This is a genomic window from Sphingomonas sp. 10B4 (assembly GCF_035019905.1).
GTDB lineage: Bacteria > Pseudomonadota > Alphaproteobacteria > Sphingomonadales > Sphingomonadaceae > Sphingomonas > Sphingomonas glacialis.
Map to the genome: position 1 here is coordinate 1 of NZ_JASJVC010000004.1, position 56,871 is coordinate 56,871.

At 67.0% G+C, this 56,871-nt stretch carries 53 protein-coding genes and 1 other RNA gene (1 of these 54 only partly in view); 27 read left to right on the forward strand and 27 right to left on the reverse strand.

Features of this window, described 5'->3' with window-relative positions; all coding sequences use genetic code 11:
• The first annotated feature begins 529 nt into the window (after window positions 1–529).
• Window positions 530–2,107, forward strand: coding sequence for an amidase (locus tag QN347_RS01890; protein WP_322160198.1), 1,578 nt, complete (start codon window positions 530–532; stop codon window positions 2,105–2,107).
• Between the two features lie 55 nt (window positions 2,108–2,162).
• Here the strand turns inward: QN347_RS01890 and QN347_RS01895 are convergent, their stop codons facing one another.
• Complete coding sequence (locus QN347_RS01895) at window positions 2,163–2,615, reverse strand: DUF2721 domain-containing protein (protein WP_133186679.1); 453 nt, start codon at window positions 2,613–2,615, stop codon at window positions 2,163–2,165.
• 83 nt (window positions 2,616–2,698) lie between these two features.
• On the opposite strand from QN347_RS01895, the gene QN347_RS01900 reads away from it, so the two are divergent.
• Together QN347_RS01900 and QN347_RS01905 are read left to right on the forward strand one after the other, a co-directional pair.
• The gene (locus QN347_RS01900; protein ID WP_322160196.1) at window positions 2,699–3,781 is read left to right on the forward strand and encodes a GNAT family N-acetyltransferase; all 1,083 of its coding nucleotides are present in this window, start codon (window positions 2,699–2,701) and stop codon (window positions 3,779–3,781) included.
• Window positions 3,782–3,828: 47 nt separating this feature from the next.
• Window positions 3,829–4,101, forward strand: coding sequence for a UvrB/UvrC motif-containing protein (locus QN347_RS01905; protein ID WP_133186683.1), 273 nt, complete (start codon window positions 3,829–3,831; stop codon window positions 4,099–4,101).
• A gap of 123 nt (window positions 4,102–4,224) precedes the next feature.
• On the opposite strand, the gene QN347_RS01910 is transcribed toward QN347_RS01905, so the two are convergent.
• The 6 genes from QN347_RS01910 to trmB form a co-directional block, all read right to left on the reverse strand.
• Window positions 4,225–6,450, reverse strand: coding sequence for a xanthine dehydrogenase family protein molybdopterin-binding subunit (locus QN347_RS01910; protein ID WP_322160195.1), 2,226 nt, complete (start codon window positions 6,448–6,450; stop codon window positions 4,225–4,227).
• Window positions 6,447–7,421 carry a xanthine dehydrogenase family protein subunit M gene (locus tag QN347_RS01915; protein ID WP_322160193.1) on the reverse strand — a complete coding sequence of 325 codons (975 nt, stop codon included), beginning with the start codon at window positions 7,419–7,421 and terminating at the stop codon, window positions 6,447–6,449. The genes QN347_RS01910 and QN347_RS01915 overlap by 4 nt, the downstream gene beginning before the upstream one ends.
• Window positions 7,418–7,915, reverse strand: a complete 498-nt coding sequence (locus tag QN347_RS01920) for a 2Fe-2S iron-sulfur cluster-binding protein (RefSeq protein WP_140851689.1) — start codon at window positions 7,913–7,915, stop codon at window positions 7,418–7,420. The genes QN347_RS01915 and QN347_RS01920 overlap by 4 nt, the downstream gene beginning before the upstream one ends.
• 112 nt (window positions 7,916–8,027) lie before the next feature.
• Window positions 8,028–8,315: a hypothetical protein gene (locus QN347_RS01925; protein WP_322160190.1), complete on the reverse strand. Its 288-nt coding sequence runs from the start codon at window positions 8,313–8,315 to the stop codon at window positions 8,028–8,030.
• The gene (locus QN347_RS01930) at window positions 8,312–9,163 is read right to left on the reverse strand and encodes a glycoside hydrolase family 75 protein (protein ID WP_322160188.1); all 852 of its coding nucleotides are present in this window, start codon (window positions 9,161–9,163) and stop codon (window positions 8,312–8,314) included. The genes QN347_RS01925 and QN347_RS01930 overlap by 4 nt, the downstream gene beginning before the upstream one ends.
• Before the next feature lie 106 nt (window positions 9,164–9,269).
• Entirely contained in the window at window positions 9,270–9,959 is a 690-nt protein-coding gene (trmB, locus tag QN347_RS01935; RefSeq protein WP_322160187.1) for a tRNA (guanine(46)-N(7))-methyltransferase TrmB, read from the reverse strand.
• A gap of 82 nt (window positions 9,960–10,041) precedes the next feature.
• On the opposite strand from trmB, the gene QN347_RS01940 reads away from it, so the two are divergent.
• The 3 genes from QN347_RS01940 to QN347_RS01950 all read left to right on the forward strand — a co-directional run bounded on the left by QN347_RS01940 (window position 10,042) and on the right by QN347_RS01950 (window position 12,282).
• The gene (locus QN347_RS01940) at window positions 10,042–10,851 is read left to right on the forward strand and encodes a formate/nitrite transporter family protein (protein ID WP_322160185.1); all 810 of its coding nucleotides are present in this window, start codon (window positions 10,042–10,044) and stop codon (window positions 10,849–10,851) included.
• 61 nt (window positions 10,852–10,912) lie between these two features.
• A complete protein-coding gene (locus QN347_RS01945; RefSeq protein WP_322160183.1) occupies window positions 10,913–11,515 on the forward strand; it encodes a phosphatase PAP2 family protein in 603 nt (200 codons plus the stop codon).
• Window positions 11,516–11,643: 128 nt separating this feature from the next.
• On the forward strand, window positions 11,644–12,282 hold the full coding sequence (locus QN347_RS01950) for a hypothetical protein (RefSeq protein ID WP_322160182.1): 639 nt from the start codon (window positions 11,644–11,646) through the stop codon (window positions 12,280–12,282).
• 42 nt (window positions 12,283–12,324) lie between these two features.
• Here QN347_RS01950 and metK read toward each other — a convergent pair whose 3' ends face one another.
• Together metK and lnt are read right to left on the reverse strand one after the other, a co-directional pair.
• Window positions 12,325–13,545, reverse strand: a complete 1,221-nt coding sequence (gene metK, locus QN347_RS01955) for a methionine adenosyltransferase (protein ID WP_322160181.1) — start codon at window positions 13,543–13,545, stop codon at window positions 12,325–12,327.
• Window positions 13,546–13,618: 73 nt separating this feature from the next.
• Window positions 13,619–15,145, reverse strand: coding sequence for an apolipoprotein N-acyltransferase (lnt, locus tag QN347_RS01960; RefSeq protein WP_322160180.1), 1,527 nt, complete (start codon window positions 15,143–15,145; stop codon window positions 13,619–13,621).
• 276 nt (window positions 15,146–15,421) lie between these two features.
• On the opposite strand from lnt, the gene QN347_RS01965 reads away from it, so the two are divergent.
• A complete protein-coding gene (locus QN347_RS01965; RefSeq protein ID WP_322160178.1) occupies window positions 15,422–15,838 on the forward strand; it encodes a VOC family protein in 417 nt (138 codons plus the stop codon).
• 10 nt (window positions 15,839–15,848) lie between these two features.
• Complete coding sequence (locus tag QN347_RS01970) at window positions 15,849–16,151, forward strand: polyhydroxyalkanoic acid system family protein (RefSeq protein ID WP_133186709.1); 303 nt, start codon at window positions 15,849–15,851, stop codon at window positions 16,149–16,151.
• A gap of 196 nt (window positions 16,152–16,347) precedes the next feature.
• On the opposite strand, the gene QN347_RS01975 is transcribed toward QN347_RS01970, so the two are convergent.
• From QN347_RS01975 to QN347_RS02055, 17 genes are all read right to left on the reverse strand, one after another.
• Window positions 16,348–17,670, reverse strand: a complete 1,323-nt coding sequence (locus QN347_RS01975) for a sorbosone dehydrogenase family protein (protein ID WP_322160177.1) — start codon at window positions 17,668–17,670, stop codon at window positions 16,348–16,350.
• 89 nt (window positions 17,671–17,759) lie between these two features.
• The gene (katG, locus tag QN347_RS01980; RefSeq protein ID WP_322160175.1) at window positions 17,760–20,006 is read right to left on the reverse strand and encodes a catalase/peroxidase HPI; all 2,247 of its coding nucleotides are present in this window, start codon (window positions 20,004–20,006) and stop codon (window positions 17,760–17,762) included.
• Window positions 20,007–20,123: 117 nt separating this feature from the next.
• Window positions 20,124–21,053, reverse strand: coding sequence for a hemolysin family protein (locus tag QN347_RS01985; RefSeq protein ID WP_133186715.1), 930 nt, complete (start codon window positions 21,051–21,053; stop codon window positions 20,124–20,126).
• Between the two features lie 9 nt (window positions 21,054–21,062).
• On the reverse strand, window positions 21,063–21,572 hold the full coding sequence (gene ybeY / locus QN347_RS01990; RefSeq protein WP_322160174.1) for an rRNA maturation RNase YbeY: 510 nt from the start codon (window positions 21,570–21,572) through the stop codon (window positions 21,063–21,065).
• Window positions 21,572–21,970: a type II toxin-antitoxin system VapC family toxin gene (locus QN347_RS01995; protein WP_323493955.1), complete on the reverse strand. Its 399-nt coding sequence runs from the start codon at window positions 21,968–21,970 to the stop codon at window positions 21,572–21,574. The genes ybeY and QN347_RS01995 overlap by 1 nt, the downstream gene beginning before the upstream one ends.
• A complete protein-coding gene (locus tag QN347_RS02000) occupies window positions 21,967–22,224 on the reverse strand; it encodes a type II toxin-antitoxin system VapB family antitoxin (RefSeq protein WP_322160170.1) in 258 nt (85 codons plus the stop codon). The genes QN347_RS01995 and QN347_RS02000 overlap by 4 nt, the downstream gene beginning before the upstream one ends.
• A gap of 54 nt (window positions 22,225–22,278) precedes the next feature.
• Window positions 22,279–23,280 carry a PhoH family protein gene (locus QN347_RS02005; protein ID WP_322160169.1) on the reverse strand — a complete coding sequence of 334 codons (1,002 nt, stop codon included), beginning with the start codon at window positions 23,278–23,280 and terminating at the stop codon, window positions 22,279–22,281.
• 115 nt (window positions 23,281–23,395) lie between these two features.
• Window positions 23,396–23,542 carry a hypothetical protein gene (locus QN347_RS02010; RefSeq protein ID WP_157134567.1) on the reverse strand — a complete coding sequence of 49 codons (147 nt, stop codon included), beginning with the start codon at window positions 23,540–23,542 and terminating at the stop codon, window positions 23,396–23,398.
• 172 nt (window positions 23,543–23,714) lie between these two features.
• On the reverse strand, window positions 23,715–25,046 hold the full coding sequence (miaB, locus tag QN347_RS02015; RefSeq protein ID WP_322160166.1) for a tRNA (N6-isopentenyl adenosine(37)-C2)-methylthiotransferase MiaB: 1,332 nt from the start codon (window positions 25,044–25,046) through the stop codon (window positions 23,715–23,717).
• 45 nt (window positions 25,047–25,091) lie between these two features.
• A complete protein-coding gene (locus QN347_RS02020; protein ID WP_133186727.1) occupies window positions 25,092–26,009 on the reverse strand; it encodes a lysophospholipid acyltransferase family protein in 918 nt (305 codons plus the stop codon).
• Complete coding sequence (locus QN347_RS02025) at window positions 25,993–26,415, reverse strand: Fur family transcriptional regulator (protein WP_133186729.1); 423 nt, start codon at window positions 26,413–26,415, stop codon at window positions 25,993–25,995. Before QN347_RS02025 ends, QN347_RS02020 begins: the two co-directional genes overlap by 17 nt.
• Window positions 26,416–26,477: 62 nt before the next feature.
• A protein-coding gene (locus QN347_RS02030) for an IS630 family transposase (protein ID WP_170318413.1) occupies window positions 26,478–27,538 on the reverse strand; the annotation gives its coding sequence in 2 pieces (ribosomal slippage) (window positions 26,478–27,046 and window positions 27,046–27,538; 1,062 coding nt in all).
• Between the two features lie 159 nt (window positions 27,539–27,697).
• Complete coding sequence (locus tag QN347_RS02035; RefSeq protein WP_133186731.1) at window positions 27,698–28,120, reverse strand: MucR family transcriptional regulator; 423 nt, start codon at window positions 28,118–28,120, stop codon at window positions 27,698–27,700.
• Window positions 28,121–28,226: 106 nt separating this feature from the next.
• Window positions 28,227–28,700 carry a GNAT family N-acetyltransferase gene (locus QN347_RS02040; RefSeq protein WP_322160164.1) on the reverse strand — a complete coding sequence of 158 codons (474 nt, stop codon included), beginning with the start codon at window positions 28,698–28,700 and terminating at the stop codon, window positions 28,227–28,229.
• Complete coding sequence (tsaB, locus tag QN347_RS02045) at window positions 28,697–29,320, reverse strand: tRNA (adenosine(37)-N6)-threonylcarbamoyltransferase complex dimerization subunit type 1 TsaB (protein ID WP_322160162.1); 624 nt, start codon at window positions 29,318–29,320, stop codon at window positions 28,697–28,699. Before tsaB ends, QN347_RS02040 begins: the two co-directional genes overlap by 4 nt.
• A gap of 5 nt (window positions 29,321–29,325) precedes the next feature.
• Window positions 29,326–29,913: a malonic semialdehyde reductase gene (locus QN347_RS02050; RefSeq protein ID WP_322160161.1), complete on the reverse strand. Its 588-nt coding sequence runs from the start codon at window positions 29,911–29,913 to the stop codon at window positions 29,326–29,328.
• A gap of 2 nt (window positions 29,914–29,915) precedes the next feature.
• Window positions 29,916–30,488: a NifU family protein gene (locus tag QN347_RS02055; RefSeq protein WP_189676216.1), complete on the reverse strand. Its 573-nt coding sequence runs from the start codon at window positions 30,486–30,488 to the stop codon at window positions 29,916–29,918.
• 96 nt (window positions 30,489–30,584) lie between these two features.
• Here QN347_RS02055 and QN347_RS02060 point away from each other — a divergent pair, with 96 nt between their 5' ends.
• On the forward strand, window positions 30,585–33,491 hold the full coding sequence (locus QN347_RS02060; RefSeq protein WP_322160159.1) for a M16 family metallopeptidase: 2,907 nt from the start codon (window positions 30,585–30,587) through the stop codon (window positions 33,489–33,491).
• Between the two features lie 126 nt (window positions 33,492–33,617).
• On the opposite strand, the gene QN347_RS02065 is transcribed toward QN347_RS02060, so the two are convergent.
• Window positions 33,618–34,274 carry an alpha/beta hydrolase gene (locus QN347_RS02065; RefSeq protein WP_133186743.1) on the reverse strand — a complete coding sequence of 219 codons (657 nt, stop codon included), beginning with the start codon at window positions 34,272–34,274 and terminating at the stop codon, window positions 33,618–33,620.
• Window positions 34,275–34,316: 42 nt separating this feature from the next.
• Between QN347_RS02065 and QN347_RS02070 the strand changes: the two genes are divergently transcribed.
• The 18 genes from QN347_RS02070 to addA all read left to right on the forward strand — a co-directional run.
• Window positions 34,317–35,474: a cysteine desulfurase family protein gene (locus tag QN347_RS02070; RefSeq protein ID WP_322160157.1), complete on the forward strand. Its 1,158-nt coding sequence runs from the start codon at window positions 34,317–34,319 to the stop codon at window positions 35,472–35,474.
• Window positions 35,471–36,574 carry a cysteine desulfurase family protein gene (locus QN347_RS02075; RefSeq protein ID WP_322160155.1) on the forward strand — a complete coding sequence of 368 codons (1,104 nt, stop codon included), beginning with the start codon at window positions 35,471–35,473 and terminating at the stop codon, window positions 36,572–36,574. Before QN347_RS02070 ends, QN347_RS02075 begins: the two co-directional genes overlap by 4 nt.
• Entirely contained in the window at window positions 36,571–36,903 is a 333-nt protein-coding gene (locus QN347_RS02080) for a 2Fe-2S iron-sulfur cluster-binding protein (protein WP_322160154.1), read from the forward strand. The genes QN347_RS02075 and QN347_RS02080 overlap by 4 nt, the downstream gene beginning before the upstream one ends.
• Window positions 36,904–36,947: 44 nt before the next feature.
• Complete coding sequence (locus QN347_RS02085; RefSeq protein ID WP_133186749.1) at window positions 36,948–37,163, forward strand: hypothetical protein; 216 nt, start codon at window positions 36,948–36,950, stop codon at window positions 37,161–37,163.
• Between the two features lie 66 nt (window positions 37,164–37,229).
• An RNA gene (ffs, locus tag QN347_RS02090) (signal recognition particle sRNA small type) lies at window positions 37,230–37,327 on the forward strand.
• A 267-nt stretch (window positions 37,328–37,594) separates the two neighbouring features.
• A complete protein-coding gene (locus tag QN347_RS02095) occupies window positions 37,595–39,121 on the forward strand; it encodes an ABC1 kinase family protein (protein ID WP_322160153.1) in 1,527 nt (508 codons plus the stop codon).
• A gap of 79 nt (window positions 39,122–39,200) precedes the next feature.
• Complete coding sequence (locus tag QN347_RS02100; RefSeq protein WP_322160151.1) at window positions 39,201–40,853, forward strand: DNA polymerase III subunit gamma/tau; 1,653 nt, start codon at window positions 39,201–39,203, stop codon at window positions 40,851–40,853.
• A complete protein-coding gene (locus QN347_RS02105; RefSeq protein WP_133186755.1) occupies window positions 40,850–41,173 on the forward strand; it encodes a YbaB/EbfC family nucleoid-associated protein in 324 nt (107 codons plus the stop codon). The genes QN347_RS02100 and QN347_RS02105 overlap by 4 nt, the downstream gene beginning before the upstream one ends.
• A gap of 341 nt (window positions 41,174–41,514) precedes the next feature.
• Entirely contained in the window at window positions 41,515–44,601 is a 3,087-nt protein-coding gene (locus tag QN347_RS02110; RefSeq protein ID WP_322160149.1) for a TonB-dependent receptor domain-containing protein, read from the forward strand.
• Between the two features lie 89 nt (window positions 44,602–44,690).
• Window positions 44,691–45,614, forward strand: a complete 924-nt coding sequence (locus QN347_RS02115) for a 2OG-Fe(II) oxygenase (RefSeq protein WP_322160148.1) — start codon at window positions 44,691–44,693, stop codon at window positions 45,612–45,614.
• Window positions 45,615–45,775: 161 nt separating this feature from the next.
• Window positions 45,776–48,127 carry a sensor histidine kinase gene (locus QN347_RS02120; RefSeq protein ID WP_322160146.1) on the forward strand — a complete coding sequence of 784 codons (2,352 nt, stop codon included), beginning with the start codon at window positions 45,776–45,778 and terminating at the stop codon, window positions 48,125–48,127.
• A 51-nt stretch (window positions 48,128–48,178) separates the two neighbouring features.
• Window positions 48,179–48,427 carry a type II toxin-antitoxin system CcdA family antitoxin gene (locus QN347_RS02125; RefSeq protein WP_133186763.1) on the forward strand — a complete coding sequence of 83 codons (249 nt, stop codon included), beginning with the start codon at window positions 48,179–48,181 and terminating at the stop codon, window positions 48,425–48,427.
• Window positions 48,427–48,726: a CcdB family protein gene (locus QN347_RS02130; protein ID WP_133186765.1), complete on the forward strand. Its 300-nt coding sequence runs from the start codon at window positions 48,427–48,429 to the stop codon at window positions 48,724–48,726. Before QN347_RS02125 ends, QN347_RS02130 begins: the two co-directional genes overlap by 1 nt.
• A gap of 1 nt (window position 48,727) precedes the next feature.
• A complete protein-coding gene (gene tsaE, locus QN347_RS02135) occupies window positions 48,728–49,168 on the forward strand; it encodes a tRNA (adenosine(37)-N6)-threonylcarbamoyltransferase complex ATPase subunit type 1 TsaE (RefSeq protein WP_322160144.1) in 441 nt (146 codons plus the stop codon).
• Window positions 49,165–50,154 carry an aminoglycoside phosphotransferase family protein gene (locus QN347_RS02140; RefSeq protein WP_322164105.1) on the forward strand — a complete coding sequence of 330 codons (990 nt, stop codon included), beginning with the start codon at window positions 49,165–49,167 and terminating at the stop codon, window positions 50,152–50,154. The genes tsaE and QN347_RS02140 overlap by 4 nt, the downstream gene beginning before the upstream one ends.
• Window positions 50,154–50,912 (forward strand): nucleotidyltransferase family protein, encoded by a 759-nt coding sequence (locus QN347_RS02145; RefSeq protein ID WP_133191881.1) that lies wholly within the window; start codon window positions 50,154–50,156, stop codon window positions 50,910–50,912. The genes QN347_RS02140 and QN347_RS02145 overlap by 1 nt, the downstream gene beginning before the upstream one ends.
• Complete coding sequence (gene addB / locus QN347_RS02150; protein WP_322160143.1) at window positions 50,905–53,865, forward strand: double-strand break repair protein AddB; 2,961 nt, start codon at window positions 50,905–50,907, stop codon at window positions 53,863–53,865. The genes QN347_RS02145 and addB overlap by 8 nt, the downstream gene beginning before the upstream one ends.
• A gap of 151 nt (window positions 53,866–54,016) precedes the next feature.
• Window positions 54,017–56,871, forward strand: partial view of a double-strand break repair helicase AddA gene (gene addA / locus QN347_RS02155; protein ID WP_322160141.1) — the 5' portion only. 592 nt of this gene lie beyond the right edge of the window; the window shows 2,855 of its 3,447 coding nt (coding positions 1–2,855); it begins with the start codon at window positions 54,017–54,019; its stop codon lies beyond the right edge, outside the window.

Genomic DNA, 56,871 nt, shown 5'->3' on the forward strand with positions numbered 1-56,871 from the left:
GTCATCGATCCTGCAGATTTCAGAATCATGGCTTGAGCGAGCGACGATTTCGCGGGTCGTCAAGCAGACGGAGTATACAAGACTTGTTTCGTCTAAAAATATGATTCAAACCTGAGTCGTGACCAGGCCTGGTCACGCTGTTTTAACTGGCGAAAGGAGGTGATCCGATGTCTCATGGTTCAGCAATGGGGTCGGTTCAGTTCGTTCGGAGGACGCACCGCTAGGCCTTTGAGGCTAGTCCTGCGACGATGGGGCGGGGGGTATTCTCCCCCAGTCAACGCCACCGATCGTCGAGGCTTTGCGGTACGCATGGTCCTCCAAGCTGGAGCTTCCGGCCGCTGACCATGTCAGGAGGTTGCCGATGTCCTCGAAAAGGGCATCGGCAGCCTCTTTTCATGTCCGGGGTCGGGGGCGGGCGGGCTTCGCGATTGTGCTCTTGCAAGTGACGATCTGCTTGTCGCCGATGCGGCGATGACCCATGATCGCGCGATGGCGCGGGTCTGGCTGCGTCGCTCGACCGGAGACCAAGATGCGCTTCACGCTGTCGCTGCTGCTTTCGACCATTCTCGCGGGAGCCGCGCACGCGCAGACGCTCCCGGACGTTACCGAAAAATCGATCGATCAGGTCCAGGCGATGATGGCGGCGGGCACGAGCAGCGCGGCGATCACCCAGGCCTATCTCGCGCGGATCGCGGCGATGGATCGCAGCGGGCCGACACTCCGCGCGGTGATCGCGACCAACCCCGATGCGATCGCGCAGGCGCGCGCTGCCGATGCGCGGCGCAAGGCGGGCAAGCTGCTCGGGCCGCTCGACGGCGTGCCGGTGCTGATCAAGGACAATATCGAGACCAGGGATCCGATCGCGACGACTGCCGGGAGTCTCGCGCTCAAGGACAACATCACGCGCCGCGACGCGCCGCTTGTGGCGAGCCTGCGCCGACAGGGCGCGGTGATCCTCGGCAAGACCAATCTCAGCGAATGGGCCAATATCCGCTCGACGCACTCGATGAGCGGATGGAGCGCGGTCGGCGGGCTGGTGCGCAATCCGTATGCGCTCGACCGGACGTCGTGCGGCTCGTCGAGCGGATCGGGCGCGGCGGTGGCGGCGAGCTTTGCCGCGGCAGCGGTCGGGACAGAGACCGATGGATCGGTGGTATGTCCGTCCTCGATGAACGGGCTGGTCGGTTTGAAACCGACGCTTGGCATGATCAGCCGCACGCACGTCGTGCCGATCAGCCACAGCCAGGACACGCCCGGCCCGATGGCGCGCAGCGTGCGCGACGCGGCGGTGCTGTTCAACGGCATGATCGGCATCGATCCGGCCGATCCGGCGACCAAGGGCACGGCGAAATATGCGCATGACTTCGCCGCGCCGCTGGCGAGCGCTTCGCTGGCTGGGGTGCGTATCGCCGTGCTGCATCCCGAAATGTCCGAGTTGCTCAAGGCCAAATATGCCGCGGCGCTGGCGGTGTTGAAGGCGCAGGGCGCGGTGCTGGTCGATGTTACGCCGCCCAAGCTCGACGGGTTGGGCGAGGCCGAATTGCTGGTGCTGCAGACCGAGCTCAAGGCCGATCTCAACACCTATCTCGCGACCACGCCGCAGGCCGTGAAGACGCGCACGCTCGCCGATGTCATCGCGTTCGATCGCGCCGAGGCGGCACGCGAAATGCCGTTCTTCCAGCAGGAGACCTTCGAGGCGGCCGAACAGACACGCGGGCTCGCCGATGCCGAATATCTCGGCGCGCGCGCGAAATCGCTGCGGCTGGCGGGCAAGGAGGGGATCGACGCGATGCTCGCGACCGCCAATGCGACGCTGATCGTCGCGCCGACCTATGGCATGCCGTGGCTGTCCGACACGGTCTCGGGTGATGGAGGTGAGGGGCCGAGTGCTGCCGGGCTGCCGGCGGTGGCGGGCTATCCGCATCTGACGGTGCCGATGGGGCTGGTGCGGGGCGTGCCGGTCGGGGTGTCGTTCATTGCGACCGCGTGGGCCGACCAGAGCGTGCTCAACGCTGGGTATGTCTATGAACAAGCGGCGCATGCGCGGGTGGTACCGGGTTATGGCGCGACGAATGATGCCGGGCCCGGGCTGGACGGCGCACGCTGAGCTAACTCCCCTCCCTTCCAGGGAGGGGAGGCGTCCCCCCGGGGGCGGGCGCGATTCAGCGTTCGAGCAGCTCGCTGCGGACGTGGATCGCCGATAGCGAGATGCGGACCTCGAGCAGGAACCCGATCAGCGAGGAAATCAGCAGCGCCATCGCGAGAATGAAGATCACCGCGACGATCGTGCCGATATGCAGTGCGAACAGGCTGGCGACGAACAGCAAGGCAACGACGATGCACGTCATCGCCGCGCTCGACACCGCAAGCACGAGCGAGCGATTGATCACCGTCATCCGCCGGTCGAGCAGCCGGAGTTCCCAGACGTGACGGTCATGCTCGGGGCCGCTCGACAACGGGTGCCATTCCTCGACGACGCGCGCGCGATCGACGACGCGCGCCAGCCGCCCGGCGAGCACGTTGAGCAGCTGCCCGATCGCGGCGAGCATGAAGATCGGCGAAAGCGACAGCTGGATCGTCTGGGCGATCGTCGAGACGGCGGGGTAGGGGTTCATGATGGCCCTTTGTGGAATGCGGCTGGCGCGGGCGCAAGGCGTCGGCCACAGATTGGTAACCCTGCTGCTTTAGACGTGTTCCAATGACCAAGCCGATGCTGCTCTCCGACTTCACCCGGCTGCCGTCGCGCACGCGTGCCAGCGTGGGCGCCGGGCTGTCGGGCGCGATCGACATCGTTGCCGATGCAGCGGCACCGAGCCACGCGTTCCTGCGCTATGCCTGGTATGCGGCGGCGCTTGCGGCGTATGGCGGGGCGGCGCGGACGATAATGGTCGAGGAAGACGACCTGCCGGTGATCGCGCTGCCGTTCGTGCGAATCGGGCCGGCGATCGCACGGGTCGCGACGATCCCTGGAAGCTATTGGCCGTTTCGCAGCTTTCCGATCCACCGCCACGCCGATGTGCCTGCGGTCGATGCCTTGCTCGACATGCTCTCGCGCAGCGTCAACGCATTGCGGATCGGCCCGGTGGTCGATGGCGATCCGGCGCTCGAGGCGCTGCTGCCGCTGGCGCGCGCAAAGGGGTGGGCAGTGCTCGACCGCTTCGTCGCGAACAGCTTCGTGCTCGACGTGCAGCAGCCCGACTGGCCGCGCGGATCGACGCTGCGCAAGAACCGCTTTCACGAGAAGCATCTCGCCGAGCATGGCGCGCTCGACTGGCGCTTCGTCGGCGCGGGGGAGTGGGATGCGGCGTTCGATCAGCTTGCGGCGGTCGAGCAGAAGAGCTGGATCGCGGCGAGGACCGATGGTCGCGACGCCAAATTCACGGACGAGGGCCATGGTGGCTTCTGGCGAGAAGCGGCGCGCGATCCGGTCGTCGCCGCGATGCTGTCGGCCGCGGTACTGAGCATCGATGGCGCGCCGGCGGCGTTTTCGTTCGATCTCGATGCCGGCACGACGCGCTATGCGATCGCCAACAGCTATGATCCGGCGTTCGCCAAGCATTCGCCGGGCAAGCTGCTCTATTATCGCAACCTCGTGCGGGCGCGGGCGGCAGGCTTGCGCAGCGTCGATTGGGGCGCGGGCGACAGCGGCTACAAGACGACGCTCGGCGCGGAGCAGGGGCCGGCGTTGCGCGACTGGCTGCTGGTGCGACCCGGGGTGCCGGCGTTTGTCGGCGCGATGCTCAAGGGGCGCTGGGCGGCGAGCGGCAATCCGGGCGGGTAACGCAGCGACGACAGGACCCAAGCCGGTCTCGCGGCGTTTAGACGCGCATGGATGAGATCGAACGCGTTCGGATTGAAATGGAAGCTGCGGCGGAGGCGCTCGATTTCGAGCAAGCGCGGCGACTACGCGACCGGCTCGCTTTGCTGCGCGGCGGCGCCAGCGCCGAGGAAGCCGCCGAGGCCGAGACCGTCGGCCTGATCCGCCAGCAGCCCGGCGCAATGGGGCTGGGGACGAGCCAGCAACGGATGACACCGCCGCCGGGCTGGAAGAAGCCGGTCAAGCCCGATCCGATGACCAAAGGGCGTTCGCGCAAGCGGTGATTGGCGTGCCGTCGTCACCCCGGCCTTGTGCCGGGGCCCACCGTGACCCGCGTACTGTAGTCGTGGCGCGCGCTTCCCGGTGGGCCCCGGCACAAGGCCGGGGTGACGGGCGCGGGGAGCGGATCACACCGGCGGCAAGTGATCCAGCAGCTTGTCGACCGTAATCGGATAGTCGCGAACGCGGATACCCGTTGCGTTGAACACGGCATTGCCGATCGCCGCGCCGCAACCCGAGATGCCGAGCTCGCCGATGCCCTTGGCGTGGATCGGATTGGCGAACTGGTCGCGCTCTTCGAGGAAATGCACCTCGATCTGCGGCACGTCGGCGTTCACCGGCACGTGATATTCGCCGAGATCGTGGTTCACCAACTTGCCATTGCGCGGATCGTGGACGAGGTCCTCGGTCAGCGCCGCGCCGATGCCGAAGGTCATCCCGCCGAGGCACTGCGAGCGCGCAGTCTTCGCATTGAGGATGCGGCCTGCCGAGAACACGCCGAGCATCCGCCGGACGCGGACTTCACCGGTGGTCGCGTTGACGCCGACCTCGACGAAATGCGCGCCATAGCTCGATTGCTTGCGCTCCTTCTCCATCTTGCCCGGTGCGATCGAGCCGATCGCCTCAATCCCGTCGCCGACGAGCGAGCCGAGCGAGACCTGGCGGTTGTCGGCGATCGCCTGGCCGTCCTTGAGCGTCAGCGCTTCGGGGTCGCAGCCCATCGCCTTGGCAAGCTTCTCGCGCAGCATCTCGCACGCGAGATAGACCGCCGAGCCGCTCGACCCTGCGCCCCACGAGCCGCCGGAGCCGGCCGCATCGGGGAGATCGGTATCGCCGAGCACGACACTGACCTGATCGAGCGGAAGCCCGAGGAGTTCGCCGGCGATCTGGCCGAGGATCGTGTAGCTGCCGGTGCCGATGTCGGTCATCGCCGAGCTGACGGTCGCGCGGCCATTGGCGTCGATCGCGACCTTGGCCGATGATTCCATCAGCATGTTGGTGCGCACCGCAATGGCGACGCCCATGCCGATCATCCACTCGCCGTCGCGCACCTGGCCCGGCGTCGCGTTGCGCTTCGACCAACCGAACTTTTCTGCGCCCTCTTCCAGGCAGCGGACGAGCTGGCGCGTCGAGAAGGGGATGTTCTCCTCAGGGTCCTCGCTCGGCTCGTTCTGCTTCCAGAAGTCGATCGGGTCGACACCCAATTTGTGGCACAGTTCGTCGAGCGCAGCCTCGGTCGCCATCATCCCGACCGCTTCGCCGGGCGCGCGCATCGAGCCCGACAACAGCCAGTCGAGCTCGACCAGATCATGGTTGATCAGCCGGTTCTCGCCCGAATAGGCGAAATGCGTGCCGATGCCGGTCGGCTCGAAAAAGCCTTCGCCGGGGAGGTTGCTCGTCAGCGTCTCATGGCCGACGCCGGTCAGCTTGCCCGCGCCATCAACCGAAAAGCGCACGCGCTGCTCGGTGTTCGAGCGTCGAACGGTGGTTTCGAACACTTGCGGGCGCGTCATCACGGCTTTGACCGGGCGGCCGAGCTGCTTTGCGGCAACCGCGGCGGCGACCGATTCGGGCGCGATGCCGAGCTTGGAGCCGAACCCGCCGCCGATGTAATGCGCGATGATCCGGACCTTCTTGTCGCTGACGCCGAGCGACTTGGCGAGCTGGCTCTTGTCCGAGGTCGGCATCTGGTACGAGCCGTACAGCGTCAGCGCGCCATCCTCGTCCCACACCGCGATCGAGGCGTGCGGCTCCATCGCGGAGCTGTTCTGGCTCGGCGTTGTATAGGTGACATCAACCGAGATCGCGGCGTCCGCCATCGCTTTCTCGACATCGCCCTGCTTGAAGTGTGCGGGGATGGTGTTGGGCGGCGGCTTGGTGGTTTCGTCCTTGTGGGCCTCGAAATCGAAACGGCCTTCGGCTTCCTCATATTCGACCTTGAGGCGAATGCCGGCGTCGCGCGCGGCTTCGTAGCTTTCGGCGAGCACGATCGCGACGATCTCGCCGAAATAATGGACGTCCTGCACGCCCTGCGTCGGGGCGCTGGTTTCGCCGCCCTGCTGCGAGTTCTGCAGGAAGGTCTTGAAGTCGGTGACGACGTCGATCACGCCGGGGATCGCGCGGACGCTGTCGGCATCGACCTTGGTGACCTTGCCGCGCCCGAACTTGGTGCCGACGAGATAGCCGTACGCGAGGTTCGGGATCTGATACTCGGCCGAATAGGTCGCCTGGCCGGTGACCTTGAGCGGGCCGTCCTTGCGGTCGAGCGGGCGGCCGATGATCCCCTGGCTGCCGCTGTCGAGCAGGCTGGCGGGGACGGGCTTGTCCATCTTGAGGCTGTTGGTGTTGCTCATGCGGTCAACTCACGCAGGCACGCGATCAGCGTGCGTTTCATCAGCGGGATCTTGAAGTCATTCGACCCAAAGCCATGTGCTTCGGCGAGCAGGATGTCTGCCGCCGCCGCGAAGATTTCGTCGGACGGCGCCTTGCCGATCAGCGACTCCTCGACGCGGCTATCGCGCCATGGCATCGGCCCGAGCCCGCCGAAAGCGAGCTGCGCCGTCGCGATCGTGCCGTTCTCGACCGAGACGAGGCCTGCGACCGAGACGAGCGCGAAGGCGTAGGACGCGCGGTCGCGGACCTTGCGGTAGAGCTGCTTGCCGGCGACCGGCGCGGGCAGCTCGACATGCGTGATCAGTTCGCCGGGTTCGAGCACGGTCTCGATCTCGGGCGTGTCGCCGGGGAGCCGATAGAAATCGTGGATGCTGATCCGGCGGCGATCGCCGCCCGGGGTGAGCGTGATGATCGTCGCGTCGAGTGCGCGCATCGCGACGGGCATGTCGCCGGGGTGCGTTGCGATGCAATGCTCGCTGGTGCCGAGGATCGCGAGGATGCGATTGTACCCGCCGATCGCAGAGCAGCCGCTGCCAGGTGCGCGCTTGTTACACGCCATTGCGGGGTCGTAGAAATAATAGCAGCGCGTCCGCTGGAGCAGATTGCCGCCAGTCGTCGCCTTGTTGCGGAGCTGGCCCGAGGCGCCCGCGAGCAAAGCGCGGCTGAGCACTTCGTACTTTTCGCGCACGCGAGTGTCGGCGGCGAGGTCGCTGTTGGGGACGAGCGCGCCGATCAGCAGGCCACCGTTGTCGGTGTCTTCGATCTTGGCGAGGTCGAGTCGGCTGATGTCGACGAGCTTGTCAGGCGTCTCGACCTGCAGCTTCATCAAATCGAGCAGGTTGGTGCCGCCCGCGATGAAACGCGTGCCCGCGCCGACGAAGCCGACGGCTTCCTCGACGCTCGCGGGCTTTTCGTAGGTGAAGCTCTTCATGCCTTGGCCTCCGCCACGTCGCGGATCGCGTCGACGATGTTGGGATAGGCGGCGCAGCGGCAGAGGTTGCCGCTCATCCGCTCGGAGATTTCGCCGTCGTTGAACTCGACGTCGCCGAGTGTCTCGCTGACATGGCTCGGCCAGCCCTTCTTGACCTCGTCGAGCATGCCGACCGCCGAGCAGATCTGGCCTGGCGTGCAATAACCGCACTGATAGCCGTCATGCTTGACGAACGCTGCCTGGAGCGGGTGGAGATCCTCAGGGGTGCCGAGGCCTTCGATCGTGGTGATCTCGTCGTCCTGGTGCATCACCGCGAGCGACAGGCAGCTGTTGATGCGACGGCCGTTGACCAGAACGGTGCAGGCGCCACACTGGCCGTGATCGCAGCCCTTTTTCGAGCCGGTCAGGCCAAGATGCTCGCGCAGCAGATCGAGCAGCGAGGTTCGAATGTCGGGTTCGGCGGTGTAGGCCGTTCCATTGATGGTGAAGTGCATGTCAGACCCCTGCGGTTCGGCGAGGTAAACGCGCATTTCGGAAATGAGGTCCGCACGCGCGGAGATATTGCGCGCCGATCCTCGCTGCCCGGCATCGGCCGGCCGCGTTGGGTCAGGGGCGGCGCGGCCAGTGCATGCGGATCCGCCAGACGATCCCGGTCTTGCGCACCGTACTGCCGCAGCGCGCCTGTGCGAACAGCCGCGCGTAGCTGAGATCGTGGACTGGCTTGGACGGGGTGAGGCGCTCATGCTCGCGCGCGGAGTCGAGTGCGGTCTGGCAGGCCTGCTCGCTCGGGAAGCTCGCATCGAGCAAGGCGGCGGCGGAGTGCGGCGTCCAGGCCTTGGCGTGCACAGGCGTCGTGGCCGCCAGCGCCAAAGCCAGCGACGGCAGCGCGATCATTTGCTGAGCCGCACGGCCGACGCCGAGGCGATCTCGGTCTTCGGCTGCGCGCACGACCGCAGTGCGGCGAGTCCACCGACCGCGTCGAGCCGCGTGCGCGCTTCGCGGGCGAGCGCGGCCTTGTCGATCGGCCAGCCGATCTTCGCATCCTTGGCGCTCCCCGGGAAGACGACATAGGCGATCCGCCCGTCGGGCAGCCCCTCGCCGTTGCGCGGGTTGGGCGCCTGGACGCCGAGTGCATGCCAGAACGCGACCGACGCCTCGCCGAGCCGTTCGACCGGGCCTTCGTCGGCGATGACGAACGGCGTCGTCTGGCCGGTATCGAGGTTGGTCGCGAAGCCGATATCGCCCATCTCGCCCATGCCATCGGTGCGATAGATCGGCGCGGGGAGCACGATGTACGGGATCGCCGCGGCATCGACATAGCTGGCGGTACTCGCGGGCCCGGCGAACGCGGTGTTCCGAAGCGACGTCATCGAGACGAAAAAGCCCTTGTATGGCCCGTCCTGCTGGATCGCTGGCCGGGTCGGATCGGCCGGGTCGGCGACGAGCACGGTCTGCCACCACGACCCATCGGGATAGCCCGCCGCGGCAAGGCAATCGATCCCGCGGCCTGTCTCGGGGCACGTGTTGGGCACGTCGGCGGGGTGATAGGCGTTGGGCGCACCATCGGCGTCGACGAGCTTGTGGTCGGTCGCGAAATAATAGGCTGCGTGATCGGGGCTGAACGCGATCGGGACGCCCATGTAATCGAATCCGCCCGCGGGGCAGGATTGCGCGATCGCGCTCGTGCTCGAGAACAGGCAGCAGCTCAAAGCGGTCGCCAGCAGGCGCCGGACGGTGGACACGGTTGAATTTCCCTCAGGGCTGAATGCACGCCCATCGAACGAGGCAGCAGGACCGAGGGTTCCGCTCCCGCCGTACGGCGTGCGCGCAGCGCGACGAGGGGAGCGGTTATGCCGCTGGCTGGTAGATGTAGCGGAAGTACCAGACCTCGCGTCCCTGGCGGCGTGCCTTGCGTTCGTAGCGGGTCTCGGGCCAGTCGTCGGGACGCGTCAGGAAATCAGCGGCTGTTTGCGCGCTCCACACGAAATCGCGGCGTTGGCCGAGCACCATCATCGCCCAGCGGCAATAGGTCGGATCGTCGGTGCCGAGGCGGAACTCGGCGCCGGGCTTGAGCTTGGCCGCGATCAGATCGAGCGGGCCGTGATTGACCATCCGCCGCTTGGCGTGGCGCGCTTTGCGCCACGGATCGGGGTGGAGCAGATAGACGCGCGACAGCGACGCGTCGGGGAGCCGCTCGAGCACATCGAGCGCATCGCCCATGTGGAGGCGGACATTGTTGAGCTCTTCGTCGCGGACATGCGTCAGCGCGCCGACGACGCCGTTGAGGAACGGCTCGCAGCCGATGAACCCTGTCTCGCGCCGCGCCATCGCCTGGCCGGCGAGATGCTCGCCCGCGCCGAAGCCGATCTCGACCTCGATCGGGCAATCCTTGCCGAACAAGGTGGTGGCATCGAGCGGACCTTCTTCGGGAACGCTGATTTCGGGGAGCAGGCGCTCGACCAAATCGGCCTGGCCGAGGCGGAGCTTGTGCCCCTGGCGGCGGCCATAGAGGCGGCGGGTCGTCATCGGATCGGTCATCCGCGCAGCCTCTAGCGAGCGCAGCGTTTGGAGCAAAGTCCCGTTACGGTCGTTACAGCGCATCAACGAAGTGGCGGACATGATGGCGGACACCAATCAAGAGCAAACCGAGGGCGGCGACGTCGAGGAACTGAAGGCCGCCAATGCGCGCGAGCTGCACCGTGCGGTGCGCGAGGAAGGGCAGGAGGAACTCGAACGCCCGATCACCTCGCTGTTCTGGTCGGGGCTGGCGGGGGGGCTGGCGATCACCGCCTCGCTAATCGCCGAGGCGGCGATCGCGGCGCACACCGCGCCGTCGCCGGCGCGCCCGCTGCTGATCGCGATCGGCTATCCGATCGGCTTCCTGATGGTGATCCTCGGGCGGATGCAGCTGTTTACCGAGAGCACGGTGACCGCGATGCTGCCGCTCGTGACCGAGCCGTCATGGGCTGCGCTCGCGCGGACCTTGCGGCTGTGGGGCGTGGTGCTGGGGGGCAATCTGCTCGGCACCGCGCTCGTTGCGTGGGCGTTTGCGACGCTCGAGCTCGGCGATCCCGCAATGCGCGCGGCGATGCTCGAAGTGTCGATGAAGATCACCGAGCACGGCGCGCTCGATACCTTCATCAATGCGGTGCCAGCGGGTTTCCTGATCGCGATCGTCGCCTGGACCTTGCCCAACGCGCGCGAACAGGCCTTCCTGGTCGTGTTCGGGATCGTCTATGTCGTCGCGATCGGCGGGTTCAGCCATTCGGTGGTCGGGTCGAGCGAGACCTTCCTGCTGCTCTTCTCGGGGAAAATCGGCGGCGGGCAGGCCTTGGCGTTCCTCGTGCCCGCGGTGCTCGGCAATTTGTTCGGCGGGGCCGGCCTGTTCGCGGTGCTGGCGCACGCGCAGGTGCAGGAAGAAGGCGCCTGATCCGGGCGGAGCCAATCCGCCGCCCGCGGCGTTGGGCGAGCGACACAAGAGGAATAGCGACATGAGCAAGATCGCCGAGGCCGTGCGGAAAATCGCCCGCGCCGACCGCAAGGTCACGCACCGCGCCGCGGCGCATCGCGACACGCCCGCGGTCAAGCTGGCGGGGGCGGCGAGCGAAGTCGCCGACCAGCCGCCGTTGCTGTTGCTCGGCGTCGGGACGATCGTCGTAGGTGCGGTGCTGCGCCGTCCGACGGTGATCCGCAATGGCGTGCGGATGCTGGCGAGCGAGGTGCTCGCCACCGCGATCAAGAACGGCATCAAGCGCTCGATCGACCGCACCCGCCCGCAAAAGGCAATCGAGACCGGCGAGCACCGCTTCGCGCCGGGCAAGAGCGCGGCGCATGGCGATACGTCGTTCCCCTCGGGCCATACCGCCGGTGCAGTCGCCGTGGCGGGTGCGATCGCGCATGACACTCCCGCGGCGATCGCGCCTGCCTATGCGGTGGCGGCAGGGGTCGCGGCCGTGCAGATGCCGCGCGGGAAGCACTATATTTTCGATACCGTCGCCGGGGCGGCGGTCGGCTTCGTCGCGCAGAAGGCGACAAGCATGATCATTCGCGCTGCCGAACCGGCCTTGGTTCGCCTTTTCAAACGCACCCGCTGAGCGTCGTGTGACGCCCGCGCTATGAGCCGGTCAAGAGGCTTAACAACGCCTTCAGCGCGTATCCTAAGTACCGATAAACGCGGTTGAATTATCAGAACGCTCAATCTGCGACAAACGGGGGCGTTGTGATGAAGTTGACGTGTTGGACGATCCTTGCGCTCGCGGCGAGCGTCCCATCGGTCGCGGCGGCGCAATATAGCGTGCATTGGGCCGCGCCGGTGACGGCGACGGGTCCCTCGGCGTATTTCCCGATCGGTATGCCGTTACAGCTGAAGACGCGTAACGAACTCAACACCAAGGACGTGCATTCGGGCGATCGCTTCTATCTCGAGGTGGCCGAACCGCTGATCTATCGCGGCCAGGTCGTCGTGCCGGTCGGATCGATCGCGGTTGGCGAAGTGATGCGGTCCGAGCGAAGCGGAAATTTCGGCAAGCGTGGTGAACTCGAGGTCCGGCTCGATTATGTCGAGACGCCGTCGGGGCCTGTCCGCATCTCGGGGCGTTCTGCGCGGCAGGGCTTGGATCAAGGCGTGCTGGCGATTGGCGGCGCGCTGTTCGTATCGTGGCCGATGATGTTCATTCACGGCACCAGCGGGCGGCTCCCTGCCGATTCACCGATCACCGCCTATCTGGCCGATGATCTGCACTTCGGCGTGCAACCCGGTCCGGTGCAGGACGCGCGAGCCGGAACAGAAGCGCCGCCGCAGGGGCCGCGCGCGCTGCCGGCGCGGTTCGATCCGTCGGTCTTCTCGGCCAACCGGCCGTAACGACCGTGCCGAGCGCGGGATGACCCCGCGCTCGGCGTTCGATCAGGCGGCGACGGCGTTCTTGAGCGCGTCGACCAGATCGGTCTTTTCCCAGGTGAAGCCATCGGCATCGGGCTCGCGCCCGAAATGGCCATAGGCTGCGGTGCGCTTGTAGATCGGCGCGTTGAGCTTGAGATGCTCGCGGATGCCCTTCGGCGTCAGGCGGACGAGCTTGGGCAGCACTTCCTCGATCTTGGCTTCGGGAACTGTGCCCGTGCCGTGCAGGTCGACATAGAGCGACAGCGGCTCGGCGATACCGATCGCGTACGACAACTGGATCGTGCAGCGCCGTGCGAGGCCGGCAGCGACGACGTTCTTCGCCATGTAGCGCGCGACATAGGCGGCCGAGCGATCGACCTTGGTCGGATCCTTGCCCGAGAAAGCGCCGCCGCCATGCGGGGCTGCGCCGCCGTAGGTGTCGACGATGATCTTGCGCCCGGTGACGCCGGCGTCGCCATCAGGACCGCCGATTTCGAACGCGCCCGTCGGGTTGATGTAGATCGCGGTCTTGTCGCTGATGAAGCCGTCGGGAAGGACGTCGTGCATCACGCCGCTGACATAGGCGCGCAGCTCTTCGTACAGCGCGGGGTTGGCGTTGTCGCCCTGCAGGCAATAGCCCGCCTTGTGCTGCGTCGAGACGACGAGCGCGGTCGCGCGGACGGGAACCTCGTTCTCATATTCGAGCGTGACCTGGCTCTTGGCGTCGGGCTCGAGGAAGGGCGCTGCGCCCGAGTGGCGATCGGCGGCGAGGCGCTCGAGGATCTTGTGGCTGTAATAGAGCGTCGCGGGCATCAGGCCCGGGGTCTCGTCGGTGGCGTACCCGAACATGATACCCTGGTCGCCCGCGCCTTCGTCCTTGTTGGCACCTTCATCGACGCCCATCGCGATTTCCGCCGACTGGCCGTGGAGGTTGTTCTGGAAGGTGAACTTGTCCCAGTGGAAGCCCGACTGCTCGTAACCGATTTCCTTGACGGTGTTGCGGACGGCAGCCTCGATTTCCTCGAGCGCGCCATCGGCCCACTGGCCGTTCTCGTACACGCCCTTGCAGCGGATTTCACCCGCGAGGACGACGAGGTTGGTCGTGGTCAGCGTCTCGCACGCGATGCGCGCATAGGGGTCCTTGCCGAGGAACAGATCGACGATCGTGTCGCTGATCTGGTCGGCGACCTTGTCGGGATGGCCTTCCGAGACCGACTCGGAGGTGAAGAGAAAATTGGAACGCATGCGTGGGATCCTCATGTTGAGGAGAGCTTCGGCCGTTGCCATGCCTGATATAAAGCTTTCCTTATATGACGCCCTATCGTGCCAGGCGGCGCAATGCAAATGCCGCGAGCGCCAGGATGATCCCGATCAACAACGCCATCGCATTGCCCATACGCGCGAACAGAGTCGGGCGAGCCGCGGGGGGAATGGGGCGCTCGATCGCGCCGGCCGTGTCCGCCGGGATCGACGCGACGATGCGGCCCTGCGCGTCGATGATCGCCGAGATGCCGGTCGGTGTCGCGCGGATGACGGGCAGGCCTTCCTCGATCGCGCGCATGCGGGCCTGGGCGAGATGCTCGGCCTGGCCCCAATAGCCGTACCAGCTGTCGTTCGAGGGCTGGAACAGCAGGGCGGGGCGGTGGCCGCTCTGGACGACTTCGCCTGAGAAGATGATCTCGTAGCAGAGCTGGAAACCGACGCGACCGAAGGCGGGTAGGGCGAGCCCGTCGGGGCCGTGGCCGGGCGCGAAATCGAACTCGCCGGGGACGAGCCGCGACAGGCCGATCGCCGAGAGCAGCGGGCGCGCCGGGAGGTATTCGCCGAACGGCACAAGGTGCGCCTTATCGTAGCGGCCGAGGATCTTAGCGCGCGCGTCGATCGCGAAGATCGAGTTGGTCGCGCTGCGCACCTTTCCGGCGGCGTCGAAGCGGAGCGCGTTGCCGCCGGTCAGCACGACGTCGCGTGGACCGAGCGGGGCGGCGATGCGGCGGCGGACGAACGCAGGGTCGTCGGCGTAGTATTGGAAGGGATAGCCGTCTTCGGGCAGATAGCGCAGCGCACCTTCGGGCCAGACAATCAGGCGCGGGGCGGGGCCTGGTTTTCCGCTCAGCCTGACGAGCGCCTGCAGGTTGGTCTCGGCATAATCGTCACGCGGACGCTGCTCGTCGGCGGCATTGGGCTGGACGACGCGGATGCGCGGGGCGTTCGGTACGCTGGGGGGGGGCGCCGGGGCGAGCGAACCGAGCGTCAGGACCAAGAGCAGGGCGGTGACGGCGGCGGGCAGGCGCCAGTCGCGGCGCAGTGCCAGCAGTAGCGCGCCCGCAACGAGGAGCGTGACGCCCGAGAGTGCATAGGTGCCGATCCACTGCGCGCCGCGCGCGACGCCGATCAGCGGGAGCCAGATCTCGGACAGCGGGTTCCACGGATAGCCGGTGAGCAGCGTCCCGCGCAGATATTCGGTGGCGATCCAGGCGGTGGCGAAGATCAGGACATAGCTCGCGTCGAGCACCGGGCGGCGCAGCTTCCACGCCACCGTCGCCGCCGCCATCGGGAAGATCGCGAGATAGAGCGACAGCAATGCGGGCGCGACCGACCCGAGCGCGTGCGGCATCGCATCCTGGAAGGTGAACGCCTTGGCGATCCAGTTATTGCCGATCGCGAAATGCGCGAAGCCGAACAGCCACCCGCGCCACAGCGCCGCCTTGCGGGTCGGCGCTTGGTGGACGAGCAGCATCCACGCGGCGAGGCAGCCGAGCGTGACGGGCCACCACCCGAGCGGCGCGAAGCCGACCGCGGCGATTCCGCCGAGCAGGAACGAGAAGAGCGCAGGGCGTTGGATCATCGCGTGCGGCTATCGCGGGATCGGGCAGGCAACGCAACGTCGCGCTGTGTTCCTCCCCGGAACGGGGAGGGGGTGTGCGAGCGTTGGCCTGCCCCCGGCAGGCCAAGAATATGTCCGGGGGACACATTCTCGCTCGCACACCATCCTTCTTCAGGCTGGTGGTGGAGGGGGCTCTCCACGAGCGGTACGCCCGCGGCACGCCCCCTCCACCATTTTGCCGGAAGAGGCAAAATGGTCCCCCTCCCCCTGCGGGGGAGGATTTGGTAGGGCGCGTTTATGACACGGCCCTTCCACCTCGCCTTTCCGGTCCACGATCTCGCCGCGGCGCGCGCATTTTATGGCGAGACGCTCGGCTGTCGCGAGGGGCGCAGCTCCGACGCGTGGATCGATTTCGATCTCTACGGCCACCAGATCGTCGCGCATCTCGACCCCGCCGCGAAGGCCGTCGCCGTTTCCAACCCGGTCGACGGGCACGACGTGCCGGTGCCGCATTTCGGCGTCGTGCTGACGATGCCCGACTGGCAGGCCCTCGCCGACCGGCTGACTGCGGCCGGCACGCGCTTCGGAATCGCGCCGCATCTGCGCTTCGTCGGGCAGCCCGGCGAGCAGGCGACGATGTTCTTTTATGACCCCTCGGGCAACGCGCTCGAGTTCAAGGCGTTTGCCGATGACGCGATGATCTTCGCGACATGAAGGATGTGTGATGAGCGACCCGATCACCCTCGAAATTCCGCATAAGCTCGGCCTGGCGGGCGCTCGCGCGCGCGTCGAGGGCGGGGTCGGCAAGATCGTCGAGATGGTGCCCGGCGCGACCTCGGTCGATCACCACTGGGAGGGCGACACGATGCACTTCACCGTCGCCGCGCTCGGCCAGCGTGTCGCGAGCCGGTTGACGGTGGGGGACGCCAAGGTGCGTGCGGAAATTGATCTGCCGATGTTCCTGCGGCTGTTCGCCGACAAGATTAAGGCGAAGCTGGCGAAGGAAGCGCCGAAGATGCTGGAGTAGGGGTCTTTTCCTGCTCCTACCTCTCCCGCACGCGGGGGAGGCTACGGAGACTTGGGTCTTGCTTCTTCGGCGCGAGCCTAGTTGCAGTCGGTGAGGGTCTTCTTGTTGGGCCGGGGAAGGCAGAAGAAGGCCCTCACCCAACCCTCTCCCGCGAAGGGCGGGAGAGGGCTAGACAAAGAAGGGGCTAGGACAGCGCCTACTTCGCGGTCACGCGCCAGATCGTGTTGCCGACATCGTCGGCGACCAGCAGCGCGCCGGCCTGGTCGGTGATGACCCCGACCGGGCGCCCTTGCGCGTCTCCCTTGGCGTTGAGGAACCCCGTCAGCACGTCGACCGGCTTGCTGCCCTTGACCGGGAAGCCGTTGCCGCCGAACGGCACGAACGCGACCTTGTAGCCCGACACCGGGACGCGGTTCCACGAACCATGCTCGCCGACGAACGCGCCGTTGGCGAAGTTGCCGCCGAGCTTCGCGTCGGCCGCGAAGGTCAGGCCGAGCGCCGCGACGTGCGGCCCCATCGCATAATCGGGGCGCTTGGAATATTCCTGCAGCGCGGGGTTTTCAGGCTTCACGCGGGCGTCGGGATAGCCGCCCCAATAATACCAGGGCCAGCCGAAATTATCGCCGAGCCCGACGCGCGTGATGTAATCGGGGACGATGTCCGAGCCGAGCATGTCGCGCTCGTTGACCGCCACCCACAGCGCGCCCGACTTGGGCTCGAACGCCATGCCCTGCGGGTTGCGCAGGCCCGCGCCGAACACGCGGAAGGTCTTGGCCTTGGGATCGACCTGGAGGATGTTGGCGCGGAATTTCTCGGCGTCGAGGCCGTTGTCGGCGATGTTGCTCGACGATCCGACGCCGACATAGAGCAGCCCGTCGGGCCCGGCGAGCAGCGTGCGCGCCCAGTGATTGCCGCCGCCGACGAGCGGGATGACCTTTTCGGGCTTGGCGGTGATCCTGGTCTGGCCGGGGGTGAACGGCACGCGGACCAGCGCGTCGGTATCGGCGATGTAGAGCTGGCCGTCGAGCAGTGCCATGCCGGTGGGCGAGTTGAGCCCCGAGATCAGCACGGTGCGCGTTTCGGCCACGCCGTCGCCATTGGTGTCGCGCAGCAGCGTGATACGGTTGGGCGAGGCGACGCCGGCGCCGCCCTTCTTCATCAGATAGCCCATCACGACGTCGGCCACGCCCTTGGTCGCGCGCGGCGGCGAATTGGTCTCGGCGACGAGCACGTCGCCATTGGGCAGCGGGTAGAGCCAGCGCGGATGATCGAGCCCGGTGGCGAAGGCGGCGACCTTGAGGCCGGGCGCGGCGACCGGCATCGCGCCGTTCTGCCAGCCGACGCGGTCGGCGACCTTGACGGTCGGGATCGTCTGCTCGCGCGGGGGCGAGATGGTCGGGCGGTCACCTTCCACCGCGCTCAGCGGAAGCTGCGCGGGTTCGGGCTGCAGCACCCACCAGAGGATGCCGCCGGCAACCAGGACGACGATCGCGAGAATGATGAGGATGTGTTTGCGCATGGATGCGAAATAGGGGGCGAAGGCAGGCAGGGGAAGCGCGTTCTCGCGAAAGATCGCCCCTCCCCTTTCGGGGAGGGGCTTCGTTCGTATCAGGCGACCGCAGGCTCGCCGCGGACGTGGCCCGAGGCCAGGTCGAAGCGGTCGGCGTTCATCACCTTGACCCACGCCTTGACGAAGTCGTGCACGAACTTGTCACCTGCGTCGCCCGAGGCATAGACCTCGGCCAGTGCGCGGAGCTGCGAGTTGGCGCCGAACACCAGGTCGGTCCGCGAGGCGGTCCACTTTTCCTCGCCCGTCTCGCGCAGCGTGCCGAGATACTCCTCGTCGCTGTCGTCGCTCAGCTGCTTCCACGCCGTCTGCATGTCGAGCAGATTGACGAAGAAGTCGTTGGTCAGCTGGCCCTTGCGGTCGGTGAAAACGCCATGCTTCTCGGCCTTGGGGTGGTTGGCGCCGATGACGCGCAGGCCACCGACGAGCACCGCCATCTCAGGCGAGCTGAGACCCAGCAACTGCGCGCGGTCGACCAGCAATTCCTCGGTCGGAACGCTGAACTTGACCGAGAGATAGTTGCGGAAGCCGTCGGCCTTGGGCTCGAGCACGTCGAAGCTTGCGGCATCGGTCTGCTCGGCCGAGGCGTCGGTGCGACCCGGGGTGAAGGGCACTTCGATCGCATGGCCAGCCGCCTTGGCAGCCGCCTCGACACCGACCGAACCACCAAGCACGATCAGATCGGCGATCGACACCTTCTTCTCGCTCTTGCCGTCGAAATCGGCCTTGATGCCGTCATAGACAGCCAGCACCTTGGCGAGCTGCTCAGGCTGGTTGACCTCCCAGTCCTTCTGCGGCGCCAGGCGGATGCGCCCACCGTTGGCGCCGCCGCGATGGTCCGAATGGCGATAGGTCGAGGCCGAGGCCCAGGCCGTCGTCACCAGCTCGGCAACCGAAAGCCCCGAATTGGCGATCGCCTGCTTGAGGCCGGGAACGTCGCTCGCGTCCATCTGCGCATAGTCGGCGGCGGGGATCGGATCCTGCCAGATCAGGTCTTCGGCGGGAACGTCGGGGCCGAGATAGCGGACCTTGGGCCCCATGTCGCGATGCGTCAGCTTGAACCAGGCACGCGCAAAGGCATCGGCGAATGCCGCCGGATCCTTCTGGAAGCGCTTGCTGATCTCGAGATAGGCCGGGTCCTTCTTGAGCGCCATGTCGGCGGTCGTCATCATCGTCGGGACCTTGACGCCGGGCGTGTGCGCCTTGGGGGCGAGCGTTTCCTCGGGGTTGCCGACCGGCTGCCACTGGTGTGCGCCCGCCGGGCTCTTCACCAGCTCATATTCGTGGTCGAGCAGCATGTCCCAATAGGTCTGGTCCCAGGTGATCGGCGTCGGGGTCCAGGCGCCTTCGATCCCAGACGTGATCGTGTCGTCGCCCATGCCGGTGCCGTGCGTCGACACCCAGCCCATGCCCTGCGTCGCGATGTCGGCGCCTTCCGGCTCGACGCCGACGAGCGAGGCATCGCCCGCGCCATGCGCCTTGCCGAAGGTGTGACCGCCGGCCGTGAGCGCGACGGTTTCCTCGTCGTTCATCCCCATCCGCGCGAACGTCTCGCGCATGTCGCGCGCCGAGCCCAGCGGGTTCGGGCAGCCGCCGGGGCCTTCCGGGTTGACGTAGATGAGGCCCATCTGGATCGCGGCGAGCGGGTTTTCGAACGCCTTGCCCGATTCCTCGTTGATGCGGGTCTCACCGAGCCACTCTTCTTCGGTGCCCCAGTAAATGTCCTTGAGCGGCTCGAACACGTCCTCGCGTCCGCCACCGAAGCCGAACACCGGGCCGCCCATCGATTCGATCCCGACGTTGCCGGCCATGATGAACAGATCGGCCCAGCTCAGCTGCTTGCCGTACTTCGCCTTGATCGGCCACAACAGGCGGCGCGCCTTGTCGAGGTTGCCGTTGTCCGGCCAGCTGTTGAGCGGTGCAAAGCGCTGCGAGCCCGACGACGACCCGCCGCGACCGTCACCGGTGCGATAGGTGCCGGCGCTGTGCCACGCCATGCGGATGAAGAACGGGCCGTAATGCCCGTAATCGGCCGGCCACCACGGCTGGCTGTCGGTCATCAGCGCGGTCAGGTCGCGCTTTACCGCGGCGTAATCGAGCGTGTTGAAGGCTTCGGCATAATCGAAGTCGTCGCCCATCGGGTTGCCCGACAGGCCGTTTTGCTGGAGGATTTCGAGGCTGAGTTGGTTGGGCCACCAATCGCGATTGGTGCGGCCGAGCAACGAGCGGAGCGCGGCGGGCTCCTTGCTCGGGTCGCTCAGCGGGCTGCCTGAGGTAATGGCGTCCATGATTCTCTCCATGTCGAGGCTTGGTAATCTCGACACGGAGAGTGGCACGGACGCGAAGATCGAGGAAATGCATTAAACCGCAGAGAGTGATCGACCGGGTGATTTCTCGGTCGGCCGTCAGCCGTCGCGACCCTCGGGTTCGGCCTTGGGCGGATGCAGGCGCAAGCCAAGCACGCGGCGCGTGTCGGCGGCGGTCACTTCGAGCGTCCAGCCGCTGTCGTGCACGATGCATTCGCCGACTTGCGGCACATGCCCCGCAAGCACCGCGGCGAGGCCGCCGATCGTGTCGATATCGCCATCGACCTCGGCGAGCCGCGGGTCGATCGTCTCGCCGACATCTTCCAATTCGGCGCGCGCATCGGCTTCCCAGGCGCCGCCGTCGAGCGGGACGAGCAACGCCTCGGGGGCGTCGTCGTGCTCGTCCTCGATATCGCCGACGATTTCCTCGATCAGATCCTCGATCGTGACCAGGCCCTCGGTGCCGAAATATTCGTCGAGCACGATCGCGAGATGGACGCGTTTTGTCCGCATGTCGGCGAGCAGATCGAGCGCGCCGCGCGACATCGGGACGTAGAGCGGCTCGCGGATCAGTTCGGCGATGCTCGGTGGATGCGGCGCGCCGGTCGCAAGGATCGCGAACACGTCCTTGATATGGACCATGCCGATGATCGTATCGAGCTTCTCGCGATAGACCGGCAGGCGGCTATGGCCGGCCTCGGCGAACAAGGCGACGAGGTTCGCAAAGCTGGTGCGCTCCTCGACTGCGACGATATCGGCGCGCGGGACGCCGACGTCGCCGGCATCGCGCTCGCCGAAATGGAGCAGGTTGCGCACCATCGTGCGTTCGAGCGGGGAGAGATCGCCCTTGGCGTCGGGCGCTGGGTCATCCTCATGCGCGTCGATCGCTTCCTCGAGCGTCGCGCGGAGCGATTCGTCGCCGGTGTGACCCGAGATCCAGCTGCGGAAGCTCCGCCAGATGCTGGTTTCCGCGTGTTGGGCACCGCCTAAATGGCTGGCGGTGCCGGTCGTACTTTGGCCGTCGGGCATGGCGGTCGTTCAGTCCTCTTCGATGAGATAGGGATCGGCAAGGCCAAGGCTCTTCAGCGCGTCGATCTCGATCGCCTCCATCGCCTCGGCCTCCATGCCGACCATGTGATCATAGCCTAGCAAATGCAGCGTGCCATGCACGATTAAATGCGTTGCGTGATCTTCGAGGCTGACGCCTTTTTCCATCGCCTCGCGCGCGCAGGTCTCGTGCGCGAGCACGATGTCGCCGAGGAGGACCTCGCCATCGTCGCTGTTCTCGCCGACCGTTTCGAGCAGATCTGCCTGGACCATCGGAAAGGAGAGCACGTTGGTTGGCTTGTCCTTCTGGCGATATTGCGCGTTCAGAACCTGCACCTCGGCATCGGTGGCGAGGCGGATCGAGATTTCGACGGTGGCAGCGCCGGTCGCGAGTTCGCCATACGGCGTGCGCGAGAGCGCAGCGGTCGCGGCGCGGGTGGCGAGCGCGTCCCAGTCGTGCTCGGGCCAGACGTCTTCGTGAGAGAGGGCGATTTCAAGCATCAAGCAAGGTCCGTATGGAGGAAGTCGTTGCCCTTGTAGAGCAGGCTTGCGTTGTGAGTCTTGGCGCAGGCGTAGGCGAAACAGTCGCCCATGTTGAGCTTGGCGGGGTGCCCACTGTTGCGGCCATACGTCTGGTAAGCGTCGAGTGCAGCGATCAGTTCCGTCGATCCGACATCGACCAAACGCAAGCCCAGCAACTCGGCCGACTCCTCCACCAACGCGCGCGCTTCCGGCACCGACAAAGTGCCGCGCTTGCGGACCGCGCTTACGGTTTCCCAGCACGACATCGCAGACCAGAGCGATTCGGCATCCGCGAGCACGGTTTGGCGGAAGCGGTCGCGCTCCGGTTCGTTGGTGATCATAGCGACGAGCGCAGAGGCATCGACGAAGAGGGTCAATCCGGGTCCTCGCCCCACATCTCGTCGAAGAACGCCTTATCGGCATCTGCGCTGGTCGTTGGCGGAAAGGTGTGGCTGGCCCACAACACGTCCAATCTCTCGCGCGCCGACATTCGCGGCTCGGCGCGGTCGAGCTCGGCCTCTCGCGCTGCGGCGAGTTCGCGGACAAGCGCCGTCTTGGTAAGGCCCGACCGTTCGGCGAGGCGAGTCACCAGGGCAGCGGTTTCCTCATCCTTGATATAGAGAGATGCCATCTTCCGTCTCCGGGGATATCCAGACATTATAGGTCAGGATATCCCCGCTTTCAATCAACTCGCGCCTTCATACGCCTCGACGATGCGTCCGACGATCGGGTGCCGCACGACGTCGGCCGAGCCGAAGCGGCAGATCGACAGGCCTTTGACCCCTTCGAGCCGCCCGACCGCATCGTTCAACCCGGACGCATTCATCCCGCCGGGCAGATCGGTCTGCTTGGGATCGCCGCACACCACCATGCGGCTATTCTCGCCGAAACGGGTGAGGAACATCTTCATCTGCGCGGGCGTGGTGTTCTGCGCCTCGTCGAGGATGATGAAGGCATCGGCCAGCGTGCGCCCGCGCATGAAGGCGATCGGCGCGATCTCGATCTCGCCCGAGGCGATACGCCGCTCGACTTGCTCTGCGGGGAGGCAGTCGTTCAAAGCATCGTACAAAGGACGGAGATAGGGATCGACCTTCTCCTTCATGTCGCCGGGGAGGAAGCCGAGCTTCTCGCCCGCCTCGACCGCGGGGCGCGACAGGATCAGGCGCTGGACGCTGCCGGTGATGAGCTGCGCTACCGCTTGCGCGACCGCGATGTAGGTCTTGCCGGTGCCCGCTGGCCCGAGCGCGAAGATGATGTCGTTGTTGAGCAGCTGCCGCATGTAATGCGCCTGCGCGATCGTGCGCGGGACGATCGTCTTCTTGCGCGTACGGATCATGATTTGCGGGACGGCCCCGCCGCCGGCATCGGCCTGGATGATCCCGGCGAGCGTCGGTTCGCTCGACATCGCGATCACCGCGTCGATCAGCCCGGTGTCGACGACTTCGCCACGCACGATGCGGTTGTAGAGCCCGTGGAGCACGTCGCGCGCCTGGGCGACCGCCTCTGCACTCCCTTCGAGCCCGACCTTGTTGCCGCGCGCGGTGATGTAGACGCCAAGCTTGTTCTCGAGCGCGAGCAGGTTCTGGTCGAATTCGCCGAACAGCTGCGCCATCAATTGGGGACGATCGAACACGAGTTCGGTGCGGCTGCGATCACCGGATTGCGCGGGGACGGGCTTGCGGCTCATGCGGTTCCTTAACGTCGGAGGGTGAGCAAAAGGTAGGGATCGCGGCGCGGATAGATAGGTGGCGATCGGAATATTCCGACGCGGCGCCCGCAGGCGCTGGGCGCGCGTGCGAGGATCAGCGGCGCAGGCCAATCCGTTCGAGCACGATGCGTCCGCCCGAGAGCAGGATCATGCCGACGCCCGCCGCGATATAGACCCACAAGGCCGCCGGATTGCGCTTCCATTGCGGCGGCACGAGTTCGGTCGGGGCGGGTTTGGGCATAAGCTGCGTTTTGCGCTTTTTGGGGAGGCGTGTCGAGGGGGCGCTTCTTTTTGAGCCCTCTCCCATTCTTCATGGGAGAGGGTTGGGTGAGGGTCTTCTGCTTCTTTCTGGCGGCGGCGGAAAAGAAGGAAGACCCTCACCCAACCCTCTCCCGCGAAGGCGGGAGAGGGCTTTAAGAAGAAGAGCGGAGGTTCCCCAGCATCGAATTCGCGCCCGCTTCCGCCAGCGTCACCTCGACCAGATCGCCGATCGCAGCATCGCTCACGAGATGGACCGATTGCAGCCACGGGCTCTTCCCGATTAGCTGGCCAGGCAGCTTGCCGGTGCGTTCCATCAACACCTGGCAGGTCCGCCCGACGGTCGCCGCGTTGAACGCCGCCTGGTCGCGGTTGAGCGCGGCCTGGAGGCGCTGGAGGCGGTCGTCCATCACGTCTTCGGGGACCTGATCGCCCATCGTCGCGGCGGGGGTGCCGGGGCGCGGACTGTATTTGAAGCTGTAGGCCTGGGCATAGCCGACCGCGTCGACCAGGCTCAGCGTTTCGCGGAAATCGGCCTCGGTCTCGCCGGGGAAGCCGACGATGAAATCGCCCGACAACGCAATGTCCGGCCGTGCCGCGCGGACGCGGTCGAGGATGCGGAGGTACGAGTCGCGGCTGTGGCTGCGGTTCATCGCCTTGAGGATGCGATCGCTGCCCGCCTGCACCGGCAGATGCAGGAACGGCATCAGCTTGTCGACCTGCGCGTGCGCGTCGATCAGCCCCTGCGTCATGTCGTTGGGGTGGCTCGTCGTGTAGCGGATCCGCGCGAGCCCCGGGATCGCATCGAGCGCGGCGATCAGGTCGTGCAGGCCGCGCGCGCCATCGGTCCAGGCGTTGACGTTCTGCCCGAGCAGGGTGAGTTCGCGCGCGCCGGCATCGACCAGCGCCTTGGCCTCGTCGACGATTTGCCCCCAACCGCGCGAGACTTCGCCGCCACGCGTATAGGGCACGACGCAATAGGTGCAGAACTTGTCGCAGCCTTCCTGCACCGTGAGGAACGCGCTCGGCGGCACGCGGCGGCGGGCGGGGAGGTGACCGAACTTGAGGTCAACCGGCATGTCGGTATCGAGCGCCGCCTCGCCCCGCGCTGCCTTAGCCACCAAGTCGGGCAAGTTGTGATAGGCTTGCGGGCCGACGACGACGTCGACCTTGGCGCGCCGCACGATCTCGGCGCCCTCGGCCTGTGCGACGCAACCGGCGACTGCGATCATCGGGGTGCGGCCCTGCTTGCCGGCATCCTTGCGCAGCCGGCCGATGTCCGAATAGACCTTCTCGGTCGCGCGCTCGCGGATGTGGCAGGTGTTGAGCACGACGAGGTCGGCGTCCTTCGCATCTACCTGCGTGAGGCCTTGCGCGGCCATCAGCTCGCCCATCCGGTCCCCGTCATAGACATTCATCTGGCAGCCGAACGATTTGACGGCGTACGTCTTGGGAGCGGTCTTGGGGGCGTGTGTGGGGTCTGACATGATCGGCGGCGCTATAGGCACAAAAGCGCCGGTGCAGAACCCCTGCTAGGCGGTCGGCGCGGGGCGTTCGAGACCGGCGGCGAGGACGCCGGGCAGCGTGTCGCCTTTGCCCGCCCAGGCGTCATGTCCGATGAACGGCGGGACGGGGCCGCACATCACCACCGACAGCGCCGCCTCGATGCGCCGCTTGCTCTCGGCCGCGATCAGCTTTCGGCCCGGGAAGTCGCGCGGATAGAAGGGTTCGAGGAAGTGCACCGCGACGCGGAACCGCTCTTTGCGTGCGAGCAGCCGCATCGCATTGGCCTTGCCGGTCTCGTCCCCGATCCAGGCGATATCCGCACCGACCGGGCCGTAGTCGAGCAGCACGGGCTGCACCATCACGCCCGGCGGCGGTGGCTCGAGCACCTTGAGCATCGGCGTCTTGAACGGCAGCAACGAGCGGCCGTCGGTGGTCGTGCCTTCGGGGAACACCGTGACCGACCAATTCTCGGCAAGCGTCTCGCGCAGTGCGTTGATCTGCTCGGCGACTCCCAGGCGATCCTCGCGCGCGACGAACACGGTGCGGTTGAGCGTGGCGAGCCAGCCGACCACCGGCGCCTCGCGGATTTCGGCCTTGGCGACGAACGCCGTGCCGCTTGCCCCCGCGATCGCGAGGATGTCGATCCAGCTGACATGGTTCGCAACGTAGAAGACGTCGCGTTTGAGCGGCACGCCGACGACGCGCACGCGCGCGCCGCAGATCCGTGCCGCGGTGCCGAGAAACAGGCGCGGCCAGGGCGAGGAAAGCCGCACCGTCCGCCACAGATAGTGCAGCGGAATCGCGAGCAGCAGCGTCACCGCGAGCAAGCTCACGCGCGTCCACAGCCTGACCCAGCCAAGCCAAGAGATCGGGGGCGGGCGGCCAGCGGCCGCGTCGGCCCGCGCCGAGGCGCGCGCCGCAGCCGCTTCAGCTCTTGCGGTCAAGGACGACGCCGTACAATTCCATGCGGTGATCGACCAGCCGGAAGCCGAGCCGTTCGGCGATCGCCTTCTGGAGCTGCTCGAGCTCGGGATCGACGAATTCGATGACCTTGCCGGTCTCGACGTCGATCAGATGATCGTGATGCGCCTCGGGCGCGGGCTCGTAGCGCGAGCGGCCGTCGCCGAAATCGTGGCGGTCGAGGATGCCGGCCTCTTCGAAGAGGCGAACGGTGCGGTACACGGTGGCGATCGAGATGCCCGGATCGATCGCCGAGGCGCGCTCATAGACCTTCTCGACATCGGGATGGTCTTCGGCATCGGAGAGGACGCGCGCGATCACGCGACGCTGGTCGGTGATACGCAGGCCTTTTTCGGCGCACAGGGCTTCAAGATCGATATGACGCGGCATGCGGCCGATGTAGGCGCTTCGCGGTTGTTGCGAAAGGGGATAGTGATACCAAGACTCTCTGATCAGGACCGATGGGCCCACGACCGCAGTCCGATGGACATGATGCGCCACGGCTGATCGGTGAGGCGGTTCCAGGCGAAGCAGCAATGGTCGAGGATGTCGTCGTAGGATTTGAAGATGCGGTTCGACAGCCAGTTGTCGCGCATGAACTGCCAGACGTTTTCGACCGGGTTGAGCTCGGGGCATTTTGCCGGCAGCGGCAGCAGCGTGATGTTGGCCGGGACGATCAGCCCCGCCGAGAGATGCCAGCCTGCCTGGTCAAGTATCAGCACGGCATGGGCGCCGGGCGTCACGGCGGCGGATATCTCGGCGAGGTGCAGCGTCATCCCTTCGGTATTGCAGCGCGGGAGCACCAGGGCCGCTCCCTTGCCCTCGGCTGGGCAGATGGCGCCGTAGATGTAAGCCGAGGTGGTACGTTGGTCCTTCGGCGCTGACGGACGTGTCCCGCGCTTGGCCCAGCGCCGGGTGATGCCGTTCTTCTGGCCGACCCGCGCCTCATCCTGCCACCACAGTTCTATAGGTGTACCGCCGGGGAGCGCTGCCCGGATCGCTGCCACTTGGGCGGGGAAGCCTTTTTAAAAACGTCAATGGCGTCAGCCGCCTGCGCATGATGCCTCGGTCGTGCCGTCAGCTTCCTGTAGCCCATGGCGCGCAGGTCGCGGCTCAGCGTCTGCTTGCTGACCGACACACCATATTCGTCGAACAGCCACTGGATCAAATCGACGATCCGCCAGCGCACCACGCCATGCGACGCCGGGACCGGGCCCTGTTCGATGATCTCGGCAAGCGCCCGCTTATGCTCTGGGCCAAGCACTGGACGGGGACCGGGGGCTTTGCCGTCGAGCAAGCCGTCGGGCCCGCTGGTATTGAAGCGCAGCACCCAGTCTCGAACCGTCTGCAAACCAACGCCGCCGACCTGTGCCGCCGCGTGCCGCGCACCACCATCGTAAATCACCGCCAGCGCCAGCAGCCGCCGGACCTGATTGGCGTCACCGCTCAAACGCGCCAACCTTCGAAGACCAGACCCGTCGAAATCGTCCCTTAGCCCAACCGCTGATGCCACCGCCAACCTCCCACCGTTTGCGATGTTGAATCAGATCATGACCGACTTGGGAATCCCCGGCGCTGAGTCAGGCTCCGAGGGACTTGGTATGAGTCGCAACAAGCCCGATCGACCAACCCTCGAGCCCCTCCCTGTCGTGGGAGGGGCAGTGGCAGGGGCTTAGCGTGCAGCGACCTTGCGGCGCTTGGTGCCGAGGCCAATCTTCTTGGCGAGCGTGCGACGCTGCTCGGCATAGTTCGGCGCGACCATCGGGTAATCGGCGGGGAGATTCCACTTCGCGCGATATTGCTCGGGGGTCATCTGATAATGCGTCATCAGATGGCGCTTGAGCATCTTCAGCTTCTTGCCGTCTTCGAGGCACACGATGAAGTCGGGCTTGATCGAAGAGCGCACCGAAACAGCGGGCTCTTGCTTGATGGTTTCAACGGGCGCCGGGCCACCAAGGCTGGTCAAAGCACCATGAACGTTTGCGATGAGCACCGGAAGATCCGAAACCGCAACGCTATTGTTGCTGACATGCGCAGCAACGATGTCCGCGGTCAACGTAATCAGGGTCTCCTGCAGTTCGTCCATCACGTCCATAATAATCCTTTCACGATCAACTCGGCAGGCGTCTCAGCCCGCCTGACCGCGCCTATCGCCGCTCCGCTCTCCCTGTGCAAGCAGTAATGAATATGTGACAAAAGGTTTAAGGTATTAAGCGGCGATACGTTAGAGCGTCATAAGTCTGTCCGTTGTGTCCGCGATAGTAATCGCGGCGTCGACCGGCCATGATAAAGCCCTCGGAACTATACAATTTAATGGCGTCATTGTCGCTGCGGACTTCGAGATGAATGCTGGTCGCGCCTTGCAATCCGGCATCGCCGATAACGGTACGCAGAAGAGCGCCAGCGACACCGCGGCGACGCAGATGCGGTGTAGTTGCGAGCAACAACAGTTCTGCTTCGTCGAGCACGCGACGCGACAAGGCGAAACCGGCGGATTCACCGCCAACTTCGGCAAGTGTCAGCCACACGCCTGGCATTGCGAGCAGGCCGAGGACTTGATTGTGCGTCCACGCCTCGCCGAAGCGCGGATCGAATGCCGCCTGCATCACACGATCGACACTCGCCAGATCGGCGACGGCGCCGGTCCGCAAGGCGATGCCGATCATCGTGCTCACGCTGCGGGCACGAGTGGCTTCGCGTCGGGCGCGCGGCCGTAGATCGGCTTGGGCTCGAGCGTCGCCCAGTGAGGCGGCAGCAACACCGCGTCGGCGGCGTCGGGCAAGCGTGGATCGGCGGCGATGGTCGGGTCGAGCGCGGTCAGGTAGCGGACGCCGCTGCCGATCGCGGTACGCCCTGCCAGCGCGGCGAGCGCCGCCTCGGGCCGCAGCGACGTAAAGGGACCGGTGTCCCGATCTGGCGGGGCAAAACCTTGCATGAAGACCTCGCCATGCCCGCCTTCGAGGATGATCGCAAGATCGCCACTGGCACCGCTGCCGAACGCCGTCGCGGCGAGCAGATTGAGCGAGGAATAGCCGGTGAGCCTTGCGCCCCAGCCGAGCGCGAGACCGCGCGCGGCGGCGATCCCGACGCGGATGCCGGTGAAGCTGCCCGGCCCGCAATCGACCAGGATCGCGTCGGCACGGCCACCGCCGGGCAAGTCGGCAATCATCGGAATCAGCCGCTCGGCATGCCCGCGCCCGACGACTTCATGCGTCTGGGCGAGGACCGTGCCATTCTCGATCAGCGCCACCGAGCACGCAGCGGTGGCGGTTTCGATTACTAGCGTGCGCGACAAGGGCGTCAGGCGAGCGTGTTGAATTTTTCGAACGCCGGGCGGGGGAGGCGCCCGTAGACCGTCGACGGATCGCCATGCCCGAGCGTTGCGATGAAATTGGTGGTCACGTTCGGTGTGTCGGCGAAGAACGCGGCGTCGACCGCCTTGCCGTCAAACCCCGACATCGGCCCGGTGTCGAAGCCGAGCGCACGCGCCGCGATCAGGAAATACGCGCCTTGGAGCGTCGAATTGCGGAAGGCCGACTCGGCCCGGACCTCTTCCTTTGCAAACCACGGCCGCGCATCGACGTGCGGGAAGAGTTCGGGGAGGTGATGGTGGAAGTCGCGGTCCATCGCGATGATCACCGTGACGGGCGCCTTGCGCACCTTGTCGGCGTTCGAATCCGAGCAGCAGACCGCGAGTTTTTCCTTCGCGGCGTCGCTGGTGCACCAGACGAAGCGCGCGGGAAGCTGATTGGTCGCGGTCGGGGCCCATTTCATCAGGTCCCAGATCGCGTGCAGATCCTCGGTGCTGACCGGTTGATCGGTATAGCCGTTATAGCTGCGTGCGGTGCGGAAGATCTGGTCGAGCGCTGCGTCGTCGATGATGGCCATGCTCAGACTGCTCGCACTTCTGTGACTTCGGGGACGTAATATTTGAGCAATTGCTCGATACCATTCTTGAGCGTCGCGCTCGACGACGGGCAGCCGGCGCACGCGCCCTGCATCGCGAGGAACACCTTGCCCTTGTCGAAGCCGCGATAGACGATGTCGCCGCCGTCATTGGCGACCGCCGGGCGGATGCGCGTCTCGATCAGATCCTTGATCTGCGCGACGATGTCGGCGTCGGCGGGATCGTCGTTGAAGCTATCCTCGGCGGGGACTGCGATGCCACCGGCATTGCCAGGTTTGAACAGCGGCATGTTGGCGCTGAAATGATCGAGCAGCAGGCCGAGCACATCGGGCTTGAGCGCCGACCAATCGACCCCGGCGGCGGCGGTGACCGAAACGAAATCGCGCCCGAAGAACACGCCGGTGACGTCACCCAGGCCGAACAGCGCGTCTGCGAGCGGCGACGCCTCGGCGTCCTCGGGCGTGACGAAATCGCGGGTGCCCGCTTCCATCACGACACGGTTGGGGAGGAATTTGAGCGTCGCCGGGTTGGGCGTCGTTTCGGTTTCGATCAACATGCCTGCCATGTGGCGCGCGTGTGCGGCGGGTGCAAGGGTGGATATGGAAACGCTGGGGTGCTGGCGGTCGCCGCATTCCGCCGCTATCTACGCCAGATGATCTCGCCCTCGCGTATGACGCGCTTCGCCTTCGCTTCCGTCCTGGTCCTGGCTGCCGTGCCGCAGGTCGTCGCCCAGACCGCTCCCGCGCAGCCCGCACTGCGCGCCGCCAACACGCCGGTCGATCCGCAGAGCGCGATCGCAAGCCGCGAGGCGTGGCTCTACAAAGGCAGCGACATTACCCCCGATCCGGCGTGGCATTTCGGTACGCTGAAAAATGGCCTGCGCTATGCGGTGCGCAAGAACGGCGTCCCGCCAGGCCAGATCTCGATGCGCGTGCGGATCGACGCGGGTTCGCTCTACGAGACCGACCCCGAGCGCGGCTTCGCGCATCTCATCGAGCATCTCTCGTTCCGCGGCTCGCAATACGTTCCCGATGGCGAAGCCAAGCGCATCTGGCAGCGGATGGGCACGACCTTCGGCTCGGACACCAACGCACAGACCACGCCGACGCAGACGGTCTACAAGCTCGATTTGCCGAGCGCGACCGAGGCGGGGATCGACGAGAGTCTCAAGATCCTGTCGGGGATGGTCTCCAACCCCAACATCACCGCGACCGCGCTGGGGGCCGAGCGGCCCGCGGTGCTCGCCGAACAGCGCGAGCAGCCGGGCCCGCAAGTGCGCGTGATCAATGCGCTCAACGAGACGTTCTTCGCCGGTCAGCCGCTCGCCGACCGTTCGCCGATCGGCCACGTCAAGGAGCTGGAGGCGGCGACCGCCGACACCGTTCGCGCGTTCCATGATCGCTGGTATCGCCCCGAGCAGACGCTCGTCGTGATCGCGGGCGATTTCGATCCGGCCAAGCTCGAGACGATGGTCGCGAAGAATTTCGGCGGGTGGAAGGGCATCGGCCCCAATCCCGCCGACCCCGATTTCGGCAAGCCCGACCCCAAGCAGACCACCACCAAGGCGGTGGTCGAGCCCGGCATTCCGACGCGGATCGAAATGGCGATCGTGCGGCCGTGGCAGTACAATGACGATACGATCGTCTTCAATCAGAAGCGGCTCGCCGATTTCATCGCGCTCGCGGTGATCAACCGCCGGCTCGAGACGCGCGCGCGCTCGGGCGGCAGTTATATTGCCGCCGCAGTGCGGCTCGACGATCCGTCGCGCTCGGCCAACGGCACCTTCGTGACGATCCTGCCGGTCGGCTCGGCGTGGGATCCGGCGTTGAAGGATGTGCGCGCGGTGATCGCCGACGCACAGGCCTCGCCGCCGACCAAGGCCGAGATCGAGCGCGAGCTCGCCGAGCAGCGCGTGTCGTTCAAGACGCAAGTCGACACCTATCGCGCCGAGGCCGGTAGCAAGGAAGCCGACGACATGGTCCAGGCGCTCGACATTCGCGAGACGACGACCTCGCCGGCGGTGATCCAGGGCGTGTTCGAGGATGCGGTCAAGAAGGGCTTCTTCGCCCCCGACAAGATCCTCGCTGCGACCAAGCGGCTGTTCCAGGGCACCGCGACGCGCGCGCTGATCTCGACGCCGACCGCCGAGCCGGGGCTCGAGACGACGCTTGCCAACGCGCTCAAGGTCGATGTGAAGGGGCTCGCGGGGAAGCGCACGCGGCAGGGCAATGTGACCTTCGCCAGCCTGCCCAAGTTCGGCGCGCCGGCAACGATCGTCTCGAACACGCCGATCAAGGAGTTCGAGATGCAGGAGTACAACCTGTCGAACGGCGTGCGCGTGCTGGTCTATCCGACGACGTCGGAGGACAGCCGCGTCTATGTCCGCGTGCGCTTCGGCGGCGGCTACAACGCGCTGCCGTCGAACAAGGAGACGCCAGCCTGGGCAGCCGATCTCGCGCTCACCGCGGGTGGCATCGGCAAGCTCAACCAGGGCGATCTCGACGCGCTGACCTCGGGGCGGCGGATCGGGCTCGATTTCGGAATCGACGAGGACGCCTTCCTCTACAATGCGCTGACCTCGCCGACCGATCTCGACGACCAGTTGAAGCTGATCGCCGCCGCCATGTCGGCACCGGCGTGGGATCCGGCGCCGGTGCTGCGCGCGCGCGCGGTCGCGGTGTCGTCTTATGCCGGCGCGAATGCGTCGCCGACGGGCGTGCTGTCGCGCGATCTCGATCGCTTGCTGCGCGATGGCGATCCGCGCTGGGGTACGCCGAGCCTCGCCGCGATCAACGCGACGACGCCTGCCGCCTTCCGCGCCTTGTGGGAGCCGCTGCTCAAGACCGGGCCGGTCGAGGTGATGGTGTTCGGCGATATCAAGGCCGACGTTGCGATCGCGGCGGTGCAGAAGACGCTCGGCGCGCTCCCGCCGCGCACCGCGGCGACCGAGCAGACCCCGCCGCCGCATTTCCCGGCGCACAACACCACGCCCGTCACGCGCACGCATGACGGCCCGGCGAACCAGGCGGCGGCGGTGATCGCGTGGCCGACCGGCGGCGGCGTCGCGGGCCTATCCGAAGCACGGCGGCTCGAAGTGCTCGCGGCGATCTTCAGCGACCGGCTGTTCGACCGGCTGCGCTCGCAGGCGGGCGCGAGCTACAGCCCCAACGTGTCGAGTGACTGGCCGACTGGCTTCCCGACCGGCGGCAAGATGGTCGCGATCGGCCAGGTGGCGCCCGAGAACATCCCGCTATTCTTCAAGCTCTCGCGCGAGATCGCGGCCGAGCTGGTGTCGACGCCGATCGACGCCGACGAACTCAAGCGGACGATCGGGCCGATGCAGCAGTCGATCCAGCGCCAGTCGACCGGCAACCAGTTCTGGATGAACCAGCTCGACGGCGCGACCTATGATCCGACGCGGATCAATGCGCTGATGCATCTCTATTCGGATATTTCGAACATCACCGCGGCGCAGCTGCAGGAGACCGCGGCGAAGTATTTGCGGCCCGATCGCGACTGGACGCTGCAGGTGGTGCCGGCGGGCGAGGGGAAGAAGTAAGCCCTCACGTCACCCCGGCCGTGTGCCGGGGTCTACCCCGCCGCGCGTGCTACGACGGCGGCGCGAGGGGCGTGGTGGACCCCGGCACAAGGCCGGGGTGACGCGTTACAGGTGCGAGGCCGAGGGTCAGCGGATCGGCGAGTTCGGGTCGAGCCGCATGTCGAGATACTTGTCCACGCTGCCCATCAGCTGCGGCATTTCGTGTTCGAAGAAATGGTTCGCCTTGGGGATCGTGTCGTGGTGGATCGTGATGTGCTTTTGCGTGCGCAGCTTGTCGACCAGCTTCTGCGTCGCGAGCGGGGGCGAGACTTCGTCATTCTCGGCTTGAATGATGATGCCGCTCGCCGGGCACGGCGCAAGGAAGGTGAAGTCGTACATGTTCGCCGGCGGCGCGACCGAGATGAAGCCCCGGATTTCCGGGCGGCGCATCAGCAGCTGCATGCCGATCCACGCGCCGAAGCTGACGCCCGCGATCCAGGTGGTCTGCGCCTCGGGGTGGAAGCTCTGCACCCAGTCGAGCGCCGACGCCGCGTCGGACAGCTCGCCCACGCCGTTGTCGAACGTGCCCTGGCTCTTGCCGACGCCACGAAAATTGAAGCGCAACGTCGCGAAGCCGCGGCGCTGGAAGGTCTTGTAGAGCTCCATCACGATATGGTTGTTCATCGTGCCGCCGGCTTGCGGATGCGGGTGGAGGATCATCGCGACGGGCGCGCGCGGGCGCGGGCCGGGGACGAAACGACCTTCGAGGCGACCATCGGGGCCGGGGAAAATGACTTCTGGCATCGGACCTGCTGACTGTAGAATGTGGGGCGCGGCCCGTAGGATATGGGCGCGGGAGCTTGTGCGCTATATAGCCATGACCCTGCTTTTCGCAATCTTAACGGAGCCGCCCCGCTTTTGACCGACCGTCCCGCTTCCCGCCTCTATCTCGATCACGCGGCGACGACGCCGATGCTGCCGGCCGCGATCGCCGCGGTGGAGGCGGGGATGCGCAGCTGGGCGAACCCGTCCTCGCCGCATGCCGAGGGTCGCGCGGCGCGCGCGGCGCTCGAGGCGGCGCGGGCGAGGATCGCCGCTGCCTATGGCTGGGGCGGCGAGACGATCCTGACAAGCGGGGCGAGCGAGGCGCTGGCGATCGCACTGGCGCGCGCGGTGGCGGCGCGGCGGCTGATCTCGGCGGTCGAGCATGACGCGGTGATTCGTGCTGGCGGCGATGCCGGCGTGGTGCCGGTCGATGGCCAAGGGTTGCTTGATTTGACCGCGCTTGCCGCGATGCTCGACGGCGAACGCGCGATCGTCGGGGTGCAGTGGTGCAACAGCGAGACGGGAGTGCGGCAGCCGATCGCCGAGATCGCCGCGATCGTTCGTGCCGCGGGATCGCTGCTGCTGGTCGATGGTGCCCAGATGCCGGCGAGCGCTGCCGGCGACGTCGTCGAGCATGCCGATTTCCTGGCAATCTCGGCGCACAAGCGCGGTGGCCCGCCGGGGATCGGCGCGCTGCTGGTGCGCGATATCGCGACGCTCAGCCCGACCGGCGGGCAGGAACGCGGCTATCGCGGCGGGACCGAGAATGTGCCCGCCGCGCTTGGTTTTGCTGCGGCTTTGGCTGAGGCGGAAGATGTAGCGGCGATGCGCTCGCTGCGTGCGAAGCTCGATGACGCGATCGCACGCTCGGGCGGCCAGCTCGTCGCAGCCGACGCGCCGCGGCATCCGGCGATTGGCGCGTATCGCATGCCGGGGATGGCGGCGGCGACGCAGTTGATCCGCTTCGATATGGCGGGGATCGCAGTGTCGGCCGGGAGCGCGTGTTCTTCGGGGAGCATGAAGCCGAGCCATGTGCTCGGCGCGATGGGGTGGAGCATCGAGGCGTCGCGCGAGGTGCTGCGCGTCAGCTTCGGGCGCACGACGACCGAGGCCGATGTCGATCGCTTCATCGCCGAGTGGCGCAGCGTCGCGCGCTCGGCGCGGGCGTTCGCGGCATGATCTACCTCGATTACCAGGCGACCACGCCGCTCGCGCCCGAGGCGTTCGATGCGATGCTGCCGTGGCTGCGCGACCAGCACGCCAATCCGCATTCTGCGCATGCCGCTGGGCGCAAGGCGAAGGCGGTGGTCGAGGTCGCGCGGCTGCGGAACGCCGATCTTTTCGCGGGCGAGGGCGATATCGCCTTCACCAGCGGCGCGACCGAGGCGCTCAACTGGGCGATCAAGGGTACGCAAGGGCCGATCGTGACGCTCGCAACCGAGCATGCCGCCGTGCTCGACACGGTCGAAGCCGAGCGCGCGCGCGGCCGCACGGTGACCATCCTTCCGGTAGGCACGGACGGGCTCGTTGATCTGGGCGTTGCGGAGGCGGCGATCGGGCCGGGGACGGGGCTCGTTGCGGCGATGCTGGTCAATAACGAGATCGGCGTGGTCCAGCCGATCGCCGAACTGGCCGAGCTCGCGCATCGCGCCGGTGCGTTGATGCTGTGCGACGCGGTGCAGGGGTTTGGACGTGTCTCGATTCCGTCGAACTGCGACCTCGTCGCGCTGTCGGCGCACAAGGTCTATGGACCCAAGGGCATCGGGGCGCTGTGGATCCGCAAGGGAGTCACGCTCGCGCCGTTGCTGCATGGCGGCGCGCAAGAAGCTGCGGGACGATCGGGCACGTTGTCGCCTGCGCTGTGTGCGGGGTTCGGCGAAGCGGCGCGGCTGCTGCAGACGGAGGAATATCCCGACGCGCTCAAGGTCGACTGCCTGTGGACGCTCGCCACCAAACGCCTCGGCCCCGACTGGCATATCAACGGATCGACCGAGCAGCGCTATCACGGCAATCTCAACGTCCGCCGCGATGGGCTCGACGTCGCGCGGTTGATGTCCGACCTCCGCGATATCGCCTTTTCGGCGGGGTCGGCCTGTGCGAGTGGCTCTGGCCGATCGAGCCATGTGCTGCGCGCGATCGGTCTCTCCGAAGCGCAGGCGCGCTCGAGTATCCGGCTGGGCTTTGGTCGCTACACGACCGAGGCGGAGCTGGCAGAGGCGATCGACCGGATCATCGCGGCGGCCGACGCGCAACGGATCGCGGGAGGAATTGCGGCATGACGCTGGTACGCTTCATCGGAATCGACGGGACACTGCGCGAGGTCGATGCCGCGCCCGGCGCGCGGCTGCTCGAGGTCGCGCAGGCCGATGGCCAGCCGCTCGAGGGAACGTGCGAAGGGCAGATGGCCTGCTCGACCTGCCACGTCATCGTCGCCGCCGAGGATTTCGCCAAGCTCCCGCCGCCGAGCGAGGATGAAGAGGATATGCTTGACCTCGCCGCTGGTGCGACGCGGACCAGCCGGCTCGCGTGCCAGATCCTGATCACGCCTAATCTCGATCAATTAACTGTCAGGATTCCCGGCGAAGTTCGGAACATGCAGGGTCGTTGATCATTACGCTCGCGTACCCCTTGGTACGCACTGGGAGAGATTTGATGAAGCTTGCAGCCCTTGTTTCGGCTGGCCTGATCGCCGCCGCTGCCCTCGTTCCCGCCGCCGCCAGCGCGCAGCAGAACCGCCACGACCGCGTCGTAACGCGGACCGTCCATACCGAGCGCCACAACGGCTACCGCAACCACACGCGCCGCGTCTGCAAGGTGACCTATCGCCATCACAAGCGCATCCGCACGTGCCGCACGGTCCGCTACTGAGACCGGCTAGGCAAGCCCCGCTGATAAAGCGGGCTTGATCCCGCCGCCCGACCCCGCCATATGCGCCGCGGGAGTCGGGCGGACGTAGTCGTCGCCAACCTGGTCAGATCCGGAAGGAAGCAGCCACAACGATTTCGCTACGGGTCGTTCCGGCTCCCACCGCGCAGGCGCCACGCTGCACCGCAGTTGTAGCGCGAGGTCGCAGCAAGCGCGGCCGGCGGCGCCTCCAGCGCCGTCCGACGACACGGCTTAGCCGGGCCGCCGCTCAACCGCCCGACCGCAGCAAAGCCTGGAGCCGATCCTCCAGCCGCTGCGGCGCGCACACGTCGGTCGACCGATCGCGCTGCGTCACGGTTTCATCGCGCTACGCCCGGCGCAACCTTCGCCGCGGCGGCATCGTTTCGACCATGAAGCAATCGCGAGTTTTCCGCATGACCGGCCTTATCTCCACGATTCTCGTCGCCGGGCGCGACCGTCAGCGGCTGAGCGAGATCGTCCAGGTGGCGTCGCGGTTCGGGCTCGGGGTACTGCTCGCGCAGCTCGGGCTCGATCGCGCGCCGGTCGATGCGGCGCTGCCCGACGAGCCCAATACGCTGCCGCGCAGGACGCGGCTCGCGCTCGAGGAACTCGGCCCGACCTTCGTCAAGCTTGGTCAGATCCTCGCAACCCGCGGCGATTTGCTGACGCCCGAATGGATCGCCGAACTCGAGCTGCTCCATTCGCGTGCGCCGACGTTGCCGTTCGAGACGCTGCGCCCGGCGGTCGAGGCGGCGCTCGGCCAATCGCCCGAAACCGCGTTTGCGACCTTCGATCCCGCGCCGCTCGCTGCGGCGTCGATGGCGCAAGTGCACCGCGCGACGCTCACCGATGGCAGCGCGGTCGTGCTCAAGATCCGGCGCCCAGACATCCGCCCGCGGATGGAGGCGGATCTCCGCCTGATCGCGCACCTCGCCGCGCTGGCCGAGACGGGCAGTGCGGAGGCGCGGCGTTTCCGGCCGTCGGAGATGATCCGGCAATTGGCCGAGGCGGTGCTCGAGGAACTCGATTTCACTGCGGAGGGGCGCAACGCCGACCGCCTGCGCGCCGATTTCGCCGACGATGCGCGGATCATCATTCCGCAGATCCACTGGGAATGGACGTCGGAGACGCTGTTGGTGATGGACTATGTCGCAGGGGTGCCGCCGCGCGACGGCGCGACGCTGCGTGCCGCCGGGATCGACCCGAGCGCGATCGCCGCGCTCGGAGCCGATCTCGTGCTCGACATGGTGCTCGTCAACGGGCGCTTCCACGGCGATCCGCATCCAGGCAATCTGCTGTGCCTGCCGGGCAATCGCATCGCGTTGCTCGATCTCGGGATGATCGGCCATGTCTCGCCGCGGCGGCGCGAGGAATTCATCGGTTTCGTCCAGGCGCTGTCGCGGTCCGATCCGGCGCAGCTGGCCGATGTGCTGGCGGTATGGTCGGCGGGGAGCGGCGTGCCGCGCGAGCGCGTGCAGGCGGCGGCGGAGCGGCTGATCGTCCGTCACGGCGGCGGTCGCGTGCTGCTCGCGCCGATCGTCGGCGATCTGCTGCCGCTGATGCGCGACGAAGGCATGACGATGCCGCCCGATCTGCTGCTGATCTTCAAGGCGCTGGTGACGATCGACGGCGTGTTGCAAGCGATCGAGCCCGATTTCGATCTCTCGGCGGCGATGCAGCGCGCGACCCTGCGAATCGTCAAGGCGCGGCTGTCGTCGGAGCATTGGGCGCCGGTCGTGCAGGCGCTTGCGTGGGAGGTGATCAAGCTTGGCGACGATGCCCCGCGGCTCGTCCGCGCGGCGGTCCGCCGGCTCGAGGCGGACCCCGCCGGACCGGTGCAGAGCGATCCGGCGGCGGCGATCCTGGCCGTCGGGCGCTGGATCGCGGCTGCGGTGCTCGTTGCCGCGGGGATCATTGCGGCGGCGCTGTTCCTTGCCTGAGCGGGGCAGGGCGCGCTAATCGCCGCGTCGCGCACCAACCCTTCGACACGGCGCGCCCGCCGCGCTAGACCGCCCGGCGATGTCCGACTCCTTCGATCTCGACCTTCCCGCCACCGCCTCGAAGGACGCATACCGCGTCCTCGCGCGCAAATATCGACCGCAGACCTTCGGCGAGCTGATCGGCCAGGATGCGATGGTCACCACGCTCGGCAATGCGATCCGGCGCGGGCGGCTCGCGCATGCCTTCCTGCTGACCGGCGTGCGCGGGGTCGGCAAGACCTCGACCGCGCGATTGCTGGCGAAGGCGCTCAATTGCATCGGGCCCGACGGCAGCGGCGGCCCGACGATCGACCCGTGCGGCGTGTGCGAGCCGTGCGTCGGGATCGCCGAGGGGCGGCACATCGACGTGATCGAGATGGATGCCGCGAGCCATACCGGCGTCGACGACATGCGCGCGGTGATCGATGCCTCGCGGATGACTGCGTTCGTGGCGCGCTACAAGATCTACATCATCGACGAAGTCCACATGCTGTCGAAGAACGCGTTCAACGCGTTGCTGAAAACGCTCGAGGAGCCGGCCGAGGGCGTGAAGTTCGTGCTCGCGACGACCGAGGTCAACAAGGTGCCGGTGACGGTGCTGTCGCGCTGCCAGCGCTTCGATTTGCGCCGCATCCCGGCCGAGAAGCTCGCCGAGCATTTCGCGCGGGTTTCGAAGGCCGAAGGCGTCGAGGCCGAGCCCGAGGCCTTGGGGCTGATCGCGCGGGCGGCGGAAGGCTCGGCGCGCGACGGGCTGTCGATCCTCGACCAGGCGATCGCGCATGCCGATATGGACGGCGGCGCGGTGAGTGCGGCGGCGGTGCGCGACATGCTCGGCCTGTCCGATCGCGGTGCGATCCGTGACTTGATGGCGTTGCTGATCGCGAGCGACGGCGTTGGCGCGCTTGCCGCGCTTCGTCGGCAATACGATCTCGGCGTCGATCCGCTCGGCGTACTGCGCGGGCTGCTCGAAACGGTCCATGCGACGACGCTGGTGAAGCTCGGCGCGACGCAGGAAGCGGGGCAGGCGACCGAAGAGCGCGAGGCGCTGGTCGGCTGGGCCGAGACGCTGTCGTTCGCGGTGCTCCACCGGCTGTGGCAATTGCTGCTCAAGGGCCATGACGAAGTCGCCCGCGCGGCGATGCCGATCGAGGCGTGCGAGATGGCGTTGTTGCGGCTCGTCCATGCCTCGAGCCTGCCCGATCCGGGCGAGCTCGCGCGAATGATCGCGGCGGGCGCGCCGATGATGGCGGCGCCGGTCGCGCAAGCTGCCGCCGCACCGGCGCAGGCGCCCGCCGCCGAGGCGGTCTTGCCGAGCACGGTCGAGGGGATCGTCGCGCTGCTCGAGGATGCCGGCGAACTCGCGCTGTCGTCGCGGATCGTGCATCATGCGAGCGTGATCAGCATCGTCGAGGCCGAGCTCGTGCTGAGCAACGCGCGCCCGCTGCCGGCCGATCTGGTCGGCGATCTCGGTGCCGCGCTCAAAGCGCTCACGCGCCGCGCGTGGAAGATCACGACGTCGCCCAAACCCGGCCGGCCGACATTGCGCGAGGCCGAAGCAGCCCAATATGAGAGTTTCAAGGCCAGCATCTTGGCAAGCCCGATGATCGAAGCGGCGTTTGCCGCTTTCCCGGGCGCCGAGCTGCCCGAGACCGAGATCAAAAGCTTGCTCGAAAAAAGGAGACATACCGCATGAAGAGCATCGAAGATATCATGGCGATGGCGCAGAACGTCCAAGCCGAGCTGACCAAGGCGCAGGACGGGCTCGACAAGATCGAGGTCGAAGGGGCAGCCGGCGGCGGGCTCGTAAAGGTGCGGGCGTCGGCCAAGGGGCGGATCATCGGGATCGAGATCGACCCGTCGCTGCTCCAGCCGAGCGAGAAGCAGATGGTCGAGGATCTGGTGATCGCGGCGTTCAACGACGCGAAGGTCAAGGCCGACGCGGCGTCGGGCGCCGAAATGGCGAAGATGACGAGCGGCATTCCGTTGCCGCCGGGCTTCAAGCTCCCGTTCTAAACGGCTCGTACGCCACGGGCCTTCGCTCGTTTCTGGGAGGCGGGTGATGTGCCTGGATCGGTCCGCTCGAAGCGGCAGCGGCTGAGTCGGACAGGGCGCTGCCGCCACGGTATGAAGGGTTCGTTTCCGAAAGGGCCGGATCGGAATATTTGTGGCGGCGCCGACACATAACGTCAACAATCATGTGCATTCGACGTCAAAGCGCTTTTCAACCTTTCAACTGACATTCATCATCCTGGCAACCGGCTGAGAGAAGCCGAGCTTAACAGGGATATGAAATGCTTGTAGGAACACCTCGTGGGCGGGCTTTGCTCGCCCTGTCCGCGTCGCTCTTTGCGATCGTGACGGCAAGTTCAGCGGTCGCACAGGACACCGCGCCAACGCCCGGCAGCGTCCCGCCCACCACCCAGCCAGCCACTGCCGACGACACGACCGGCGAGATCGTCGTCACCGGATCGCGCATCCGCAATCCGAACGGCGCGTCGGCTGTTCCGATCAACTCGATCAGCGCTGCCGAATTGCTGCAGACCGGCACGACCAACATCGGTGAAGTGCTCAACAAGCTGCCCGGCACTGCCAACACGTTCAGCCAGGCAAACTCGACTCGTTTCCTCGGCACCGCCGGCCTCAACCTGATCGATCTCTACGGCCTGGGTACGCAGCGCACGCTGGTCCTCGTCAACGGCCGCCGTCACGTCGCTTCGGACGTGCTCAACAACGCGGTTTCGACCGACATCAACACCATCCCGAGCGACCTGATCGAGCGTGTCGACATCGTCACCGGCGGCAGCTCGGCAATCTATGGTTCGGACGCGATCGCTGGCGTCGTGAACTTCGTCCTCAAGGATCATTTCGAAGGTCTGCAGGTTCGCGGCCAGGGTAACATCACCCCGCACGGCGATGCCGGATCTTATTATGGCAGCCTGCTCGCCGGCAAGAATTTCGCCGATGGCCGCGGCAACATCGCGGTCGATCTCGAATATGCGCGGCAGAACAGCCTCTACGCCTCGGACCGTTCGAACTATGCCAGCAGCAACGGCTTCGTGCTGGTGAACTCGGCCGGCGGTGCCAACACGTCGGGGCCTGCCAACAACCAGTTCTTCAACGACCGTCGCACCGGCACGATCTCCGATGGCGGCCTCGTCGCCTTCGGCAGCACGACGGGCGCATGCGGCCGCGATTCGCAGGGCCGTGCGTTCACCTGCAACTATCTGTTCCAGCCGGACGGTTCGCTGGTGCAGCAGACCGGCACGCGCGTCGGTCTCGCGCCGACCGCGGGTTCGCCCTCGGGCAGCTCGTTCATCGGCGGCAACGGCAACACCGGGCGTGAAAACACGCTGGTCCAGCTCTACCCCGAACTCGATCGCTATTCGGCGAACCTGATCGGCCATTTCGAAGTCTCGCCGGCGTTCGTTCCGTTCGTCGAAGCGAGCTTCGTGCGCACCAATTCGGTCGGGCAGGGCTCCTCGGGTCCGGCGTTCATCACCGGTTCGACGATCGGCAGCGCGTTCGGCTATTCGGCACCGCTGTCGACCTATGAGCGGCCGAACCTCGACAATCCGTATCTGTCGACTCAGGCGCGCGCGCAGATCATCTCGGCATTGGTTGCCGGTGGCGCCAACCCCGCGAACATCACGGGGGCGACGCGCTTCACGCTGCGCCGCAACCTGACCGATCTCGGCACGCGTACCGAATCGGCGACGCGCGACACGTATCGTATCGTCGGCGGCGTCCGGGGTGATCTCAGCAGCCACCTCAACTACGAGGTTTCGGCGAACTATGGCGAGTTCATCGAGAACACCCGCCTCGAAGGCGTGATGAACACCCAGCGTTTCCTGCTCGCAATGGACGCGCAGCGGAACGCATCGGGCCAGATCGTCTGCGGTTCGCAGATCAGCGCTGCCCGTGCCGGTACCGATCTCAACGGCGATGCCGCCAACCTGGCGCGCGACATCGCGGCGTGCGTTCCGATCAATCCGTTCGGCAACGGCAACATCTCGCAAGCTGCCAAGAGCTACCTGCTCAACTCGATCTCGGCTTCTGGAAAGCTGACGCAGCTCGACATCGTGGGTACGATCGCGGGCGATACGGGTGCCTTCTTCAACTTGCCGGGCGGCCCGATCCGCGGCTCGGTCGGTGGCGAATATCGTCGTGAAACCGCGCGCTATGCGCAGGATGCGGGGGTCGCGAACGGCTATTATTTCTACAATGCGATCCCGGCCTTCACGCCGACGTCGTTCGAGGTGAAGGAAGCGTTCGCCGAGGTTCAGCTGCCGCTGCTCCGCGATCTGCCGTTCGCCAAGGAACTGACCGTCGGTTCGGCCGCACGCGTTTCGAACTATAAGGGTTCGGCGGGCACGACTTGGACGTACAATGCGACCGGGACCTACAAGCCGATCGATCAGATCACGTTCCGTGGATCGTACAACATCGCGATCCGCGCGCCGAATCTGGCCGAGCTCTATTCGCCGCAAAGTCAGAACTTTGCGCCGAACTTCATCGATCCGTGCGCTGCGGATCATATCAATGAAGGTTCGGCCAACCGCGCCGCGAACTGCGCCGCTGCCGGTCGTCCGGCCGGATACAACTACTCCTATGTCCAGTCGCTGGTATATCGCAGCGGCGGCAACCCTGATCTCAAGGCGGAAGAATCGCGCTCGATCACGGCGGGTGTGGTGTTGCAGCCGGTCCGCGACCTCGTCCTGAGCGTCGATTATTACGACATCAAGGTCGACAACGTGATTCAGTCGGTCGATGGGCAGACGATCGTCGATCAGTGCTACGATCTGTCGAACCCGAACAACCAGTTCTGCGGCCAGTTCAAGCGTGCCGGTGCGACGGGTGGTTCGGGCGGCGAAGAGCCGTTCCGTATCATCGAGGGCAGCCTGCTCGCCTCGTCGCTCAACTACGCCAAGCTTCAGGCGCGCGGCATCAACACCGACGTCACCTATCGCCACAAGTTCGGTGACTTCGGCGCCACGGTGCATGTAGTGTGGAGCCATTCGATCCTGAACGACGCGTTCACGGACCCGACCGATCCGACCTATATCACGCGCTACAACACGACCGTCGGCATTCCGAAGGATCGCGTCAACGCCAGCTTCGGCTTCACCTACAACAAGCTCTTCCTGAACTATCAGGTGCGCTACATCTCGCCGCAGCTGATCGGCGATTACGAGACGGTGAACTCGGTTCAGGGTCGCGCGCCGACCAACCCGAACCAGTATCCGAACAACTACTACCCGGCGGTCGATTATCACGATTTCCGTCTGGGCGTGAACGTGACGCCGAAGTCGACCTTCTATGTCGGCATCGATAACGCCTTCGACCGGCAGCCGCCCTACGGCTCGACCGGCATCGGCGGCGGCACGGCGATCTTCGACAATATCGGTCGCCGCCTGTACGCAGGTGTCACCGCGAACTTCTGATCGGCTTCGATCGGAACGACACCTTGGGGTCGCCGCGAAAGCGGCGGCCCTTTTTGTATCGCGAAGCGCGTGTGGCATGGGAGTAGATGATGCCTGGTAATCCACCCCCGCCAGCATGGCTGGTCGCGATCGAGCGTGATGCGAATGCCGGCAGCGGCGCGGCGTTGCTCGAGCTTGCGCGCTTGTACCTGGTGGGCCGCGACGTCCCGCGCGATCTGCCGCGCGCGCGCGACTATTTCGCGCAGGCAGCGGCTGCGGGGGAGCAGGCTGCGGCAGCGGTGTATCGTGCATTTGTCGCCAATGGCACGGGCGGCGCGCCGGACTGGCCTGCGGCGGTGCGGTTGCTCGAGGCAGATCGCGTCGATCCCGATGCGGCGGAGCAGCTTTCGCTGATCGCCGCGATGGCGCTGGATGAAACGGGCGCGGGACCGATGCCGCTCGTGGGTGAGCCGCTCAGCGCACAGCCACGGATCCTCCTGTTCCGGCGGTTCCTGAGCAACGCGGAAGCAAACTATCTCGTCGCGCGTGCCACGCCACGCTTTCAGCCTGCACTCGTCGTGCATCCCGTGACGGGCCAGCAGATCCCCGACCCGATTCGGACATCGAACCTGGCTGCGTTTCCGCTCGCGCTCGAACAGCCAGCAATCCACGCGATCAATCGCCGGATTGCGGCAGCGAGCCAGACCGACGTGGGGGCTGGCGAACCGCTGACGGTGCTGCGCTATCGGCCGGGGCAGCAATATCGCGCGCATCTCGACACCTTGCCTCGCGTCGAAAACCAGCGCCTCGCGACGATGCTCGTCTATCTCAACGACGGCTATGGTGGTGGCGAAACCCACTTTCCGAAAATCGGCCTCAAAGTCCGGGCGCAAAAGGGGGATGCCTTGCTCTTTTACAATGTGCGCGATGGCGGGCAGCCCGATCCGCTCACCTTGCATGAAGGCATGGTGGTCTCGGCCGGAGAAAAGCTGGTCGCATCGCGCTGGATCCGGCAGTCTCGTCTGAGGCTGTGATATCACCATAGCGTGACGCGCGATCGCCGCTGGCGCTTTTGGCGCGGGCGAGGACGAAGCCGGTTGTTCGACCATGCGCTTTGGGTGTGCGTCAGCTTTATTCGTCGCCTGTACCCGCTGGGGGGTTGGGAACGCGGCTCGCTGCCGCTACCCTTGCGCCAATGTTTGGAAGTGGCGACGTTGCAGCAATTCTGGTCGGGGTCGCACTCGCCGTGTTTATCGGCGGGACCGGCTGGGTGCTGTACACCGGCCTGCGCGCGCGGCGGGCCGCGTCCGATGCGATCGCGAGCAATGCCCGATTGGGTGCGATGCTCGCGTCGGCGCCTGCGCTGGCGATGGTCGTGCGCGCCGACGGGCGGGTCGAATGCAGCGCCCGGCTCGCGTCGTGGCTCGGGCTGTCGACGCCGCCGCGCTATCTTGACGATCTCGCACAGGCCGATGCCGGCCTCGCCACCGACGACGCCGCCGCGCTCGCCGCCGATGTCGTGTCGGCGCAGAAATCGGGGCGCGGCTTTTCGCGCACCGTCCGCGCGCAAGGCTCCGACCGCGCGCTGATGATCCGCGGCAGCCGTGCGGCGCGCGAGATGCAGGCGCCGGGCGGGGTGATCCTGTGGGTGTTCGACGCGACCGAGAGCGAAGCCGAGATCGTCCGGCTCGGCGACGCGGTCGGCTATGCGACGACGCTGTACGAGGAACTGAGCGGGGTGATCCAGGCCGCGCCGATGCCGATGTGGTATCGCGGCGCCGATCTGCGGCTCGCGATGGTCAATTCGCATTACGTCGATGCGGTCGAAGGCGCTTCGGCCGAGGACGTCATCGCGCGCGGGCTCGAACTGGTCGAGGGATCGGGGATGGGCGGCCCGCTTGCCAATGCCGTGCTCGCGCGCGATGCCAAGGCGGTGCAAAGCCAGGCGATGCCCGCGACGATCCGCGGCGCGCGGCGGATGCTGCGCGTGTATGACGCGCCGCTGTCGACCGGTGGGGTCGCGGGCTTCGCGATCGACATCGAGGATCTCGAGCAAGCGCGTGCGCGGCTCAAGCGCTTCGACGATGCGCAGCGCGCGATGCTCGATCGGCTTTCGGCGGGCGTGGTGCAGTTCGCCGCGGATCGTTCGCTCGTCTTCTGCAATCAGCCGTTCCGGCGGTTGTTCGCGATGAAGGGCGAATGGCTTGCCGATCGTCCCGAATTCGACCGCGTGCTCGAACGCATGCGTGAAACCAAGCGCCTGCCTGAAGTACGCGACTTCCCCGGCTGGAAGGCCGAGCGACGCGACTGGTTCCTGGCGGGCGGCGGCGAGGAAGAGGAATGGCATTTGCCGGGCGGCGTGCATCTGCGCGTCGTTGCGCAGCCGCTGCCCGATGGCGGGCTGCTGCTGATCTTCGAAGACCGCACCGAGGAGGTCCAGCTCGCCAGCGCGCGCGACACGCTGCTGCGCGTCCGCACCGCGACCTTCGAGAATCTGCACGAGGCGCTCGGCGTGTTCGCCGCCGATGGACGGCTGCAACTGTGGAACAACAAGTTTCGCGCGACATGGGGGTTCGACGAGGCGTTCCTCTCGACGCATCCGCGCGTCGATGCGCTTGCCGAGCGCGCGGCGCGCCAATTGTCGAACCCCAAGCGTGCGGTACTGATCAGCGATCTGGTGCGCGCCGCGACGGTCGAGCGCCAGCAGCGCGGCGGGCGGGTGGCCTTTGCCGACGGGCGCCATTTCGAATTCGCGGCGGTGCCGCTGCCCGATGGCAACGGGCTGTTCACGATGCTCGACATTTCGGACAGCCGCCGGATCGAGACCGCGCTGCGCGACCGCAACGAGGCGCTCGAGGCGGCCGACCGGATCAAGACCGCGTTCGTCGCGACGATGAGCTACGAACTGCGCACGCCGCTGACCTCGATCAGCGGGTTCGCCGAGATGCTGCATGAGGGCTATGCCGGCAAGCTGAGCAAGGCGGCAGTCGGTTACGTCGAGGCGATCCTCGAATCGGTCGAGCGATTGGGCATGTTGGTCGACGAAGTGCTCGATTTGACACAGGCCGAGGGGCGCACGCCGGCGCTCGAAATGCATTCGGTCGCGCTCGCGCCGCTCGCGCGCGCTGCCGCCGATGCCGTTGCGCCGCTCGCGGTGAAGCGCAAGCTCGAGTTCGCGGTCGAGATCCTGCCGTCGAGTGGCGAGATTTCGGGCGATGCGAAACGCTTGCAGCAAGTCGTCGAGCATTTGTTGCGCCATGCCGTGTCAGGAACGCCCGAGGGCGGGCGGATCCTGCTGCATGTCGATGGAGGCGCCGATGGCGCGCGGATCGTCGTGTCGGACGATGGCGCGGGGATGTCGCGGCAAGCAGTCGCACGCGCGTTCGATCGTTTCGGCCAGCCCGGCATCACGCGCGATGGCGAGCGCGCGCTCGGGCTTGGCTTGCCGCTCGCGAAGCAATTCGTCGAGGCGCATGGCGGGACGATCGCGCTGGTGTCCGAGCCGGGGCAGGGGACGCTGATCACGGTGACACTGCCGCGGGGCTGACGTTGCGCGGTTGGAAGGATGCGCATATTCTATGCGCATTGGAGGTGTCCGATGACTCGAGTCCGTGAAGATCGCGCCGCGTTTCGACGACCAACCAATCTGTCGCTCGACGAGCAATTGGTTGCAGATGCAAAGGCGCTCGGGATCAATGTCTCACGCGCATGCGAAGTCGGGCTGGATGCTGAAATCCGGGCGGAGCGCAATCGCCGCTGGAAAGAAGAGAATCTCGAGGCGACCGCCGCCTGGGCGGAGTATGTCGAGACATACGGCTTGCCGCTCGAGCGCTATCGTCAATTCTGATGGCGCGTTTCGATGTCTATCGCACGCGGGATTTCGACGACGTTCTGCTCGATTGCCAAGCTGACGTCCTTGATGACTTGCCAACGCGATTCGTGGTTCCGCTTGTCCCCGCAGAGCGAATCAGCCGCATTTACGCGCGGTTGAACCCCGTTCTTTCCTTTTCAGACGGCGACTATGTGATGGCCACGCAATATGCGGCCACTGTCCCGGTCAAGGACCTCGGGAAACGTGTCGCAGCGCTTTCTGCCGAACAGTCCGCTATCATGAACGCGCTCGACATGCTGCTGACGGGCTATTGAAATGATCCTCGTCGATCCGCAGGCCAGCGAGGCGCTCGGTGCGCGCCTGGCGACGCTCGTCGAACCGGGCGATGTCATCACGCTGTCGGGGACGCTCGGCGCTGGCAAGACGAGCATCGCGCGCGGGCTGCTCGCCGCACTCGGGCTGGTCGGCGAGGCGCCGTCGCCGAGTTTCGCGATCGTCCAGCCGTATGCGCCGCCCGAAGTGCGCTTGCCTGTGCTGCATGTCGATCTCTATCGAATCGATGACGCGCACGAGATCGAGGAACTCGGGCTCGACGAGGCGCTCGCGGATTCGGTGCTGATCGTCGAATGGCCCGAACGCGCGCCCGGCTGGTGGCCCGAGGCGCTCGCGCTGGCGCTCGAGATGCTGCCCGATGGCACCCGCCGCTTGACAGCCAGCGTGCCCGCTGGCTGGAGGGCGCGATGGCAGCAGATATGATTCCACCCCCGGCCGCGGCGGCTTTTCTGGCCGCTTATGGCTGGGGCGGCGCGACGATCCTTCCGGTTGCGGGCGATGCGTCGTTTCGGCGCTATTTCCGTGTGATCGATGGCGCGCGCAGCGCGATCCTGATGGACGCGCCGCCGCCGCACGAGGATCCGCGCGACTTCATCGCGATCGCGCGCTGGCTCGGCGAACACGGCTTTGCCGCGCCGACGATCGATGCGGTCGATCTCGCGCAGGGCCTCGTCTTGCTCGAGGATTTCGGCGACGTGCAGATGCGCGAGACGGTCGATGCCAATGCCGCACGGGCGCCAGCGCTGTACGGCACCGCGATCGATACGCTGGTGCGGTTGCACGGCGTGCCCGCAGCGCCGGTCCCGCCCTATGACCATGCGGTGCTGCACCGCGAAGTCGATCTGCTGACGCAGTGGTATTGCCCCGCGGTCGGCGTTACCCCCGATCAGGCGCGCTACGATGCTGCCTGGGACGCGGTTTTCGCGCCCGTGCTCGCCGAACCGGGCGTGACCGTACTGCGCGATTATCACAGCGAAAACCTGATGTTGATCCCGGGCGGAACCGGCGAACGTACGCTCGGGCTGCTCGATTTCCAGGATGCGCTGGTCGGGCATCCGGCCTATGACCTCGTGTCGTTGCTGCAGGATGCGCGGCGCGATGTCGATGAAAGCGTGGAGGCGCAAATGCTGGCGCGGTACAAGGACGCAACGGGGGCGGGTGACGCTTTCGACAGGGCGTATCACGTGCTCGGCGCACAGCGGAACGCCAAGATCGTCGGCATCTTCACGCGGCTGTGGCAGCGCGACGGAAAGCTCCGCTACGCAGGCCTTTGCCCACGCGTGTGGCGCTATCTCGAGCGCGACCTCGCACATCCGGCGCTCGCTCCGGTCAGGGCGTGGTTCGACGCAACGCTCCCGGCGGAGCTGCGCGGCGACCCGATGCTGGTCCGCCAGGGCGCCGCGGCGTGATGCGTCCCAAGCGCACGCTGCGCCTGCGGCCCGACTCGAACGCCGCGGTGCCGACCACCGCGATGGTGATGGCGGCGGGGCTCGGCACGCGGATGCGCCCGCTCTCGGCGATGCGGCCAAAGCCGCTGATCCAGATCGGCGGCACGACCTTCATCGATCATGTGCTCGACCATCTGCGCAGCGCGGGCGTGTCGAAGATCGTCGTCAATGCACATTACATGGCCGACATGCTCGAGGCGCATCTCGCGGTGAATGCGCACGGGCTCGAGGTGGCGATCTCGGACGAGCGCGGCAAGCTGCTCGAGACCGGCGGCGGGCTCGTCAAAGCGCTGCCGCTGATCGATGCCGACCCGTTCCTGTGCGTCAACACCGATAATATCTGGCTCGATGGCCCGCTCGATTCGCTCAAACTCATGGCGGACGCGTGGGATGATGCGAGCATGGACGTGCTGATGCTGATGATCCCGCAGGCGCGCGCCAACCACAATGCGGGCCTAGGCGATTTCTATCTCGATCCGTTCGGGCGGATTGCGCGGCGCAAATCGGGGCGGGTGGCGCCCTATGTCTGGACCGGGATCCAGATGCTGTCGAAGCGGCTGATCGTCGATCCGCCGAGCGACGCGTTTTCGACCAACGTCTTCTGGGATCGCGCGATCGAGGCGGGGCGCGCGTTCGGCATCGTCCATCAGGGCTTGTGGTTCGACGTCGGCACGCCGGCGGCGATCCCCAAGACCGAGGCGATGCTCGCGGATGGCTGAGGGCCCGCGGCTCTTTACGATCCCCGCGCACCGCGCGTTCGCCGATGCGCTGGCGGCGGGGCTGATCCGACAATTTGGTGGCGATGATCTGGGGCTCGCCAAGGGGCTCGTGCTGCTCCCCAACAACCGCGCCAAGCTCGCGCTGACCGACGCGTTCGTCCGTGCGAGTTCGGGCGGATTGCTGTTGCCGCGACTGGTCGCGATCGGCGATCCCGCGCTCGACGAAGCGATCGGCGCGGCGCTCGATCCGGCGGACGATGGTGATCCGGTGCCGCCCGCGGTCGCACCGCTAGAACGGCGGATGATCCTTGCGCGGCTGGTCGGCGAGGAGCGCGCGCGGGCGGGGCAGCCCGTCGATGCGGCTGAGGCGGTGCGGCTTGCCGGCGATCTTGCGCGCACGCTCGACCAATTGCTCGTCGAGGAGATCGCGCCGCATCGGTTGCGCGACATCGAACTCAACGAAGCGATGTCGGCGCATTGGGAGCGCGCGCTCGCTTTGTTCGGGATCGTGCTCGACCGCTGGCCCGATGAGCTGCGGCGGCTTGGGCGGGTCGACGCGGCGGCGCGGCGCGCGATGCTGTTCGAGCGACTGACGACGCGCTGGCGGACTGCACCGCCCGCCGGGTTCGTCTGCGCGGCGGGGGTGATCGACAGCGCGCCCGCAGTGGCGCGGCTGCTGCGCTGCATCGCCGATAGCCCGCGCGGAATGGTGGTGCTCGCCGATCTTGCGACCGGGATGGATGAGGGCGAGTGGCAGGCGCTCGGGCCGCATGCGCCCGATCCGGTGAGCGGCCTTTCGCGCCGCTCGATCGAGACGCATCCGCAATTCCATCTCAAGCTGCTGCTCGAGCGGATGGGCGTCAATCGCGGCGAGTTCCGCACGTGGCGCGACGGCAGCGATCACGACGCGACGATCGCACGCGGCAAGGCGGTGGCGAACGCGCTGTCGGTCGCCGACTATACCGCGCGCTGGACGACGCTCGGCCCCGAGCAACGGCGCCTAGCGGGGATTTCCGCCGCCGAGCTCGCGACGCCGGGCGAGGAAGCGCAGGCGATTGCACTCGCTCTGCGCGCTGCGCTCGAGCCCGAGGCGGGCGAGCTGATCGGCACGCGCACCGCGGCGCTGATTACGCCCGATCGTGGGCTGGCGCGGCGTGTTGCCGCGCATCTCCAGCGTTGGAACATTACCGTCGATGATTCTGCGGGGCGACCGCTGTCGATCCTGCCGCCAGGGACCTTGCTGACCGCGCTCGCCGAGGCGGCGACGCAGCGGTTTGCGCCGCTCGCCTTGCTGACGCTGCTCAAGCATCCGCTGGTGCGCAGTGGAGCGCCGCGTGCGGCGTGGCTGTCGGGGGTGCGGGCGCTCGACCGCGCCTTGCGTGGGCCGCGGCCGGCGGCGGGGCTGGCGGGAATCGACGCGCATTTGCGCGAGGCGCGCCACGCGCGCGCTGCGCTCGAATGGTGGCCGGAAGCGTGCGAACTGCTCGCACCGATCGAACGTGTCTTTGCGCACGGCGCGCAGCCGCTCGGTGCGGTGCTCGAGGCGCTGCGCACGACCGCGCAGGCGCTGTGCGGCGATGCCTTGTGGTCGGGCCCCAACGGGCGCGCGGCAGCGGAATTGCTCAACGAGGCCGAGGCGCATGCCGCCCACGGCCCGCCGACGATCGACCCGGCGAGCCTCGCGGCGTTGCTCAAGACGCTGATGGATGAAGTCGCGGTGCGCTCGCGTCAGGGCGAGCATCCGCGCCTCGCGATCTATGGCTTGATCGAGGCGCGGTTGCAGACCGCCGACATCATGATCCTCGGCGGACTCAACGAAGGGACGTGGCCGGGCCTGCCCGCGCCCGATCCGTGGTTGGCACCGCGGATCCGCGCCGAGCTCGGGCTTCCCGGGCTCGATCGCGGTGTCGGTCTGGCGGCGCATGATCTCGCGCAAGCGCTCGGCGCGCCGACCGCGCTGATCACGCGCGCGCGGCGCGGGGGGACGCAGCCGGCGATCGCGTCGCGCTTCTGGCTGCGGTTGCAGGCGCTCGCGGGCGAGCGGTTCGAGCGTGCGACTGCGCTCGAGGGCTGGACGCGCGCGCTCGACGATCCTGGGGTGCATGAGCCCGCCGAGCAGCCCGCGCCGGTGCCGCCGGCCGAGCGCCGGCCCGAGAAGATCGCGGTGACCGATGTCGACCGGCTCAAAGCCGACCCGTACGCTTTCTACGCCAAGCGCATCCTGGGGCTCGCGCCGCTCGATCCGGTCGATGCCGATCCGAGTGCGGCGTGGCGGGGGACCGCGGTCCACGACATTCTCGAGCGCTGGGCGAAGGAGGACGGCTGCGCGCTCGACCGCCTACATACGCGCGCGCTCGCGATGTTCGAAGGCGCGCATCCGATGCAGCGAGCGCTGTGGAAGCCGCGGCTGATGGAGGCGATCGACTGGATCGTCGCGCAGATGGGGCGCAATTTGGACGAGGGCCGGCAAGTGCTCGCGGTCGAGCAATCGGGGGCGGTGTCGCTCGCGGGGGTGATGCTGACGGGGAAGTTCGATCGAATCGATCGGTTGGCCGACGGGACGCTCGCGGTGATCGATTACAAGACGGGCAAGCCGCCGTCGCCGGCAGCGGTGCGCGAGGGGTTCAGTTTGCAGCTTGGGTTGCTCGGGCTGATCGCCGAGCGCGGCGGGTTCGATGCGATTGCCGGCAAGGCGCGCGGGTTCGAATATTGGTCGCTGTCGAAGAAGGGCGATGCGTTCGGGTATGTGACTTCGCCGGTCGATGTGGCGGGGAAGGGTGACAAGGTTTTGCCCGAGGATTTCACGGGCGTTGCGGCGGGGCATTTTTCGGCGGCGGCTGCGGACTGGCTGACGGGGATGCGCGCGTTCGAGGCGAAGCTGCATCCGGAATATGCGCCCTATGCCGAATATGACCAATTGATGCGGCGGGACGAATGGTATGGGCGTGAGTGAGCTCGGCCGTGGTCTTCTCTTCCCGAACCTTTTTCCTCCCCTCCCTGAAAGGGAGGGGCTGGGGGTGGGTAGGCCCGTGGCTGGCGTTGCGTTCCTCCTGAGAGCAACCCACCCCTCGATCCCCTCCCTTCCAGGGGAGGGGAGGATTTAAATGAGCGCCTCCCACACCCACGGGCCCCTCCCGATCCTCAAGGACCAGCAGGCGCGCGCCAGCGACCCCGGCGGGCACGTCTGGCTCTCCGCATCGGCCGGCACTGGCAAGACGCAAGTGCTCACCGCGCGCGTGTTCCGGCTGCTCCTCACCGGCGTCGATCCCGGCGCGATCCTGTGTCTCACCTTCACCAAGGCGGGCGCGGCCGAGATGGCAGGGCGGATCGGCGATCGGCTCGCCGCCTGGGTGCGGATGCCCGAGCCTGAGCTCGTCTCCGACCTGCAGGCGCTTGGCGAGGATCCGTCGCCAGCGCTCCGCGCGCGAGCACGCACGCTGTTCGCGCGCGTGCTCGATTCGCCGGGCGGCGGGATCCGCATCCAGACGATCCACGGCTTCTGCCAGAGCCTGCTCGCCGCCTTCCCGGTCGAGGCGGGGCTGGTCCCCGGCTTCCGCCCGATCGAGGCGCGCGAGGAAGCAGTGATGGCGCGCGATGCGCTCGCCGAGATGCTCGTCGCCGCCGAGACCGAGGGCCGCGAGGCACCCGTCGCGACGGTCGGCGCGCTGAGCTTGCGGCTCGGCGAGGGCGAGGCGGAGAAGTTCCTGCTCGCCTGCGCCCGCGCGCCGGCGGCGATGGCCGAGTTGCCGATGGGGGAGGGGGTGCGGCCCTTCATCCGCCGGGCGCTCGATTTGCCGCAAGGCGAGATCGAGGCGGAGATCACCGCCGCATGCAGCGATGATGCGTTCGATGTCGACTCGGTCGCGCGGCTCGCCGCCGCCAACCGGGCCTGGGGCACTGCTACCGGCGGGAACCATGCCGATGTCGCCGAATGCTGGGTCGAGGCTGACCCCGCGATGCGCGCGCGGATGCTCGGCGATCTGATCGGCGTGCCCTTCACTGCCAAGCGCGAGCCGCGCAAATACTCGCCGAAGCTGCTCGCTGCCGATCCGGACTATGCCGATCTCGCGATCGAGATCGGCGAGGCCTGCGCGCATCTGTTGGGCCTGCGCGAGCGCGCGGCTTATGCCGACCTGCTCGCCGATGCGCTGTCGGTCGGGCGCGACTATGCGGTGACGTATGAGCGCGCCAAGCGGCGGCTCGGCGCGGTCGATTTCGACGATCTGATCCGCGCGACGATCAGCTTGCTCGGCCAGCCGGGAATGGGCGAATGGGTGCGCTACAAGCTCGACCAGGCGACCGACCATGTGCTGATCGACGAAGCGCAGGACACCAATCCGGCGCAATGGGCGATCATCCATGCGCTGGTCGAGGAGTTCTTCGCGGGCGAGGGCGCGCAGGATGCGCGCGTCCGCACGCTGTTCACCGTCGGCGATTTCAAGCAGGCGATCTTCGGCTTCCAGGGCACGCACCCGCTTTACTTCGCCGCCGCCGAAAAGAAGCTCGGCACCTTGGCAAGGGACGCGTGGGAGGCCGATGACGAGCAGCGCCGCCAGACCGGCACGATGCGCGCACGGCCGTGGCACCGGCTGTCGCTGACGCAATCGTTCCGCTCGACCCGGCCCGTGCTCGAATTCGTCGATGCCGCGATCGAGGCGCTGCCCGAGCCCGGATTGGGCGCGATCGCCGACCGTGAGGTGCATGCGAGCGAAGTGCCGGGGCCGGGCACCGTCACGCTGTGGCCGCTCGTCGTCGCGGGCGGCAGCGACGAGGATGAGGAGAGCTGGATCTCCGATTCGACGCGCGAACTCGCGCGCCAGATCGCGCGGACGATCAAGGGCTGGATCGGCACGCTGATCCTCGAGAGCAAGGGGCGCACGCTGCGGCCCGAGGACATCATGATCCTCGTCAAGCGGCGCGGCGAGCTCGCCTCGCTGATCGTCGCGCGGCTCTATGCCGAGGGCGTGCCCGTCGCGGGCGTGGATCGATTGCGGCTCAACGCGCCGCTGTCGGTGCAGGATCTGCTCGCCGCGATCCGCTTCGTGCTGCAGCCGGCGGACGATCTGTCGCTTGCCGCGCTGCTCGTTTCGCCGCTGATCGGATGGAGCCAGGAGCGGCTGATGCTGGCGGCACCGCCGCGCACCGGCAGCCTGTGGCGGCATATCTCGGTGACCGAACCGCGCGACGAGATCGCGCCGCTGTTCGCGATGCTCGCGCGCGCCGACATCGCGACGCCGTACCAGTTCCTCGAGGAATTGTTGTCGGGAGCGCTCGGCGCGCGGCGCAACCTCGTGCGGCGGCTGGGGCAGGAAGCGCGCGATCCGATCGAGGAACTGCTCAGCGCCGCGCTCGACTTCGAATCGCTCGGCACGCCGTCGCTGCAGCGCTTCCTCGACTGGTTCGATCGCGGCGAGGTCGAGATCAAGCGCGATCCCTCGGCGCCGCTCGATGCGGTGCGCGTAATGACGGCGCATGGCGCCAAAGGGCTGCAGGCTCCGCTCGTCATCCTGGCAGACGCCGCAGTCGATCCGACGCGCTCGCCGCGTTCGACGCTCAACTGGCGCGCTGGTGACATGGCGAACGAGCTGCCGGTGATCCGCCCCCGCAAGGGCGAGGCGACTGGGCCGCTCGCCGTGCTGGTCGAGGAAACCGCGGCGCGCGATCTCGAGGAGCATTGGCGGCTGTTCTACGTCGCCGCGACCCGCGCCGAGGAGCGGCTGTTGATCGCCGGATCGGTCGGTCCGCGCGCGCAAGGGATCGCGCCCGAGCAAAGCTGGTACGCCGCCGCCGACCGCGCGATGACCGCGCTCGGGATCGCGGGCGAGGGCGCGCGCGACTTTGCCGGGCGCGAGCCGCAACGTCCCGTCGCGCCCGATCGTCGGGCTGCACGCGGGGCGGCGACGCACGAGCCCGTCCCCGACTGGGCGCTGCGCCCCGCACCGCAGGAAGCCCGCCCGCC

Coding starts and splice junctions, on each gene's coding strand:
- QN347_RS01890 (WP_322160198.1), top strand. CDS start 530: ATGCGCTTCACGCTGTCGCTGCTGCTTTCGACCATTCTCGCGGGAGCC.
- QN347_RS01895 (WP_133186679.1), bottom strand. CDS start 2,615: ATGAACCCCTACCCCGCCGTCTCGACGATCGCCCAGACGATCCAGCTG.
- QN347_RS01900 (WP_322160196.1), top strand. CDS start 2,699: ATGACCAAGCCGATGCTGCTCTCCGACTTCACCCGGCTGCCGTCGCGC.
- QN347_RS01905 (WP_133186683.1), top strand. CDS start 3,829: ATGGATGAGATCGAACGCGTTCGGATTGAAATGGAAGCTGCGGCGGAG.
- QN347_RS01910 (WP_322160195.1), bottom strand. CDS start 6,450: ATGAGCAACACCAACAGCCTCAAGATGGACAAGCCCGTCCCCGCCAGC.
- QN347_RS01915 (WP_322160193.1), bottom strand. CDS start 7,421: ATGAAGAGCTTCACCTACGAAAAGCCCGCGAGCGTCGAGGAAGCCGTC.
- QN347_RS01920 (WP_140851689.1), bottom strand. CDS start 7,915: ATGCACTTCACCATCAATGGAACGGCCTACACCGCCGAACCCGACATT.
- QN347_RS01925 (WP_322160190.1), bottom strand. CDS start 8,315: ATGATCGCGCTGCCGTCGCTGGCTTTGGCGCTGGCGGCCACGACGCCT.
- trmB (WP_322160187.1), bottom strand. CDS start 9,959: ATGACCGATCCGATGACGACCCGCCGCCTCTATGGCCGCCGCCAGGGG.
- QN347_RS01940 (WP_322160185.1), top strand. CDS start 10,042: ATGGCGGACACCAATCAAGAGCAAACCGAGGGCGGCGACGTCGAGGAA.
- QN347_RS01945 (WP_322160183.1), top strand. CDS start 10,913: ATGAGCAAGATCGCCGAGGCCGTGCGGAAAATCGCCCGCGCCGACCGC.
- QN347_RS01950 (WP_322160182.1), top strand. CDS start 11,644: ATGAAGTTGACGTGTTGGACGATCCTTGCGCTCGCGGCGAGCGTCCCA.
- metK (WP_322160181.1), bottom strand. CDS start 13,545: ATGCGTTCCAATTTTCTCTTCACCTCCGAGTCGGTCTCGGAAGGCCAT.
- lnt (WP_322160180.1), bottom strand. CDS start 15,145: ATGATCCAACGCCCTGCGCTCTTCTCGTTCCTGCTCGGCGGAATCGCC.
- QN347_RS01965 (WP_322160178.1), top strand. CDS start 15,422: ATGACACGGCCCTTCCACCTCGCCTTTCCGGTCCACGATCTCGCCGCG.
- QN347_RS01970 (WP_133186709.1), top strand. CDS start 15,849: ATGAGCGACCCGATCACCCTCGAAATTCCGCATAAGCTCGGCCTGGCG.
- QN347_RS01975 (WP_322160177.1), bottom strand. CDS start 17,670: ATGCGCAAACACATCCTCATCATTCTCGCGATCGTCGTCCTGGTTGCC.
- katG (WP_322160175.1), bottom strand. CDS start 20,006: ATGGACGCCATTACCTCAGGCAGCCCGCTGAGCGACCCGAGCAAGGAG.
- QN347_RS01985 (WP_133186715.1), bottom strand. CDS start 21,053: ATGCCCGACGGCCAAAGTACGACCGGCACCGCCAGCCATTTAGGCGGT.
- ybeY (WP_322160174.1), bottom strand. CDS start 21,572: ATGCTTGAAATCGCCCTCTCTCACGAAGACGTCTGGCCCGAGCACGAC.
- QN347_RS02000 (WP_322160170.1), bottom strand. CDS start 22,224: ATGGCATCTCTCTATATCAAGGATGAGGAAACCGCTGCCCTGGTGACT.
- QN347_RS02005 (WP_322160169.1), bottom strand. CDS start 23,280: ATGAGCCGCAAGCCCGTCCCCGCGCAATCCGGTGATCGCAGCCGCACC.
- QN347_RS02010 (WP_157134567.1), bottom strand. CDS start 23,542: ATGCCCAAACCCGCCCCGACCGAACTCGTGCCGCCGCAATGGAAGCGC.
- miaB (WP_322160166.1), bottom strand. CDS start 25,046: ATGTCAGACCCCACACACGCCCCCAAGACCGCTCCCAAGACGTACGCC.
- QN347_RS02025 (WP_133186729.1), bottom strand. CDS start 26,415: ATGCCGCGTCATATCGATCTTGAAGCCCTGTGCGCCGAAAAAGGCCTG.
- QN347_RS02035 (WP_133186731.1), bottom strand. CDS start 28,120: ATGGACGTGATGGACGAACTGCAGGAGACCCTGATTACGTTGACCGCG.
- QN347_RS02050 (WP_322160161.1), bottom strand. CDS start 29,913: ATGGCCATCATCGACGACGCAGCGCTCGACCAGATCTTCCGCACCGCA.
- QN347_RS02055 (WP_189676216.1), bottom strand. CDS start 30,488: ATGTTGATCGAAACCGAAACGACGCCCAACCCGGCGACGCTCAAATTC.
- QN347_RS02060 (WP_322160159.1), top strand. CDS start 30,585: ATGATCTCGCCCTCGCGTATGACGCGCTTCGCCTTCGCTTCCGTCCTG.
- QN347_RS02065 (WP_133186743.1), bottom strand. CDS start 34,274: ATGCCAGAAGTCATTTTCCCCGGCCCCGATGGTCGCCTCGAAGGTCGT.
- QN347_RS02070 (WP_322160157.1), top strand. CDS start 34,317: ATGGGCGCGGGAGCTTGTGCGCTATATAGCCATGACCCTGCTTTTCGC.
- QN347_RS02075 (WP_322160155.1), top strand. CDS start 35,471: ATGATCTACCTCGATTACCAGGCGACCACGCCGCTCGCGCCCGAGGCG.
- QN347_RS02080 (WP_322160154.1), top strand. CDS start 36,571: ATGACGCTGGTACGCTTCATCGGAATCGACGGGACACTGCGCGAGGTC.
- QN347_RS02085 (WP_133186749.1), top strand. CDS start 36,948: ATGAAGCTTGCAGCCCTTGTTTCGGCTGGCCTGATCGCCGCCGCTGCC.
- QN347_RS02095 (WP_322160153.1), top strand. CDS start 37,595: ATGACCGGCCTTATCTCCACGATTCTCGTCGCCGGGCGCGACCGTCAG.
- QN347_RS02100 (WP_322160151.1), top strand. CDS start 39,201: ATGTCCGACTCCTTCGATCTCGACCTTCCCGCCACCGCCTCGAAGGAC.
- QN347_RS02105 (WP_133186755.1), top strand. CDS start 40,850: ATGAAGAGCATCGAAGATATCATGGCGATGGCGCAGAACGTCCAAGCC.
- QN347_RS02115 (WP_322160148.1), top strand. CDS start 44,691: ATGCCTGGTAATCCACCCCCGCCAGCATGGCTGGTCGCGATCGAGCGT.
- QN347_RS02120 (WP_322160146.1), top strand. CDS start 45,776: ATGTTTGGAAGTGGCGACGTTGCAGCAATTCTGGTCGGGGTCGCACTC.
- QN347_RS02125 (WP_133186763.1), top strand. CDS start 48,179: ATGACTCGAGTCCGTGAAGATCGCGCCGCGTTTCGACGACCAACCAAT.
- QN347_RS02130 (WP_133186765.1), top strand. CDS start 48,427: ATGGCGCGTTTCGATGTCTATCGCACGCGGGATTTCGACGACGTTCTG.
- tsaE (WP_322160144.1), top strand. CDS start 48,728: ATGATCCTCGTCGATCCGCAGGCCAGCGAGGCGCTCGGTGCGCGCCTG.
- QN347_RS02140 (WP_322164105.1), top strand. CDS start 49,165: ATGATTCCACCCCCGGCCGCGGCGGCTTTTCTGGCCGCTTATGGCTGG.
- QN347_RS02145 (WP_133191881.1), top strand. CDS start 50,154: ATGCGTCCCAAGCGCACGCTGCGCCTGCGGCCCGACTCGAACGCCGCG.
- addB (WP_322160143.1), top strand. CDS start 50,905: ATGGCTGAGGGCCCGCGGCTCTTTACGATCCCCGCGCACCGCGCGTTC.